The following is a 56,278-nucleotide window of genomic DNA, read 5'->3' on the forward strand; positions in this document are numbered from 1 at the left end:
CGGATACAGGCTGAGCATCGACTAAAGCATGTCGCGCAAAAGTGTGCAGCGGTTTTGCGGCAACGACATGCGTAAAAACAAAGAGCTAAAGCGCAAGGAGCGAATCTGAAAGATCGCGACGTGCTTTAGATCTGAGGATAGAGGCCAGGACCGGCGCTGATGGTGACGATCGACAGCTTGCGGCGCGAAGACCGCACTTCTGGGCCGGGCTGGCGCTGGATCGCCCGCTGGCTGCGCCGGCGGCTGCCGACCGGGCTTTACGCCCGCTCGCTGCTGATCATCATCATTCCGATGGTGCTGTTGCAATCCGTCGTTGCCGCCGTTTTCATGGAGCGCCACTGGCAGATGGTGACGGAGCGGCTGTCGCTTGCCGTCACCCGCGACATCGCCGCGATCATCGAGATCATCGAGACCTACCCGCAGAATTCGGACTATAACGAGATCGTCCGCATCGCCCGGGATCAGCTCAGCCTGCAGATCTCGATCGAGCCCGACGGCGACCTGCCGCCGCCACGCGTCAAGCCGTTCTTCTCGATCCTCGACGGCATCCTCAGCGACGAGATCACCGACGAGATCCACCGGCCTTTCTGGATCGACACGGTCGGCAACTCGAACCTCGTCGAGATCCGCATCAAGCTCGATAACAAGATCCTCAGGGTGCTGACCAAGCGCAGCCAGACCTATGCCTCCAACACACATATCTTCATCGTCTGGATGGTCGGCACCTCGCTGGTGCTGATCGGCATCTCGATCCTCTTCCTGCGCGGGCAGATCCGGCCGATCCTGACCCTGGCGCGAGCGGCCGAAAGCTTCGGCAAGGGTCAGAAGCCCGATAATTTCTATCCGCGCGGTGCCGACGAGGTCAGGCGCGCCGGCCTTGCGTTCATCCTGATGCGAGAGCGAATTGAACGGCAGATCGAGCAGCGCACCGCGATGCTCTCCGGCGTCAGCCATGATCTGCGCACCATCCTCACCCGCTTCAAACTGCAACTGGCGCTCGCCGGCGACAATCCCGACCTGCATGGGCTGAACGACGACGTCAACGATATGCAGGCCATGCTGGAGGCCTATACGGCCTTCGCACGCGGCGAGGTCGAAGAGGATGTCGGCGAGCTGAAACTCAGCGAGATCTTCGCAAAGCTGGAATCCGATTTCGCTCTGCACGGCAAGACATTCAGCTATTCCATCGAAGGCGATGACGACATATCCGTCAGGCCGAACGCTTTCATGCGTCTCGTCACCAACCTGGCCTCGAATGCGCGCCGTTATGCCGGCAGGCTCGACATCGAAGCCAAGCACAATGCCAAATGGCTGACGGTCATCTTCGACGATGACGGACCCGGCATTCCGGAAAAGAACCGCGAGGACGTGTTCAAGCCGTTCTTCCGGCTGGACGCGGCGCGTAACCTCGATGCGTCGGGCACCGGCCTTGGCCTTGCGATCGCCCGCGACATCGCCCGCAGCCACGGCGGCAACGTCACCCTCGCCGACAGCCCGCTCGGCGGACTGAGGGCAACGATCCGTATTCCAGCCTAAAGCGCATCGCGGTCTTTCAGATTCGCTCTTACGCTTTAGGTCTTTGTTTTTACGTATGTCATTGCGGCAAAAGCGCTTCGCGCTTTGCCTGGCAAAACCGCTACACACTTTTGCGCGACATGCTTTAATCATCGGCAGCATTGAGCTTCACGGCTTTGCGGGGGTCGAAATCGTCCAGATGCTGAACGATCCAGCGCCAAAGGGCGGCGACCTGCATGAGGAGGTCGTGTCCGAGCGGCGTCAACTCATATTCAACGCGCGGCGGCACTTGCGGATAGAGCGTGCGGATGATGAGGCCATCTCTTTCAAGGGTGCGCAGCGTCTGCGTCAGCACCTTCTGGCTGATGCCCTCGACCCTCTCCAGGAGGCGTGAGAAGCGCAAGGGGGCGCCGGCATCGGAGAGCACATGCAGGATGCGCAGCGGCCATTTCGCCGCCGCGCGCTCGATCAGTTCTCGAGCCCGCGCATCCTGTTCGTCCGTCATGCTGCTGCAGAAATCGAACATGTCGCCGGTCAAGTCAGTTACCTCAAGGTGTGTATAGATCGTCGGGGTACCTTCTTTCGATCGGATACAACAAACCATACATGATCCGGGAACCAAAGAAGGAAAGGTTTCCGATGTCCAGGGTCTGGTTGATTACAGGGAGTTCACGCGGTCTCGGCCGGGCGCTGGCGGAGGCGGTTTTGGCCGCCGGCGACAATCTGGTGGCGACGGCGCGCGATCCGGCCCAACTTGCCGATCTGTCCGAGCGATATGGCGGCCAGGTGCTGACGGTAGCCCTTGATGTGACCGACGAGGCGGCGGCAGCGGCAGCGGTCGAGGCTGCGGTGAAGAGGTTCGGGCGCATCGACTTACTCGTCAACAATGCCGGCTACGGCAATGTCTCCTCGATCGAAGATACGAGCTTTGCCGATTTCCGGGCTCAGATCGAGGCCAATCTATTCGGCACAATCATCATGACCAAGGCGGTCATCGCCCTGATGCGCGGGCAGGGGGCGGGGCACATCATCCAGTTCTCATCCGTCGGCGGCCGCATTGGGCCCGCCGGGCGCGGCGCCTATTCGGCGGCGAAATTTGCTGTTGAGGGATTTTCCGAGGTGCTGTCGAAAGAGGTCGCGCCATTCGGCATCAAGGTGACGGTGATCGAGCCTGGCGGCTTCAGAACCGATTTCGCCGGCGCCTCGACGGTGTTTGCCGAAGGGCGGCAGGATTATGCGGAGACGGTCGGCGCCACCGTGCGCTTCCAGCGTGATTATAACGGCCGACAGCCCGGCGATCCCGCCAAGGCGGCCGCGGTCATTGTCCATATCGCCCGTCTCGATCAGCCGCCGTTCCGGCTGCTGCTCGGCAGCGATGCGGTCAGCAATGTCGAGAAAGCCGATGCTGCGCGTATCGAAGCGGATCGGGAATGGCGCGCAGTCAGCGTCTCGACCGATTTCGAGCCCGATGCCGAGGTGGGACCCATGCCCTGGGAAAAGAAGGCCGGGTGAAGGTCTCTAAAAAACAAAAGCGCCGCTGCGGAGCGGCGCTTGGTATCTGGGATTACTGAGCGATCAGCCGGCGGTGCAGAAGTGGCTGCGGCCGTCGTTGCCGATGTAGGTGCCGCTGCGCGGATCGAAAGAGCGGTAGCGGTAAGAGCAGTAACGCTCCCATTGCGGCGACCAGGGTTCGACGGCAGTGCGGACCGGCGCATAGTATCGCGGCTGCTCGACATATTGCGGCTGCTCGACATAGACGCGGCGCGGGGCCCGGTAGACCGGAGCGGGCTCGTCGTAATCCGGCTGGTAGGCCGGGTCGATGTAGCGGCGGTCTTCGTAAACCGGGCCATTATTGGCATTGGCGATGGCCGAACCGACGATCAGGCCGGTGGCAAGGCCGACGGCGCCGCCGACCCATGCATTGTTGTTGCCGTGATGATTGTCGTGGCGCCAGTGGCGGTCGCGGGCCGATGCCTCGCCAATAGCGGAAAGGGTGAGTGCGGCAGCGGTTGCCGTAAGCAGAAGGGTCTTGGCGAGCCTGTTCATCAGCGTAGGTCCTAATCCCGGGAACCGAACGCCGGTTCCTTTCTCGATGATGGCAGTCCTATAGATTGCTGGCTGAACGAAGGCTGAACGACAAAACCCGGCATTGCTGCCGGGCTTCAACTCGAATTCGACAGCCTAGTTAAGGTTCAGCCCGCAATCTGCAGATTGACAGCCTTCGGGCCTTTGCCACGGCGATCCGGCTCCGTGTCGAAGCTTACCTTCTGGTTTTCCGTCAGGCCGGCCAGCCCGGAGGCTTGAACGGCAGAAATGTGAACGAAGATATCGGCGCCGCCCCGGTCCGGCTTGATGAAGCCGAAACCTTTGTCGGTATTGAAGAATTTTACAGTGCCAGTCTCTGCCATGCGTCAGGTCCCTTTTCTCTCCGCCCGCCATCCACACGGGCAGCATCATAGCAATGCCTCCTTGCGGGAGGTGTCGGCAGGCAATTCTTGAAATGTGAGAAAAAGGTCCCCTCTACCTCGGCCTGCTCCAGGCAGGACTTCGCCCGCCATTTTCGGAACCGGCTGACCGGAATATTAGCGTTCCCGGCGCGCAAATACTTAAGGACTTCCCATGCTCGCAAAATGCCTGAACGCGCTGAGAGTGTTGCGTTTAAAGGATTTTGGCAAGCAAAAGTTTTTAGCGTGTCGTGGGGCGCGCACCCCTGCGGATATCCAATTTGCGCAAAAACGCAAAATTTTCTTCGAAGATTGGGGAATGATTAACGTTTTATATCGTCGGCAATATAAGTTCGGAGCAGATTTTCCCAATAATGCAACGTGAAGGCGTCTTCGTGCATCCGATAATTTTTTCGTCGACGCGTGGCTCGCCCCTATTTGGACGCGTGCTCAGGCGGCTGGCAGGCGTCGCCGGGCAAATCCAGGCACGAGTTCGACCACAAGCATAGCGATAAACATCAACGCGCAACCTGCATAACCTGTCACCGGCATCGTCTCACCGAGCAGCAGAGCTGCGAGCGAGGCGCCGAAGAGCGCTTCGGAAGAGAGGAAGATCGCGGCCTGCGAGGGTGTGGTGTAACGCTGGGCGATTACCTGCAGCACGAAGGCAAGGCCCGAGGAGAAAATGCCGACATAGACGATCTCAGGTGCTGCGGCCCGTATCGCAGAGAGGCTGATCGGCTCAACGATTGCGGCAATGGCAAGCGCGCAGACTGCGGTGACGGCGAATTGCGTGGCCGAGAGCGCGAGCGGCCGTCCGGTCGCAGAAACGGTCGTGCCGGCAAGGGTGATCTGGATTGCCCAGAAGCCGGCGCAGACGACCGTCAGGAGATCCCCTGATGTAAGGGCCGAGAGGTGACCGCCGGACAGGAGATAGATACCGGTGACAGCCATCAACGCGCCCGGCCAGACGATCCAATGCGGGGCACGACGCAGGAAGAACACGGCGATCAGCGGCACGAAGACGACATAGAGGCCAGTGATGAAGCTCGAATTCGTCACACTCGTCGTCTGCAGCCCGACCTGCTGTGTGGCTGCGCCGCTGAAAAGGGCAAGACCGGTCAGTATATAGAGTTTCGCATGGCGTGCGCTTGTCTTCACCTTGGCGTTGCGCGCTTCAAAAACGACGAAAGGCAGCACGGCCAGCGTGGCGACGGTGAAACGCAGGGCGATGAACCAGAAGGGGCCGATCGCCTTCATCGCCGTCGATTGCGCGACGAAGCCGCCGCCCCAGATGGCAGCTGCAAGCAATAGCAGAAGGTTCGCCTGAGCGCGCGTCATGTCGTCCTCGGTGGGGAAGGGATGTGCCCCAGCGGTTAGCAGTTGCGTTTCATTTGGGCAAGGGTGAAGACTTTATTGCTCGTTGGCGGAGGTGACAGCATGCAACGCAAAGAAGACCGGCTGGCCGGCGACATGGCGGCGGTGCCCGGGACGACAGGCTATTCCGGCACGACGCTCGCCAAGAAGCTCGGCCTTGCGCGCGGGCAGGCGGCTGCTCTTCTCGGCGTTCCCGAAACGATTGGCGAGATCTGCGGCTTCGACGGCTTTGCCTCGGTCGCCGTTGCGCTCCCCGAAACGCCTTGGCGGGCGTTTGACTATATGCATTTGTTTACGTCCGAGCGAGCGACGTTGGAGGCTCTCGCGTCCGCGCTTTTTCGTGTTCTGAGACCGAATGGCATCCTCTGGATCTCGTGGCCGAAGAAGAGTTCGCGAATGCCGACGGATATCACCGAGGATGTGCTGCGAGAGATCCTCCTTCCGACCGGCCTTGTCGACGTCAAAGTTTGCGCCGTCGATGAGGTCTGGTCCGGACTGAAATTCGTCATCCGCAAGGAGTTACGTGGTGCGTTGTGACTTTCAGCCGTTTTTGGCCTCAGCGCGCGAAACCTTGAGTAGCGACCCGTTGTCCTCGTCCGTCACCATCAGCAGCGCGCCATCGGGTGCGACGACGACATCGCGGATCCGGCCGTATTCGCCCTTGAATAGCCGTTCTTCTGCGACGAAGGCGCCGTTTTCGTCGCGCTGCATGCGCGAAAGCAGCTGAAATTTCAGCGCCGCGACGAGGAAGTTGCCGTCCCATTCCGGGAACATGGCGCCGCGATAGACTGTGAGCGCACCTGGCGCAATCGAAGGATCCCAGTAATGCAGCGGCTGTTCCAGCCCCTCCCTCGCGGTGCCTTCGCCGATTTCCGCACCCGAATAGTCGCGGCCATAGGTAATGATCGGCCAGCCGTAATTCTTGCCTGCCTCCGGCTGGTTGATTTCGTCGCCGCCGCGCGCGCCATGTTCGACGGTATAGAGCTTGCCGTCCTTGGTATCGAAGGTGATACCCTGGGGGTTGCGGTGGCCTTTCGACCAGATTTCCGGCAGCGCCTTGCCGCCATCCTTGAATGGGTTGTCGGCCGGGATGCTGCCATCGGCATTGATGTGGATGATCGCGCCGGCATCGTCCTGCCAGTCCTGCGAGCGGTCGCGGTCGCCACGGTCGCCGACGCTGATGAACAGCGAACCGTCGTGGGCAATGGCGATGCGCGAGCCATATTGGATATTGCCCGAGGTGAAGCGCTGCATGGTGAAAATAGGCGTGACGGCCTCCAGCGTCTTCTCATCTACGGAAAGCGTGGCGCGGAAGGCTTCGGTGCCGGAGCCCTTTGCATTGGCGGTGGCGGCGGTGAAATAGACCTTTCTGGATGTCGTAAAGTCTGGAGAGAGTGCCACGTCCATCAGGCCGCCCTGGCCACGGGCGCTGACCTTGGGCACGCCGCCGATCGGGTCGGAGATCTTGCCGTCGCGGATGATGCGCATGCGGCCGGGCCGCTCGGTGACGAGATAGGCGCCATCGGGCAACACCTCGACCGCCCAGGGATGATCGAGGCCGTCGGCGAGTTTGTCGACACGAACGGCGGGACCCTGCGTATTGATGGTATCGGCCGCATCGGCGGACGCGATGCCGAACAGGAACAGCGCTGCTGTGAAATGGAAGGCGGATATTCTCTTCATCTTGTTTCCCCGGTCGTCTCTCAAGTCCGAACGTGGAGCGGGCAGGGGACAGCTTCAACCCTCATTCGACCTGCAATAACGGCTTTGTGTTTACCGGTTGAACGGAGCCGGTCGCCTTGATGTCGATCAGGTCGGCCCTCGCCTTCAGCAGGAAACCGTCGCCGATCAGCGCCATGCCGTAAACGGCAAGACCGGCAATGGCAAAGGCGATCACCCGTTCGGTCGAAGAAAGACGCCAGAGGAAAAAACCTTTCCTTTGCCGCCTCTTTGGCATGTCGTGGGCCGTGGCGGCGGCCAGCGCGAGTTCCAGATAGGTCGGAAGCGGCTCGAATTCGGCCGCTCCCTCATTCTCAGTTCCAGCGGGCCTAGCGACCATCGCGCTTGGCTCCGATCATGACAACACTCTTGAGGCGACGACGCCAGACTGCCAGCCCGCTTGCCGCCATCAGCGCCAGGAGCAGCATGGTGAACCCGCGCGTGATCTGCTCGTCGGCGCGCATCGCTGTCTGCGGCAGGTTCACGGTCGAGGACTTCTGCACGAGCATGGTGGCGGCCTCGGCAATCGGCCCAGAGACATCGATTGCGACGTCAGTCTTCAGCCATGGCGCTTCAACATAGAAGCTTGGCTCCTTCGACGCAACGAGCAGCGAACCGCTGTTGACGTCGTTCGGTCGGCCAAGTGCTGCGAGCTGGCTGGATGTCTGCTGCGTCTCGGCGGCGCGCGCGGCGGAGGCAAGACCCAGTGTCGCGGCAACGCAGGCAACAAAGACGGTGACGGCGACAAGAAATGAAACGGAGATCCGGCGCAAGCGGATGCGCCCGATGGCAAACTCATCTTCCAGAAACAATGGCGTACCCTCAATAACCAAATTTGGATGACGCCACGATGCGGCTTCGATCTCGGCGCGCTCGCGACCGAATTGCGGCAGCGTGCGGCATTTGTTGCGGCTTATTGGTGGCGATGACGCGGAGCGCTTCAACCGCGCACCGCAGGCCGTGCCGAAAAGGGCGGCGGGCCGGCTTGCCGATGCCGCGAAACGATCATTAAGAATCATTGCCTCCATCACGCCTTTGCGCTTGAAATGCCGTCATACATTGGACATAGAGCTAGGCGCAGAACTCCGGTCCCGGCTTTCTGCCCGTTTCAACCATTAGGACCGATATCATGGCCTTCCTTGCCGATGCTCTTTCCCGTGTGAAGCCTTCAGCCACCATCGCCGTTTCCCAGAAAGCGCGCGAGCTGAAGGCAAAAGGACGTGACGTGATCGGCCTCGGCGCAGGCGAGCCGGATTTCGATACACCCGAGAATATCAAGAAGGCCGCTATCGACGCGATCAATCGCGGCGAGACGAAGTACACGCCGGTGTCCGGCATTCCCGAATTGCGCAAGGCGATCGCTGCCAAGTTCAAGCGTGAAAACGGGCTGGAATATTCCTGGGAGCAGACGATCGTCGGCACCGGTGGCAAGCAGATCCTTTTCAACGCCTTCATGGCGACGCTGAATCCCGGCGACGAAGTCGTCATCCCGGCGCCCTACTGGGTTTCCTATCCGGAGATGGTGGCGCTGTGCGGCGGCACGCCGGTTTTCGTTTCGGCCACTCAGGAGCATGATTTCAAGCTCCAGGCGGCCGACCTCGAAAAGGCGATCACACCGAAGACCAAGTGGTTCATCTTCAACTCGCCGTCCAACCCAACGGGTGCGGCCTATACGCAGGACGAGCTGAAGGCGCTGACCGACGTGCTGATGAAGCATCCGCATGTCTGGGTACTGACCGACGACATGTACGAGCACCTGACCTATGGCGACTTCAAGTTCGTCACGCCTGTCGAGGTCGAGCCGAAACTCTACGACCGCACGCTGACGATGAACGGCGTCTCCAAGGCCTATGCGATGACCGGCTGGCGTATCGGCTATGCCGCAGGCCCGATCCAGCTCATCAAAGCGATGGACATGATCCAGGGTCAGCAGACCTCGGGTGCGACGTCGATCGCCCAGTGGGCGGCTGTCGAAGCGCTGAACGGCACGCAAGACTTCATCCCAGAGAACAAGAAAATCTTCGAAGGCCGTCGCGATCTCGTCGTTTCCATGCTGAACCAGGCCAAGGGCATTGTCTGCCCGGTGCCGGAAGGCGCCTTCTACGTCTATCCCTCCTGCAAGGGCTTGGTTGGCAAAACCGCACCCTCCGGCAAGGTCATCGAGACGGACGTAGATTTCGTTTCCGAGCTGTTGGAAGCCGAAGGCGTTGCCGTCGTTCAAGGCTCGGCCTTCGGCCTCGGCCCGAACTTCCGCATCTCCTATGCAACGTCGGAAGAGCAGCTCGAAGAAGCCTGCCGCCGCATCCAGCGCTTCTGCGCCGCCTGCAGGTAAGCGGACTGCGATCAGATCGATCGAAGGCCCGCCGGTGACGGCGGGCCTATTACTTGTGTGACGTTGACGATGTGGCTGCATGTGGCTACATTTGAGGGCATGAAGACCGTTTCGATCCGCGATGCGAAGAACCGCCTGACTGAGCTTGCCCGCGAGGTCGAGGAAGGCGAGACCATTGTCGTGACACGCAACGGCCGGCCGGTGTTCGATCTCGTGCCGCATCAGAAACGCGGCGGTTTGAACCTCGAAGCCGGCGAAGCCTATCTTCGCTCCAAGGGGATCACGAGGACGGAGATGTACATCGCCGACGACTTCGACGATCCTTTGCCGGAAGATTTCCTTCTCAAGCCGCTGCCGTGATTATGCGCGTGCTCCTCGATACGCATATCGTCATCGCGATTGCCCAACAGAAACTGACGGAACGTTTTCCGCGCGTTCAGCAGGTGCTTTCGGACCGCGCAGCCAGCGGGTTCGTCAGCGTCGCCAGTCTCTGGGAAATCGCTATCAAGACGCGGCTGGGAAAATTGCAGCCCGGGCTGCCGCTGGAGACTATTCCCGCCTATCTGCAAGAGGCCGGATTGACGATCTTGTCCATCGATATCCCGCACGTCATCACCGCCGCCGACCCCGAACCGGAGACACGCGATCCCTTCGATCGCCTCCTCCTTGCGCAATGCAAGGTCGAGGGACTGCAGCTTGCGACAGTCGACCGGCTGCTCGTCGATCATCCATTGGCGCTGCGGCTCTAAGTTCACGTTCCGATTCAACATGCTGCGCACCTGAATCCGCTTTGCCTCGCAAGTCGTTGAATTCCGATTCAAAACGTGACGAAGAGCGACGGCTCTACGGGTCATCTGCGGTTGCGGGGCGGCGTCAAACCAACTAGATATCCGGCGTCAAGTTTAAGTTGCCGCTTTGGGAGGCCGGGATTTTGCAGCAGAGTGCGGTGATCGTCTGTTCGGATGTCAACATGCTGCCGGCGGCCTGCTGCACCCTGCTTTCCGTCAAACGCAATCTTGGCGCTTCGCTCGCGGAGTTCCTGCTTCTCGGCATCGACCTCAAGCCGCGCGAAATCGCCGAAGTTGGAAATTTCGCGCGGCTGCACGAGATGGCGATCACTGTGCTGCCCTATAATACACCGGAAACGGCAAAGCAGGCGCGAGGCCGCTGGTCGGCCGCGACACTGGCGCGGCTCTACATGGATCTGCATATTCCCGATCATATCGAGCGCCTGCTTTACCTCGACGCCGACGTGCTGGCGGTGGCACCCGTCGACGAGCTCTTCACCAGAGATTTTCAAGGCAAGGCGCTTGCCGCGGTCGACGATTATGTGATGGCCTTTCCTGAGAAGGCCGGCGCGCGGCAGCGAAAGATCGGCATGCGCGAGGGCGGCCGGTATTTTAATGCCGGCGTGTTGATGTTCGATTGGTCGGCTTGCCGGGCGACGGGGCTCTTTGCCAGGACGCGGGAGATATTCGAGGAGCGGTCGCATCTTTTCGAGAATAACGACCAGGATGCGCTGAACGTCAGCTTCGACGGCGACTGGCTGGTGCTCGATCCGCGTTGGAACACCCAGACGGGCCTCCTGCCTTTCGTCGTCCGGCCGGCGATCTTTCATTTCACCGGCCGGAAAAAGCCGTGGCAGGCGACCGTGCCCTGGGTGCACCGGCAGATGGCTAGGCGTTATATCGAGGATCTCCGGGACACACCGTGGGCCTCCTTCTGCAGACAGCCGTCGATGACGGCCAGGGTGGCGGGCCTTCTCTCGCATGTGGGAAAGCAGATCGGCGGGCTGACGCGGCTGGCACGGATGCGCGCCTATTTCAGCAACAGCCAGTAAGGCGCGTCCTTGGAAAGTGCATGTGAGCCGATATGGAATCGATCCCCAGCGATATCAACACCGTGGCCGCCGCAGATGACGGATTGCATTTCCTGACGCCGGAAGCGTGGAAAACACTGCTGTCGCCCTATTCCCACATCGTGCTGGTGGCAAACAGCGAGGCGGTCGATTTCGAGCGGCTGCGAAGCGAGTTGCCGGAGACGGCACTCTACGTCTTCTTCAATAATGTCTACAAGGTGCTCGATGAACCCTTCGCCGGCCATGCGGTGCTGGTTGCCCGTAGCGGTGTGATGGGCGCCAATATCGTCCACCGGCGCGAGGCGGCGGATGTCCTGCGCTTCTTTGCCGGCGACGATTTTCTGGGTGTCGTCAATATCCGCGTTTCCCCCGAGGAAAACTTCAGCGAGGAGAGCCGCTTCAACGGCACCAAAGCCCGTCACCTCGATCTGACGCAGATGATCGGGGATCTCTATCCGACTGGCAAGATCGCGACGAGCGGCTTTGCGCTGGCGCTCTGGCTCGCCGAGCAGCAACTGCCGGGCAAGATCCTGCTTGCCGGCTTTTCGGCAAAGCGGAGCGAGAAGTGGAAGGTCTTCGACGTGCACGATTGGACGTTCGAGCAGATATTCCTGCGTCTCTTTGCCAGGATGGGCACGATCTCGCTGATGGGCGGCGTCGATACGAGCCCCTATGCGGCGCTCGCCAAACGATTTCCACAGGTGCCGCCGATCGAGATTGCGATGACGGCGGCCGAGGTCCTCTCTGAGCGCCTTCACAATGCCAACAGCCAGATCGACAGGCTGATGTCCGTCACCAAATCCATCCGGGCCGTCGAAGGTTTCTTCCGGCGCTTCAAGCCGAAAACCCGTAAGCAGCGTTTCCTCGAAAAGTCGAAGGAATAACCATCGCAGGTCCTTGTCGATAGACGTGGGCTGCCAAGACTGTTTCGAAATCGGTTTCAGCGCGTCGCGTTCAAAGCCCCAGCCCCGTTAGCATGACGAAGGTGGCGAAGAGGATGAAATGGGTCATGCCTTCGATGGCGTTGGTCTCGCCGTCGTTGAGATTGATCGCGGCGGCAATCAAGGTGATCGTCACCATTACCGTCTGCACCGGGGTCATCGCCATGATGAATGGCTGGCCGGTATAGAGTGCGATCGCCTCCATGACCGGCACAGTCAGGATCACCGTCGAGAGCGAGGCGCCCATGGCGATGTTGACCGTTGCCTGCATGCGGTTCCTGAGGGCTGCCCTCAAGGCGGTGAGAATCTCGGGGGCGGCTGAGATCGCCGCAACGACGACGGCGGTCACCGCGATCGGCGCGCCGCTGTCGCGCAGACCCTCGGTCATGAAGGTGGCCATGAACTCCGCCAGCAGGCCGATAATGACGACGCCGACCAGAATGGTGGCGATCGAGATTGCTGTCGACTCATCGGTGCCATGCTCGTCCGGACTTTCTTTCTTCCGTTCGGAGCGCGGATAGCTGTAGCTGAAGAAATAGCTGTGCTGGCCGACCTGCATGCGCAGGAAGAGGCCATAGAGCGCGATCATCGCGACGATGGTGAAGGCGGAGTAATAGTGCCATTTGTCGCCGGGCACGAATTCCGGCACGATCATCGAGATGCCCATGGCAGTGAGGATCATCACGCCGTAGGTCTTGCCCGAATTGTCGTTGTAGGGTTGTTCACCATGCTTGAGGCCGCCGAGCAGGGCAGCGAGACCCAGAATGCCGTTGATATCGAGCATCAGGGCGGAATAGATCGTGTCGCGCACCAGTGTCGGTGAACTCTCTCCGCTCATCATGATGGCGAGGATGATGACCTCGACGGCGACGGCCGAAAGCGTCAGGATCATCGTGCCATACGGATCGCCGACCTTGACGGCGAGCAGTTCGGCATGATGGGCAACGCGGATCGAGGCGAGAACGATGGTGCCGACCAAGGCGGCGGCGGCGATCAGCGCGATGCCGCGTCCCATCTCGATCACCGCGTGTTCCAAGAAATAGGCGATCGCTGCAACGACAAGTGCCGCGACCAGAAACTTCTCTTCGTTCAGGCGTGACGCAATCCCCAAGCTTCAGCTCCTGTCCCGATTCATGCGTCTTATCTAAGTCACTGATTCCGCATATCAAGCAAGCGTCGATCCAGCCCCATTTGCAGTCTTCGGCGTTTAATGGAATACTGCTGTCATCGGGGCCGGAAAGCAGATCGCGGCGTCCTCGAATTCTCGTCAAGCGGCCGCGATGATCCGGATCCTGTCCGGAAGCGTGCGAATGCGCAACAAGAAGATGAGGAGACGAATGCATGATCAAGGTGGTCTACGAAGTCGTGCCGCATGACGGCGGTTGGGCCTACCGGCTCGGAGGCGTCTATTCCGAGGCATTCCCGACCCATGCCGACGCAGTCGAAGCTGCGCGTATCGTTGCGGCCGAACAGCAGGTCGGCGGCGATTCCGCCGAGATCAGTTGGCAGGACGAGAACGGCAAGTGGCATGAGGAATATGCCGAAGGCGGCGACCGGCCGGAAACAGAGGTGGTGGACGGCCAGTGGAAGGACCGCTCGGCCGAGGCCTCGCAAGGCATCTGAAGCCTAATCGTCGCCCGTTAAAGCCCGCGCGACGATCGTGTCGACGAATTCGCGTTTGTGCGCGGTATAGTGATCGCCGTCCATTCTGAATTCGGCTGCCAGCCTGCGTTTGAGCGCGGCATACGCGGTCGCCGCTTGCGGATGCGCGATAAGATTATCCCGGAAAGCCAGCCTGTTTCGATGCGTGCCATTGCCGATCGGGCAGAGGTAGACGCGCTCCCGCGGCACGGAGCCTCTTGATAAAAATGCCCAGACCTCGTCGTCATAACGATTGCCGCGCGGTTCGTAGCCTTTTGCCAGAAGCACATCGGTAGCATGCTCAATGTGCCCAAGGCCGGGAAGAACGATGTCGATATCGATCAGCGGTTTGGCACTCATGCCTGATATGGACGTGCTGCCGATGTGATCGATGGTCAGCGCCTGCGGCAGCAAGGCGAGTAACCTGGCGTGGATGCGCCGGAACGCCTCTGGCCATTGCGGATCGTAGGGCACGAGTTCAACCGGATCGTGGGTCATCATCTTCTTTCGCTACAGCGCCCGCGTCCGATAGGACCGGTACTAAAGCGCGTCGCGATCTTCCGGATTCACTCCTCGCGCTTTAGGTCTTTGTTTCTACGCATGTCGTTGGCGCAAAACCGCTGCACACTTTTGCGCGACATGCTTTAGATGCTCAATCGCGTTGAATTTGCGCATGATTCTTTGCGAAAATCGATCCCGGATTTGGACGTTATGTGCTGGTCGAATATCGGTGATAGTCCTGTAGCCCTTTGACCAGTGCGTCGAAGGTGGCGCGGCAGCGCGGCGAGGACTTCAGGCTCTCATGCATCGCCACCCACGTGCCGAGAGGTAGACCGAAAGCATCCGGCAGCACGTGCACCAGATCGGAATTTCCCCGCGCAAGTCCGATCTGGCAGAGACCGATGCCGGCGCCGGCGCGGACTGCGGCAAGCTGGGCGAGATTGCTGTCGGTCCTGTAGGAGAAGTTGATGCCGGGAACCGCGTAGCGCTTCATTACCATACGGACATAGGCCGTCTGCCGATCGAAGCCGATGAGCCTATGGTTTGCGAGGTCAGCCAAGGTTTGCGGAATGCCGTGTCGTTCGAGATAGCGGCGATGGGCATGGAAGCCGAGCGGGATATCGTCAATGCGGCGCACGACGAGCGCACCCTGCTGCGGCTCTGCCATGCGCACGGCGATATCGGCTCCGCGGTTCACCAGATCCTCGGTCATATCGGAAGCCGAGAGCTCGATCTGGAGTTCAGGATAGGCCTCCTGCAGCGGTCCGAGAATCCCAGGCAATACTTCGACGGCGATGACTTCGCTGGCGCTGACCCTGACAGTTCCAGCCACCCGCTCGCGCTGGCCGGATGCGGTGCGCGACAGAGCGGCGGTGGTTGCCGCCAGAGTTTCGGCATAGGGCTTCAGCGCCAGCGCGGCGTCGGTCGGCAACAGGCCGTTCGGGGATCGGGTGAAGAGCTTAGCGCCAATTGCTACCTCGAGTGCATTAATATGGCGGCCAATGGTCGGTTGCGTTAGTCCGAGTTCGCGGGCAGCGGCTGAAAGCGAACCCTGCTGGAGCACGGTCAGGAAACTGCGCTATCTCTGGACGGTGCCGTTGCGGATGAGGAACAGCAAGCTGGTTGCGGAACTCGGCAAGGAGCCGCAGACGCCGATCGACGAGGCGGTCGGGGCTTCGCTGCTGGCGCTCGGCTGCCTGCCTGAATCGCATCGTGACCCGGCGACCGGTTTGATTGCGCCTTCGCCTGAGAATGCGGGTTAAGCCTCTAGTTCAGCGAGCGCGAGCCGGGCGACTGTCAGAGCCGTCTCCGCCTGTCGCGTGTTTGCGTCGCCGAGGAACCAAGCGGCGGAAAGGCCGGAATAGGCGGCAATCCATCGCAGCAGCCGTTTTGACTCGAGCCGGGCCTCGGCCGAAACGACGGCGAGCTGGCGGCGGAAACGAGCGGGATCGGTGATAACAGGCAGTTCCTCATTGGCGAAGATATTGGCGAAATCGAAGCCACGCTCGCCATGCAGCCGCTTCGGATCGATCGCCAGCCAGCCGCGCGCCTCGAAGTCGAGAATGTTCTCGTGATGAATATCGCCATGTAGGACGGTGAGGTCGCGCTGGTCGGCGAGCAGGGCGTCGGCAATCGCCGAGCAGATGGCCAGCGTGCCGCCATGTTTTTGCGCTGCCGGTTCCAGATCGCGGAACCAGCGGGTGAGGGGCACGGGGTCAGGAAGCGGTTTTTCGCGCGGCGCATGCAGTCGTGCCGCCGTCCGGCAGAGGATGCGGCTCGCCTCGTCGTCCTCGCCATTCATCGCCATGGCAAGCAGCGAACGTTTTCCCATCGCCCTTTCCAAAAGCACGGCGTCGCCTTCCTGGGCATAGACATGGGCTGCACCATCACCATCCCACCATTGCATCAAAAGCGCGCCGTATCGTTCGTCAGTATCGGCGGCGACTTTCAGCATGGCGGGCTTCTCCTGCCAAAGGACCGGCAGCAGGTGGCTCGAATGGGTGATGATGGGTTCGCCGTCTGATATCAGCGACCAGCGATCAAGATGGGGAGCGAACATGATGGCACCCTGCAGAGACACGTCGGAAATGGAAATCCCGCCTTTCGGCGGGATTCGCGTTGGCGTGGAAAGGCTCAGGCGACCTTTTCGAGGACGGGGTAATCGACATAACCCTTGGCGGTGCCGCCATAGAAGGTCGACTGGTCCGGCGTGTTGAGCGGCAGGTTCTTCGCCAGCCGTTCGACCAGATCGGGATTGGCGATGAAGGGCTTGCCGAAGGCGACGAGATCGGCGCGGCCGCTTCCGACGGCGTCGATCGCTAGTTCCCGATCATAGCCGTTGTTGACCATCCAGTCGGCCTTGCCGCCGGCCGTTTCATAAGCCTGGCGCAACGCCTTATAGTCGAAGGACGGATTGTCGCCCTGGCGGTAGTCGCGATCGCCGCCGGTCTGGCCTTCAATCACATGGATATAGGCGAGGTCGTATTTTGCCAGACCTTCGACGACATGGGTGAAGGTCGCCTGCGGATCGGAATCGTAGCTTTCACCCGACGGCGTCACCGGTGAGATGCGGATCGCAGTGCGGCCTGCGCCGACTTCGTTCACTACGGCATCGACGACCTCGAAGGTCAGACGGGTGCGGTTTTCGATCGAGCCGCCATATTGGTCGGTACGGTCGTTGACGCCGTCACGGATGAACTGGTCGAGCAGGTAGCCGTTGGCGCCATGGATCTCGACGCCGTCGAAGCCGGCGTCGATCGCCGCACGAGCGGCCTTGCGGTAATCTTCGATGATACCGGGGATTTCGGCGGTTTCCAGCGCGCGTGGCTCGGAGGTGTCGGCAAAGCTGCCGCTGCCGTCGCCGTTGACCAGATAGGTCTTGGCCTTGGCGAGGCGGTCGGTCGAGGAGACCGGCTTGCCGCCGTTCGGCTGCAGCGTCGTGTGCGAGATGCGGCCGACGTGCCACATCTGGACGACGATCTTACCGCCTCCTGTATGGACCGCATCGGTTACGCGCTTCCAGCCGTCGAGTGCCTCTTTGGTGTAAAGGCCGGGCACGTTGGCGTAACCTTGGCCCTGATGGGTGATCGCGGTCGCTTCGGTGATGATCAGGCCAGCCGTGGCACGCTGGCGGTAATATTCGACATTGAGGTCGTTCGGGATGGCGCCCGGCGAGCGGTTGCGGGTGAGCGGCGCCATGACGATGCGGTTCTTGACGGTGATGTCGCCAACCTTGGTGGGTTCGAAAAGCTTGGCCATGATGGTCCTTTCTTTTGCGGGAGGATCACTCGGCAGGGGCGAGGGCGGCTCGGCCCCTGGCGGAGAGATAGGTGAGCACCGTCGCGCCGAGGCCGATCAGGGCCATCAGGGCTGCGGCGAGCGGAACGCGGGTGAGATCGAAGCCGGCATCGATGACGAGACCGCCAACCCAGGCGCCGAGCGCATTGCCGGTGTTGAAGGCGCCGATATTAATGGTTGAAACCAGGTTCGGGGCGTCCTTGCCGAAGCCGACGACGCCGACCTGGAGCGCCGGCACGGCAGCGAAACTTGCGAGTGCCCAGAGGAAGAGCGTGATCTCCGCCGGGATGAAGAACCGGCTGGTATAGCTGAAGACGATCGAGGTGAGGGCGATGGCGGCGAAAACGCCGGCAAGCGTCGCGCCAAGCCGCCAGTCTGCCAGTTTGCCGCCGACGAGATTGCCGATAGTCAGCCCGAGGCCGATCAGGAACAGCGTCCAGGTGACGCCTTCCGGCGAAACGCCGGTGACGTCGCGCAGCAGCGGAGCGATATAGGTGAAGAGGGCGAACATCGAGGCAGCGAAGAAGACGGTGGTGGAAAGCGCCAACCACAGGCGGCCGTTCTTGAGCGCCGCGATTTCGCGCAGGATACTGCCGCGTTCCTGCTGCTTATCCCTGGGCAGGATGGCGATCAGGCCGAGAATGGTGACGACGCCGATGACGGTGACGACCCCAAAGGTGGCGCGCCAGCCATAGGCTTGGCCAATTGCGGTGCCGAGCGGTACGCCGAGAACGTTGGCAAGCGTCAGGCCGGTAAACATCAGTGCGACGGCACGGGCCTTGCGGTCTTCGGCAACGAGGCCGGCGGCAACGACTGAACCGATGCCGAAGAAGGCGCCGTGGCAAAGCGCGGTCACCACGCGGGCGATCATCAGCACCCAGTAGTCGCTCGCCAGAGCGCAAAGCAGGTTGCCGGCGATGAAGAAGGCCATCAGCGCGATCAGGGCGGTGCGGCGTTTCAGCTTCGCGGTCAAAATGGCCATCACCGGGGCGCCGATCGCGACCGCCAGCGCATAACCGGTCACCAGCCATCCGGCCTGCGGGATGCTGACCGAGAGATCGGCGGCGACCTCCGGCAACAGACCCATGATGACGAATTCGGTGGTGCCTATCGCAAACGAGCTCAAGGCGAGAACGAGGAGGGCGAGGGGCATTCTAAAGGTCCTGCGTCAGTTGCTTCAGAAAGGCGGCGATGGTTTCTTCATTGCGCTTGTAGAAGATCCACTGTCCCACACGTTTGGTACTGACGAGGCCGGCGCGATGGAGCGTTCCCAAATGCGCCGAGACCGTCGACTGCGACAGGCCGCAGCGCTCGAACTGGCTGGCGCAGACGCCCATTTCAAATGGATGCTCCTGCGAGGGAAAATGTTGCTCTGGATTTTTCAGCCAGTTCAGAATGTCCATCCGGGCGGGATGGGCGAGTGCCTTAATGATTTCGTCTTTGTCCATCGTCGTTCACCGAACTATAAATCGTGTTCTATCGATATATCGATCGTCAGACGTCGATATGCAAATCACGGAGGCGTGAGGCTGCGAGTTTTATGGAGTGGGCAAATTTTGGGCAAAAAAAGAGGGCCACCGGAAAACCAGGGCCCTTGTAATTGTGAAGGTCAAAAACCTCCAGAGGGGAACAGCTAATGCGGTGGTACTGGGAGGAAAAGCCACCATGTGCATCAGCTATGAGCGATATGGTGGTTTAATGTGCAAACGGCAACCCTTATTTGTGCATGCCAGTTATGCGCTGTCCGCATAGTATGGAAATCATTCCATAAATCTGGCTAGATCCGGATGATTTAAGGCCGATCCGGCCTAAAATCATCCGGATCCAAATCAAAGAAGGTGAGCATGAAGTCGACCGAAAACCGCGCACACTTTCGGCATCATGCTCTAGAAGTTCCAATTTCTGGCCTTGCTGACGATGAAATCGCGAAAAGCTTTCAGCTTGGCGGCGTTCTTGATCTCATCGGGATAGCAGAAATAGGTGTCGAAGGAGGGAACGTCGGCATTGATCGCCAGCTGAATCAGACCCGGGTCGCGGCCAACGATGTAATCAGGCAGGCAGGCGACGCCGATGCCGAGCAGGGCGGCGCGCTTGATCGAGGTCTGGCTGTTGATCTGCAGATGCGGGATACGCTTGTTGTCTGACGAGCGGCCGGCGACCTCCAGCCAGTTGACGTCGAGCAGGTAACTCGGTGCCGGCTCGCCGAAAGTGATGATGCGGTGATTGTCGAGATCCTCGATCTTCTGCGGCTCGCCATGGCGATTGATGTAGGAGGGGGCGGCATAGACGTGCATGTGCACGGTGAAGAGCTTGCGCTGGATGAGGTCGGATTGCTGCGGCTGGCGCAGGCGGATTGCGCAGTCGGCATGGCGCATGTTCACATCCACTTCCTCGTTGTCGAGGATCAGCTGGATCTGCACATCGGGATAGAGCTGCAGGAATTCCTGGATCTTGTCGGTCAGCCAGCCCTGGCCGAGGCCGACGGTCGTCGTCACACGCAGCTTCCCGGACGGCGTCTCGTTCGTCTCGGTGAGCTGCATCTTCACGGTTTCGAGCTTCAGCAGCACGTCATGGGCGGTGCGGTAAAGCAGTTCGCCCTGTTCCGTCAGGATCAGCCCGCGCGCATGGCGATGAAACAGCTTGGTGCCGACATCCTGCTCCAGCGCGCTGACCTGGCGGCTGATGGCGGATTGGGACAGATGCAGTTTATCCGCCGCATGCGTGAACGAACCCGCCTCGGCAGCTGCGTGAAAAATACGCAGCTTGTCCCAATCCAATGGCATTCCCCCACCCCTCATGCCGATCTTACTCCGCGGCCACGGCGACGGGCACGTGGCTCGTCAGATATCGCTCGGCTTCAAGCGCTGCCATGCACCCCAGGCCGGCGGCAGTGATCGCCTGGCGGAACGTGTCGTCGGTCACGTCGCCGGCGGCATAGACGCCCTCCAGGCTGGTCGCGGTCGAATCCGGCGCGGTCCAGAGATAGCCATTGTCCTTCAGCTTCAGTTTGTCCTTGAAGAGCTCGGTTGCCGGCGCATGGCCGATGGCGACGAAGACGCCGTCGATTACCATCTCGGTGATCGCGCCGCTCCTGACGTCACGCAGGCGCGCGCCGGATACGGATTGCGGCATCGGCGGCTTGGCCGGCGTGCCGGTGATTTCGGCCACTTCGGTGTTCCACAGTACCTTGATATTGTCCTTGGAGAACAGGCGCTCCTGCAGGATTTTCTCGGCCCGGAAGAAGTCACGGCGGTGCACCAATGTCACCGACTTGGCAATGTTGGAGAGATAGAGCGCCTCCTCGACGGCGCTATTGCCGCCGCCGACGACGATCACATCCTTGTTGCGATAGAAGAAACCGTCGCAGGTGGCGCAAGCCGAAACGCCGAAGCCCTGGAAATGCTGCTCGCTCTCGATGCCGAGCCACTTGGCCTTGGCGCCGGTGGCGATGATCAACGTGTCAGCGGTCCAGACCTGGCCGCTGTCGGTGCGGGCGACGAAGGGACGCTGGTTCATGTCGACTTCGGTGACGAGATCGTTGACGATTTCGGCGCCGACATGTTTTGCCTGCTGCAGCATCTGTTCCATCAGCCAGGGACCCTGGATCGGATCGGCAAAGCCCGGATAATTCTCGACATCCGTGGTGATCATCAACTGGCCGCCCTGTTCGAGACCGGCGATCAGAACCGGTTTCAGCATGGCGCGCGCGGCATAGACCGCGGCGGTATAGCCTGCGGGTCCGGAACCGATGATGAGCACCTTGGTGTGGCGGGCGGGCATGTCATTTCCTTTCGACTGGCAGGATGGCGGCGGCTAAGTGGCGATTGCGGCCGTTTCGCGATCCAGGGGCCATTTATGAACGTCCAATGCTTTTATTCAAGGGCAGCCTTGCGTTACCAACAAGGCAAATCGCCCGGATATGCAAGAATCCGTCATCGCCGTGAAACATTCTTGCGTATTCCGCCGCTTTATATAGAAGCTCCCCGCGGAGAATTAAAGAAAGGCAATGATGTGGGTCGCGCCGAACTCGACGTCATCGACATAAAGATCCTCCGGGAGCTGCAGGCCGACGGCCGCATGACCAATGTGGAGCTTGCCGATCGCGTCGGCATCTCGGCGCCGCCATGCCTGCGCCGGGTGCGCAAGCTCGAGGAAGCCGGCATCATCGAGGGTTACCACGCGATGCTGAACAGCCCGAGGCTCGGCTTCGACCTCGTCGCTTTTTGCATGGTCGGCCTCAAGCACCAGTCGGAAGGCAATCTCAAGGCCTTTGCCGCCGCCACTACCGAGTGGCCGCTGGTGCGCCAGGCCTGGATGGTCTCGGGCGACAGCGATTTCCTGCTGCATTGCGTGGCCGAGAACCTCACGAGCTTCCAGGATTTCGTCATCGAGGTGCTGACGGCCAACGAGCATGTCGATACCGTGCGCACCATGCTGACGATCCGGCAGGTGAAGAAGCTCGGACTGGTAGAAGTCTGAAACAGTTTATTTGCGCGAGGCATAGCCGCCGCGGTTAATGCCGTGGCGCTGAAGCTTGTCGTAGAACGTCTTTCTCGGAATGCCCAGCGCTTCAATGGTGCGGCGCACGTCGCCATCATTGGCCGACAGTGCGTCGCGGATGATCTCCGCCTCGTAACGTTCCAGCCGTTCGGGCAGCGTGGTCTCCGTCGACTGCGGGGGGATCGCGGCCGCTGCGCCGCCTTCCACGCCCAGCACGACGCGTTCGGCATAATGAGAGAGCTCGCGGACATTGCCCGGCCATGCATGCGAGGCGAGATGCTGTCGTATCCCTTGTGAAAGCGGCGGGACATCGCGGCGAAAGCGTTCCGCGGCACGGGCGGCGAAGTGGGAAAACAGCAGCGGAATGTCGTCGCGACGTTCTCGCAGCGGCGGAATGGAGATCGTCACGACATTCAGCCTGTAATAGAGATCCTCGCGAAAATCCCCCCGCACAGAGGGATCGCCGAGGTCGATTTTGGCAGCCGCCACGACGCGCAGATCGACTGGGCGCACCTCGTTGGTGCCGAGCGGCGTGATTTCGCGCATCTCCAGCACCCGCAGCATCTTGACCTGGGTGGCGACAGGCATGCTCTCGATCTCATCGAGGAAAAGCGTGCCGCCGCTTGCATGTTCGATGCGGCCCATGCGGCGCTTCTGGGCGCCGGTAAAGGCGCCGGCCTCGTGGCCGAACAATTCGCTTTCGATGACGGTTTCGGGTAGCGCCCCGCAGTTCAGTGCCACGAAATGGCCCTTCCGGCGGTAGCTCCATTGATGCAGGATCTGGGCAACCACTTCCTTGCCGCTGCCCGTCTCGCCGGCAACAAGCACGTCGACATCGGTATCGGCGATGTGCCGGAGAATGTTTCTAAGATTTTCCATCACAGGTGTCTGGCCGATCAGCGGCGAAGTCTCCTGTGCTTGCTCGGCAGCCTTGCGCAGCATGCGGTTTTCCAGAACGAGCCGCCGCTTCTCGCTGGCGCGACGCACGCTCTGCACCAGCCGGTCGGCCGCGAATGGTTTGGCGATGAAATCATAGGCGCCGTCCTGGATCGCCTGGACGGCCATCGGAATATCGCCGTGACCGGTCATAAGGATTACCGGCAGATCGGCGTCCATGTCTTTAAGCGTAGCGAACAACTGCAAGCCATCGATCTCCGGCATGCGGATATCGGTGACGATGGGGCCGGCAAAATCCGCCGGCAGGTTGGCCAGCGCGGCTTTCGCCCCCTCATAGGCCGAGACGGAAAACCCGGCGAGCTCGAGCGTCTGGGCGGTGGCGCGGCGCAGATCCTTGTCGTCGTCGATCAGCGCAACGGGCATCACTGTGGCCATGATCTCAAGCCTTCCTCAGATGAACGATGAACCGGCTTCCCCTGTCATCGCTCTCGACCTCCATCCGGCCGCCGTAGTCGCCGACAATATCCTTGGAGATGACCAGCCCTAGGCCGAGACCGCTTTCCTTCGAGGTGTTGAAGGGCGTGAACAAGCCCTTGCGAATGTCAGGCGAAATGCCGGGGCCGTTGTCGGCGACCGTCAGCGTCACCATGTCGCCGTCGCGCGATGCCCTGACCTCGACGCGACCCTCACCGGCTTTCGGCGCCACTGCCTCCAGCGCGTTCTGAAGCAGGTTGATCAGCACCTGTTCGAGGCGGATACGGTTTCCCATCACCTGCAGTTCGGCGGTCGGAAGGTCGATGTCGAGCGTGTCCATGCGGCCGGCAAACCGGCTGCGCAACAGCATCACCGCGCCCTCGATCACATCCTTCAACCCGGTCGGTTCGGCGCTGCCGCGACCCTTTCGGGCAAAACTCTTCAGCTCCTCGGTGATCGAACCTATGCGCTCCGTCAGCGCCGCGATGCTTTCGAGATTTTCACCGGCGGGTGCGGCCTGGCCGCGAGCGAGGAAGGTGCGGGCATTGTCCGCATAGGCACGGATGGTTGCCACCGGCTGGTTGATCTCATGGGCGACGCCGGCTGCCACCTGACCGAGGATCGCCAGCCGGTTGGCCTGCACAAGATCCTGCTGCACGGCTTGCAGCCGCTGCTCGGTGCTCTTATGGCCGGTGATTTCAGCCTGCAGCCGATCCCGCGCCTGGCTGAGATCCAGCGTTCGCTCCGCCACGCGCCGTTCCAGCTCCTCCCGTGCCTGCTGCTCTCTGAAAATTCTGAGGGTGACTGTCTGGCGGCGGCGCAACAGAAAGGCTGCGCCGGAAAGCAGCGGCAAAAGGATGAGCAATGCCAGCATTCGGGCCTGGCGGACTCCCGCATCGATGGACGGCGCCAGCGCGACGAGGTGTTGCAAATGCCATGCGGTGGCAGGGACCGGCATTCCGACATCGAGAAAGCTGGTTTTTCCGGCGCCGCCCGGCATGACGATTTCGACGACGTCGAGCCTGTCGCCGAGGTTTCGAACCTTGTCGAGAGGCAGCGGCTGAAGCGGCGCATCGCCAAATTGCAGGCTTTCGCGGATCGCCGTCAGCCGGTCCTCGGTGATCCGGCCGATCGTCATGAACCGCCATGAGGGAATACTGGTGATGAGCACGATGCCGCGATCGTCAATCACGTAGGACGGTGCGTCCGTGGCATTCCAATCCGCCTCGACGTCGTCGAATTCCACCTTGACCACGACGACGCCGAGAAGGCCGCGGCTGTCGGAGATCCGCTCGGAGATATAGAGACCGGGTTTCTTGCTAACGGTGCCGAGCGCGAAGTGCTCGGCCTGGCCCTTGGCGAGCGCGCCTTGGAAATATTCCCGGAAGCGATAGTCGTTGCCAACGAAGCTCGTCGGTTCGCGCCAGTTGCTGGCCGCCACCGCTATACCGTCTTTGTCGATAACGTAGATGACGGCAGCCTTGGTGCCGGCCGCCAACATTTCCAGCTTCCGGCTAAGCTGCTCGAACGTGGCGGAATCGTTTCCCGTCAGCGCTGCGGCGAGCGCGGCGTCCTGTGACAGAACGAAGGGCAGGGCGCGGTATTTTTCAAGAACCGTGCGCAGCAAAGCCGCATTCAGCCTCGCATCCATGCGGGCCTGTTCTTCGAGCGTAGCTCCGGCCTGGTGCCGTCCAATCTCGCCGGCTGCCCACAGGCTTGCGAGGACGGCAAGAAGCGCGATCACCGCGTAAGCCCACCACATCCGGCGGATGCGATGCTGCAGGGGCAGCGACGACCACGGTGGCGACAGGGACAAAGACATGGAGGATTTGTGCATCTTTCTGCACGAGACGCAAATGGATTTGTGCGGATTTCCGCATCGCTTAATTAGTCTTTTGTGGTGCCGTCAGTTTTTCTCCAATAATATCATATATTTGAATTTTTGGCGAAACTGGCACGGTGATTGCGAAGTAGAGGGCAACAACGGCTGAGCTGTTGGATTGAAGCGAAGGCTCGGGAGGCCGGAGTTCGTTCCGGACGAGCCATAGGAGGATATCATGATCGCAGCACCATTCGATGCAGTTGCAGACAGCAAGGGCAAAAAACCCTTCTATACCCACCTTTACGTTCAGGTTCTTGCGGCCATTGCCGCGGGTATCGTTCTCGGCCATTTCTACCCCGAACTCGGCACCCAGCTGAAGCCGCTCGGCGATGCCTTCATCAAGCTTGTCAAGATGATCATCGCCCCGGTCATCTTCCTGACGGTAGCGACCGGCATTGCCGGGATGAGCGACCTGAAGAAGGTCGGCCGCGTTGCCGGCAAGGCGATGTTGTACTTCCTGACTTTCTCGACGTTGGCGCTGGTCATCGGCATGATCGTCGCCAATGTCGTCCAGCCCGGCGCCGGCATGAACATCGATCCGGCTTCGCTGGATCCCGCCGCCGTCGCCACCTTTGCCTCGAAGGCGCATGAGCAGAGCATCGTCGGCTTTCTGACCAACATCATTCCGACGACGATCGTCGGCGCTTTTGCCGACGGTGACATTCTGCAGGTGCTGTTCTTCTCGGTGCTCTTCGGCATCGCGCTGGCCATGGTCGGCGAAAAGGGCGAGCAGGTCGTCAATTTCCTCAATTCCTTGACGGCTCCGGTCTTCAAGCTCGTTGCCATCCTCATGAAGGCCGCCCCGATCGGCGCTTTCGGCGCGATGGCCTTCACCATCGGCAAGTATGGCATCGGATCGATCGCCAACCTCGCCATGCTGATCGGCACCTTCTACCTCACCTCGCTGCTCTTCGTTCTCGTCGTTCTGGGCGCCGTCGCCCGCTATAACGGCTTCTCGATCCTGGCGCTGCTGCGCTACATCAAGGAAGAGCTGCTGCTCGTTCTCGGTACCTCGTCTTCGGAAGCCGCGCTTCCGGGGCTGATGAACAAGATGGAAAAGGCCGGCTGCAAGCGCTCGGTCGTCGGCCTTGTGATCCCGACCGGCTATTCCTTCAATCTCGATGGCACCAACATCTACATGACGCTGGCGGCCCTGTTCATTGCCCAGGCAACCGGCATCAATCTCTCCTGGGGTGACCAGATCCTGCTGCTGCTGGTAGCGATGCTGAGCTCCAAGGGTGCGGCGGGCATCACCGGCGCGGGCTTCATCACGCTTGCCGCCACACTTTCCGTCGTTCCCTCCGTGCCGGTTGCCGGCATGGCGCTCATCCTCGGCATCGACCGCTTCATGTCGGAATGCCGGGCGCTGACCAACCTCGTCGGCAATGCGGTGGCGACGATCGTCGTGGCGCGTTGGGAAAACGAGCTGGATACCGCGCAGCTTGCCAGAGCGTTGGGCGGCCAGACCGATGAGGATATTTCGGCTGCCGGGCTTCAGCCGGCGGAATAACCAAGCCAGCCTTATCCTTGGAGTCCTTGCGACGGCCCGTCATCCGACGGGCCGTTTCTCTTTCTGCATCAGCCGCTATTGTCGCCGAGAAGGCGATCGTATACGGCGCCGATCGCACTTGCTTCCTTCTCCAGCGCAAAATTCGCCCTGACATGCCGTAGTGCATTCTCGCCGTGGGCAATCGCCAGACCGGGAGCTGCGATATAGGGGGCGATGGCCCGGGTCAGCGCCTCGCCATCGCCGGCGGCGACGACCGCACCGGTCTCGCCCGTGACGACGAGTTCGGCATAGGCGCCTGCGTCCGATGCCACCACCGCAGTACGCGAGGCCATGGCTTCGAGCGGCGTCAGGCCGAAGCCCTCGTTTCTAGAGGGGGCGACGTAAAGCGTCAGACGGCGATACCAGACCTTGATATCAGGCACCTCGCCGAGAAAAAGGATACGGTCGCTCAGCCCGGCGGCGGCGACATCGGCCTTGAGCTTGTCGCCGAAGGCCGTGTGCTCCGCTGTTACCCGGCCGGAGACGACCGCCGTCCACTCGGGATGCTGCGGCAAGAGTTCGATCATCGCCTGGACGAAAAGATCGGTGCCCTTCTGATGGCGCACGCGGCCGAAGCAGCCGATGAGATAACGGCCGGGCAGACCAGAAGCGGCGATGCCGTCGTCGGCCGTTTCCGGCGGATGGAACAGGGCAAGGTCGACGCCGTGCTGGATGACGGTGTGGGGCACCTCGAGGAACGAGCCAGAACGGTCGCTGGTTGCAATCACAGCGTCCATGCGGCGGATCAGGCATTTCGTATAGGCGGTATGGCGGCGTTGGGCGGCCGAGGTGAAAAGCAGCTTCAGCGGCATGCGCAGGAGATGGCGAAGCAGGATGCCGACGGCCATCTCGTTGTTGCGGCGGGCGTGCCAGACGCGCCGGCGTCGGCGCGCCGGCTGGCGCCAAAGGCTGAGGAGCTGCGACCATCTCAGCCTCGGCAGGCCGTCCGGCAGGCCGGGGCCGAGCGTTGCGATTCTGACGCCGAGCCGGATCTGGCAGGGAATGAGCTGGACGATGGTCGAAGTGACGCCGGAGAGCCGTCGCTTGAAATTGGGCGCGATGATCTCGACGTCACGAATGTCCGGCAAGGGAGGGGTCTCGTATCTGGCGGGCAATCAGCCCCAGGAAACCTGGAGGATTTCGTAGGCCTTGGCGCCGCCCGGCGCATTGACCTCGATGGAATCGCCGACTTCTTTGCCGATCAGCGCACGGGCAATCGGGGAGGAGATGGAGATGCGGCCGGCTTTGACATCGGCTTCCTGATCACCAACGATCTGGTAGGTCTTTTCTTCCTCGGTGTCCTCGTCGACGAGCTTCACCTTGGCGCCGAACTTGATCTTGTCGCCCGACATCTTCGTCAGGTCGATGACTTCGGCGCGCGCCGTCAGGTCTTCCAGCTCGCTGATGCGGCCTTCATTGTGGCTCTGAGCTTCCTTGGCGGCGTGATATTCGGCGTTTTCGGAAAGGTCGCCATGGGCACGGGCTTCGGCGATCGCCTCGATGATTCGGGGGCGCTCCGCCTGCTGACGCCAGCGCAGTTCTTCCTGCAGCTTGACGAAACCACCCGGTGTCATTGGTACCTTTTCAACCATTTTTCTGTCCTTCACTCCTTGTACCCACGCGGTTAGGCGTGAACACAAAAGAAAACAGGTCCCGAAGGGGAGCTTCGGAACCGTGCCACAATCCTAGTTAAGTGCTTATAGCAGATCGCCAAGCCCGATTTCCAGAAAATTCGCATCAACGAAATGCTAGCTGCGGGGATGGCGGGTCGTCCGTCGCAAAAACCGGCAAAAGCCCGGGCCGCCGCGATTGACTTCGCGCTTTAGAACATATAGTGAACATACTAATGAAGAAGTCGCTAACAGAACGCTTGGCTATCCTTTCCGACGCCGCCAAATATGATGCTTCCTGTGCGTCCAGTGGTACGGTGAGGCGCGATTCGGCGGCAAGCGGCGGGCTCGGCTCGACCGAGGGATCCGGCATCTGTCATGCCTATGCCCCGGATGGGCGATGCATTTCGCTTCTGAAAATATTGCTGACCAATTTTTGCATCTACGACTGCGCGTATTGCATCAATCGCTCGTCGAGCAATGTCGAACGGGCGCGCTTCACGCCCGAGGAGGTCGTCTGGCTGACGCTGGAATTCTACCGGCGCAACTATATCGAAGGCCTGTTCCTTTCCTCGGGCATCATTCGTTCCTCCGACTACACGATGGAAGAGATGGTCCGCATCGTCCGCGAACTGCGCGTGACGCATAATTTTCGCGGCTATATCCATTTGAAGTCGATCCCCGAAGCATCGCCGCGTTTGATCGAGGAGGCGGGGCTCTATGCCGATCGGCTGTCGCTGAATATCGAGTTGCCGACGGATAACGGCATCAGCCGTTTCGCGCCGGAAAAGAAGCCCGCCAATATCCGCCGATCGATGGGCGATCTGAGGCTGAAGATCGAGGCGGCCGGCGAACCGACGCTGCGAACAAAGAAGCGTCAGCGCTTCGTGCCGGCCGGCCAGAGCACGCAGATGATCGTTGGCGCTGACGGAGCGAACGATGCGACGATCCTGGCGACCAGCGGCCGGCTTTACAGCAGCTACGGCCTGAAGCGCGTCTATTACTCCGCCTTCAGCCCGATCCCGGATTCGTCGAAAAACCTGCCGCTGATCAAACCGCCGCTGATGCGCGAACACCGGCTCTATCAGGCCGACTGGCTCTATCGCTTCTACGGTTTCGGCATCGATGAGATCACCGCCAACCAGGCGGGCGGCATGCTCGATCTTAACCTCGACCCCAAGCTTGTCTGGGCGCTCGCCAACCGCGCCGATTTCCCCGTCGATATCAACAGGGCCGAGCGCGAGCGGTTGCTGCGTGTGCCGGGTCTCGGGACCAAGACCGTCAAAGCAATCGTTTCGGCGCGCCGGTTTCGCCGCCTGCGGCTCGACGATCTCTCGCGGCTCGGCGTTTCGATCAAGAAGGTTCAATCCTTCATCTCGGCGGAAGGCTGGTCGCCGCGCCGGCTGATCGACCGGCCGGACCTTCGCGCCATGTTCGAGCCGAAACCTGAACAATTGTCGTTGCTATGATGCGCCGGGTCGTGCTTGCAGGGCGGGGCGAGCTTGCCGAGTGGCGCGATGCCGCGCGCGCTTTTGCGGCCGCCGGCATATCGCCTGATGAAATCGATTGGCGCGAAAAAGCCGCGGAGCCGGATCTTGCATTTCAACGCGACGCCATGCCGCCGACGCCGGCGATAACACGCAAGCCGATGACGGTGCCGCCGGCCTTCATCGAGCTGGCGGAAACGGTTCTCTGCCATTGCGATCGGGCACGGTTCTCGCTGCTTTACCGCCTGCTCTGGCGGCTGCAACTGGATCGGCAGCTGCTGGAAATGGCCTCCGACGAGGACGTCGCGCGGGCCCGGCTGATGGCGAAAAACGTTCGGCGCGACGCCCACAAGATGACCGCCTTCGTCCGCTTCAAGGAGGTTGGTTCGGTAACGGCGGGTCGTCGAAAATTCCTGGCCTGGTTTGAACCGGATCACCATATCGTCAGGCGCACGGCGCCCTTCTTCCAGCGCCGTTTCACCGACATGGATTGGCTGATCGCCACGCCCAAGGGGTCGGCCGCCTGGGACGGCGAGCGACTGACGATGAGCGATGCGCCATGCGGGAAGCCCAATCTCACCGATGCCACCGATGAACTGTGGCGCACCTACTATGCCAGCATCTTCAACCCGGCGCGATTGAAGCTGAAGGCGATGCAGGCCGAAATGCCGAAAAAATACTGGAAGAACCTGCCGGAGGCAGACCTCATCCCCGGGCTGATTGCTTCGGCGGAGAGCAAGGTGCGGGCTATGGCCGCGCGCGAGGCGACGCAATCGCTGCCCTTTCACGACCGCCTGCAGGACGCAGCGCGCAATATCCCTGCCGAACCCGCGGCGGCCCCGGGCACGCTGGAAGCGCTGCGAGCGGAAGCAGACGTCTGCACCCGCTGCCCGCTTCATGCCAAGGCGACGCAGACCGTCTTCGGGGAGGGACCGCGCGATGCAGAGGTGATGTTCGTCGGCGAGCAGCCTGGAGATCAGGAGGATATAGCGGGACGCCCCTTCGTCGGGCCGGCCGGCCGGCTCCTCGACCAGGTGATCGCCGAGGCGGGTATCGACCGCTCGACGCTCTACGTTACCAATGCCGTCAAGCATTTCAAATATGAGCCGCGCGGCAAGCGCCGCATCCACCAGAAGCCCAATATGGGCGAGGTGAAGCATTGCCGCTGGTGGCTCAATCTGGAGATGGGGCTGGTCAAGCCGAAGCTCATCGTTGCCATGGGGGCAACGGCGCTCGCGGCGCTGAGCGATGTCAAGCAGCGCCTGCAGGATGTCAGGGGAAAAGCAATGGCGATCGAGGGCGGACGCACGCTCTTTGTGACGGTGCATCCATCCTATCTGCTGCGTATCCCCGACGAGCGGCTGAAGGCGGAGGAGCTGGCGCGGTTTCGCGAGGACATGGTGAAAATTCAGCGGCTTATGACAGCCGCCACATAAATTGATTCCGCTTGAGGTGACGCCACCCCTCGTCGAGCGATGGCGCTGTCTCTTTGTTCCTACGCAATTCCGGACGCAGAACCGCGGCACGCTTTTGCTGGAATTGCTCCAAAGCGCGTCGCATCAAATTTGATTCATGCGACGCGCTTTAGCTCTTTGTTTTGATGCATGTCGTTGTCCCGGAACCGCTGCAGACTTCCGGGCGACATGCATTATTCTCAGGCGAAGTAGCTTTGAAGCGGCCGCACTTCGAGATTGCCGGCCTTCAGCGCCTTGATCGCCTGGGCGGCGGCCTCGGCGCCTGCCATGGTGGTGTAATAAGGCACCTTCTGCATCAGCGTCGCGCGGCGCAGCGACTTGGAGTCGGAGATCGCCTTGTTGCCGTCGGTGGTGTTGATGACCAGCTGGACCTGACGGTTGCGGATGGCGTCCTCGATGTGCGGACGGCCTTCCAGCACCTTGTTGATCTTGGTGGAAGTGATGCCGTTTTCGGCGAGGAAACGGGCGGTGCCGCCGGTCGCCAGCACCTTGAAGCCCTGTTCGACGAGGATGCGGATCGCCGACAGCACGCGCGGCTTGTCCTCGTCGCGCACGGAGACGAAGACCGTCCCGTCACGCGGTAGCTCGACGCTGGCGCCGAGCTGCGATTTGGCGAAGGCCAGGGCGAAATCGGTGTCGAGGCCGATGACCTCGCCGGTCGAGCGCATTTCCGGGCCGAGCAGCGTATCGACGCCGGGGAAACGGGCGAAGGGGAAGACGGCTTCCTTGACTGCGATGTGGGTGAGTTTGCGCGGATCGGGCTTTTCGCCGTAGGCGGCAAAGGTCGCGTCGAGTTTTTCGCCGGCCATGACGCGGGCGGCGATCTTGGCGATCGGCGCGCCGATGGTCTTGGCGACGAAGGGCACGGTGCGCGAGGCGCGCGGATTGACTTCGAGAACGTAGACGATGCCGTCCTTGATGGCGAATTGGACGTTCATCAGACCGCCGACATTGAGCGCCTTCGCCATAGCCTTCGCCTGGCGTTCCAACTCATCGAGCATTTCGGGGGAGAGCGTGCGCGGTGGCAGCGAGCAGGCGCTGTCGCCAGAATGGATGCCGGCTTCCTCGATATGCTCCATGATTCCGGCGACATAGACGTCGGTGCCGTCGGAGAGGCAGTCGACGTCGACTTCGATGGCATGAGAGAGATAGCTGTCGAAGAGCAGCGGGTTCTTGCCGAGCAGGGTGTTGATCTGGCCGGTCTTGTCGTTGGGATAGCGCTGTTTGATATCCTCGGGCACCAGTTCCGGAACCGTGTCGAGCAGGTAGGTCTGCAGCTGGCCTTCCGAATGCAGGATCTGCATGGCGCGGCCGCCGAGCACGTAGGACGGGCGCACGACCAGCGGGAAGCCGATTTCGGCGGCGACCAGGCGGGCCTGCTCGACCGAATAAGCGATACCGTTGTTCGGCTGGTTGAGATCGAGCTTCATCAGAAGCTTCTGGAAGCGGTCGCGGTCCTCGGCAAGATCTATCATATCAGGCGCGGTGCCGAGGATCGGGATGCCGTTCTTTTCGAGCGCCTCGGCCAGCTTCAGCGGCGTCTGGCCACCGAACTGGACGATGACGCCGACGACTTCGCCCTTTTCCTGCTCGGCCCGCAGGATTTCGATCACGTCTTCGGCCGTCAGCGGCTCGAAATAGAGGCGGTCCGAGGTGTCGTAGTCGGTCGAGACGGTTTCCGGGTTGCAGTTGATCATGATCGCTTCATAACCCGCATCCTTCAGCGCGAAGGCGGCATGGCAGCAGCAATAGTCGAACTCGATGCCCTGGCCGATGCGGTTCGGGCCGCCGCCGAGGATGACGACCTTCTTGCGATCGGACACGTCAGCCTCGGAGCGGGCGGCGCCGACGAAGGGTGTCTCGTAGGTCGAATACATATAAGCGGTCGGCGAGGCGAATTCGGCCGCACAGGTATCGATGCGCTTGAAGACCGGGCGAACGTTCAGGCTGTTGCGGAATTCGGCGACCTGCTTCGGGCGCTTGCCGGTCAGCGTCGCCAGACGGGCGTCGGAAAAGCCCATCGCCTTCAGCATGCGCAGGTTGGCGGCATCTTCAGGCAGGCCGTGCTCGCGGATGCGGGCTTCGGTGTCGATGATGTTCTTGAGCTCAGCGATGAACCAGGGATCGATCTTGCAGCCCTCATGCACCTCTTCGATGCTGAGGCCCATGCGCAGCGCCTGAGCGACCATGCGCAGACGATCCGGCGTCGGCGTGCCGATGGCGGCGCGTATGGCGTTATGGCTGGATTCGCCTTCTTCGGAGTCGGGGATTTCGATCTCGTCGAGGCCGGTCAGGCCGGTTTCGAGGCCGCGCAGCGCCTTCTGCAGCGATTCTGCGAAGGTGCGGCCGATCGCCATGACTTCGCCGACCGATTTCATCGCTGTCGTCAGCACCGGCGAGGCGCCGGGGAATTTCTCGAAGGCGAAACGGGGGATCTTGGTGACGACATAGTCGATCGACGGTTCGAAGGAGGCAGGCGTTGCGCCGCCGGTGATGTCGTTGTCCAATTCGTCGAGGGTATAACCGATTGCAAGCTTGGCGGCGACCTTGGCGATCGGGAAACCGGTGGCTTTGGAGGCCAGCGCCGACGAGCGCGAGACACGCGGGTTCATTTCGATGACGACGAGGCGGCCATCCTTGGGATTGACGGCGAACTGAACATTCGAGCCGCCGGTTTCGACGCCGATCTCGCGCAGAACCGCGATCGAAGCGTTGCGCATCATCTGGTATTCTTTGTCGGTCAAGGTCAGCGCCGGCGCGACGGTGATCGAATCGCCGGTGTGGACGCCCATCGGATCGATGTTCTCGATCGAGCAGATGATGATGCAGTTGTCCGCCTTGTCGCGGACGACTTCCATCTCGTATTCCTTCCAGCCAAGCACCGATTCTTCGATCAGCACTTCGGTGGTCGGCGAGGCATCGAGGCCGCCGCCGACGATCTCGAAGAATTCGGAACGGTTATAGGCAATGCCGCCGCCGGTACCGCCCATGGTGAAGGACGGGCGGATAATCGCCGGCAGGCCGACGACGTCGATCGCTTGCGCGGCGATCGCCATGGCGTGGCTGATGTAACGCTGCTTGCGGTCGGTCTCGCCGAGGTTCCACTGGTTTTCGAGTGCGTCGAGCGCGACATCGAGTTCGGCGCCAGACAGGCTCTCCTTGACCTTGTTGCGCTCTGCCTCATGCGTCTTGCGGTCGAGATCCTTGATATCGGTGGCGTTCGCCAGCATCGAGCGCGGCGTTTCCAGCCCGATACGGGCCATCGCCTCGCGAAACAGGGCGCGGTCCTCGGCCATGTCGATGGCGGCGGGCTTGGCGCCGATCATCTCGACATTGTAGCGGTCGAGCACGCCCATGCGCTTCAGCGAAAGCGCGGTGTTCAGCGCCGTCTGACCGCCCATGGTCGGCAGCAGCGCATCCGGGCGTTCCTTGGCAATGATCTTGGCGACAACTTCGGGGGTGATCGGCTCGACATAGGTGGCATCGGCAAGGCCCGGATCGGTCATGATCGTCGCCGGGTTGGAGTTGACGAGAATGACGCGGTAGCCTTCCTCCTTCAGCGCCTTGCACGCCTGGGTACCGGAATAATCGAACTCGCAAGCCTGGCCGATGACGATCGGTCCCGCGCCGATGATGAGGATCGATTTTATGTCTTGGCGCTTCGGCATGAGTGCTTCCGTTTTCTGGCTGCGCAGAAAGCCGGCCAGGGTGGGGAAATCACCGGGTCGGGTCGCGCGTGCTGGGTCTTTTCAGGCTAGAAGCGGCTTATAGGCAAATGTATTTGCAAACGGAACCCCATAAATCGCGGAATCGACAGGAATCCAACACGTCTCGAAAGACTAATTCGTCCGGCGCGACCACCAACCCCCGATGATGTCGCTGGAATTCCGGCCGTCGACGGATATATAGATTCCTTGAGCGCAAGCACGGGCATTGCCGGGGAGAACGAAGATGGAATGGAGAGGCCGGCGTCAGTCCGACAACATCGAAGATCGCCGCGGCGATCCGAGCAGCGGCGGTTTCGGCCGCGGCGGTGGGTTCAACTTTCCTTCCGGCGGCGGCGTTCGCCGTGCCGGCGGCGGTCTGAGCATCGGCACGATCATCTTCCTCGTCGTTATCTATTTTATCTTCAAGGCAATGGGCATCGACCTGATGCAGGTGCTCGATAACGGCGGCACGACGAGTGGTCCCGGTTACGAGCAGAGCCAGTCTCAAGGAACACGCCCGCCGGCCAATGACGAGATGACCGCCTTCATGCGTACCGTTCTTGCCGAAACCGAGGATACCTGGACGGGCATTTTCCAGGCGCAAGGCCAGACGTACGAGGAGCCGCGCCTCGTGCTGTTTTCGGGCTCGACGGCATCGGCCTGCGGCTCCGCATCCGCGGCAACCGGGCCGTTCTACTGCCCCGGCGACCACAAGCTCTACCTCGATACGGATTTTTTCCAGGAGCTCTCCGACCGTTTCGGCGCGTCGGGCGATTTCGCCGAGGCTTATGTCGTCGCCCACGAGGTCGGCCATCACGTGCAGAACCTGCTCGGCATCCTGCCGAAGTTCAACCAGGCCCGCCAGCGGATGAGCGAGGAGGAGGCCAACAAGATGTCGGTGCGCGTCGAGCTGCAGGCCGATTGTTTTGCCGGGATCTGGGGCAAATATACCCAGCAGAAGGGCCTGCTGGAGTCCGGTGACCTGGAGGAAGCGTTGAACGCTGCCCAGCAGATCGGCGACGACACGCTGCAGAAACGCTCGCAGGGCTACGTCGTGCCCGAGAGTTTCAACCACGGCACCTCGCAACAGCGGGTTAGATGGTTCAAACGCGGCTTCGACAGCGGACAGCTGTCGGCTTGCGACACGTTCTCGGGGCCGGTTTGAGGGTGGATAGCGGCTTTTTCGGAGGGGTGATTGCCCTTCGCTTGCGCTCAGCGCATTCGCTCCTGTCGTCGCTCACCCCCTCATCTGCCTGCCGGCAGATGAGGGGGCCGCACGGCACAACGTTCAAGTCCCCTTCAATCCGCCCCTGTGCCTACTTCTCACTGTCCATATGCTGCAGCATATGCTCTGGGTAGCGCCCACCGGCCGCCGCATCCTTTGGCACGGCGCGTTCGATGGCTTCGAAATCTTCTGCCGACAGATCCACCGCGCGTGAGCCGAGTGCCTCGGTCAGCCGGTCGCGGCGGCGGGCGCCGATGATCGGGACGATGTCCTTGCCCTTGGCGGCGACCCAGGCGATGGCGATCTGGGCGACCGAGACGCTTTTTGCCCGGGCGATCTCGCGCAGCTTTTCCACCAGAGCGAGGTTCTGCTCGATATTGCCTTCCTGGAAGCGTGGGCTGTAGGCGCGGAAATCGCCGGCCGCCGCACCCTGGCTCTTCTGCCAGTGGCCGCTGATCAGGCCGCGCGACAGCACGCCGTAAGCGGTGATCGAGATGCCGAGTTCACGTGTGGTCGGCAGGATATTCTCTTCGATGCCGCGCGAAATCAGCGAATATTCAATCTGCAGGTCGACGATCGGGGCAACGGTGGCGGCACGTCGGATGGTGTCGGCACCGACTTCCGACAGGCCGATGTGCCTGACATAACCCGCTTTGACCATATCGGCGATGGCGCCGACCGTATCCTCGATCGGCACGTTCGGATCGAGGCGGGCCGGCCGATAGATGTCGATATAGTCGACGCCGAGCCGCTGGAGCGTATAAACCAGGAAATTCTTCACCGCGACCGGGCGAGCGTCGATGCCGTTCCAGCCGCCCGCGGGATCGCGCAATGCACCGAACTTGACGCTGATGACGGCATCCTCGCGCCTGCGGCCCTTCAATGCCTCGCCAATCAGCATCTCGTTATGGCCCATGCCGTAGAAATCGCCGGTGTCGATGAGGGTGACGCCGGCATCCAGCGCGGCATGGATGGTCGCGATGCTTTCTGCGCGGTCGGAGGGGCCGTACATGCCCGACATGCCCATGCAGCCGAGGCCGATGGCCGAGACATCGGGTCCGGTTTTTCCCAAACGATAGGTCTGCATTGTCTTCTCCTTCATCCGCGCCCGGGGCTCTGTAGATGTCGTTTACATCCTTCGCCGCTGCGCGATAATCCGGATGGTCCCGAACGGGCTGTGCTGGTGCATGCACAATGAATGATCTTGTCTTGATTGATCTGGACGCCGTCACCGCGATTGCAAGGAGAGAACGATCGCGCCGCCGTGCCTGCTGATTGAAGCCTTTTCTAAATTTCCCGTTCAGATTATCAAAAACTTTGAGATGTTCACTGATTGTTTCGTTTTCCTTTCTGCGTTATGTCACATTCTCGGCGACGAAATCGTCTTTTCAGAACCAACCGCTGCAGAGATGTCTTATGCTTGACCCTAAATTCGTTCGCCGCGGCCTTTTCCTGGTCTTCATCATTCTCTTCCTCGATATTATCGGCATTGCCATCATCATGCCGGTGCTGCCCGCCTATCTGGAGCAGTTGACCGGCGGCGGCGTCAGCGATGCGGCGATCGACGGCGGCTGGTTGATGCTCGTCTATGCCGGCATGCAGTTCCTGTTCGCGCCGCTGCTCGGAAACCTGTCCGACCGGTTCGGCCGGCGGCCGATCCTGTTGCTTTCGGTGCTGACCTTTGCGATCGACAATTTCATCTGCGGCATCGCCACCAGTTTCTGGATGCTGTTCGTCGGCCGCGTGCTTGCCGGCATCAGCGGCGGCAGTTTCGCCACCTGCTCGGCCTATATTGCCGACATCAGCACGGAGGAGAACCGGGCAAAGAATTTCGGGCTGATCGGCATCGCCTTCGGCGTCGGCTTCACGATCGGCCCGGTTATCGGCGGTGTGCTCGGCGAATTCGGCCCGCGGGTGCCCTTCCTCGGTGCGGCGGCACTCTCGCTGGTCAATTTCATCGCCGCCTGTTTCCTGCTGCCGGAAACCCTGGAGGCGAAGAACCGCCGCCGGTTCGAGTGGAAACGCGCCAATCCACTCGGCGCGTTGCGGCAGATGCGCCACTATCCCGGCATTGGCTGGGTCAGTCTCGTCATGTTCCTGTTTTTCCTGGCGCATGCCGTCTATCCCTCGGTCTGGTCGTTTGTCTCGACCTATCGCTACGGCTGGAGCGAGGGACAGATCGGCCTGTCGCTCGGCATCTACGGCATCGGCGCGGCACTCGTCATGGGGCTGGTTCTGCCGAGGATCGTGCCGGTGCTCGGCGAGTGGAAGACGGCTCTACTCGGTCTCTGCTTTTCGGCCGTCGGGCTCACCGGCTATGCCTTCGCCTGGGAAGGCTGGGTGGTCTATGTGGTCATTGTCGCGACCGTCATGGAGAACGTCGCCGATCCGCCACTGCGCAGCATCGCCGCCGGCAAGGTGCCGCCGTCGGCGCAGGGCGAGCTGCAGGGTGCGCTGACCAGCCTCAGCAGCATCACCACCATCCTCGGGCCGCTGATCTTCACGCAGTTGTTCAGCTATTTCACCCGGCCCGAGGCGCCCGTCACCTTTGCCGGCGCGCCCTATCTGACCGCCGCCCTGTTCATCCTGGTGGCCGCTGGCGTGTTTCTCGTGCGGGTTCGGGCCCGCGAGCCGGCCGAGGCGCTGGAAGCGGCGGGTTGATCGATCAGAAATGATGATGCGATGATGAATTTTTCATCATCTGCCTGTTTTGGGGTGGTTCTTTGCCGGGCTTTGATCTAAGCCCGAATGATATTTCCCCGCAAGTTGCGGCGAGGCATATTTCAATCACAGGACAGGTGTCATGGACACGCCGATCGACGCGCGCAGCCTTGCGCCGGTAACCGATAATCGTTGGAGCGCACATTTCCGTGCAACGCTGGCGCTCGGGATTCCGCTGATCGGCGCGCAGCTTGCCCAGCTCGGCATCAACACCACCGACGTGATGATCGTCGGGCGTCTCGGCGCCGAACATCTGGCGGCGATGGTGCTTTCGGCGCAATTCCTGTTCACGATCCTGATCTTCGGCTCGGGCTTTGCCATCGCCGTCATTCCGATGGTGGCGCAGGCCTATGGACGCGGCGACGTCGTCTCGGTGCGCCGGGCGCTGCGCATGGGTCTGTGGGTGGTAATCGCGTACTGGGTCGTCATGCAGCCGGCCTTCTTCAATTCGGAGCGGATACTGCTGTTCGCACAGCAGAAGCCCGAGGTGGCGAAGCTCGCTCACGGCTACATCATGATCGGCCAGTTCGGCCTGCTGCCGGCGCTGCTCTTCAACGTCATGCGCGCGCTGGTCAGCGCCATCGGCAAGGCGGGCATCATCCTCAACGTCACCATCGTCACGCTGGTGATGAATGCGATCTTCGCCTATATCCTCGTGCTCGGCCATTTCGGCTTTCCGGCGATGGGGCTCGAGGGCGCGGCGATCGTTTCGGTCGTCGTGCAGACCGCCGGTTTCCTCTTCATCCTGGCCTTCGTGCAGCGGCGGGAGGAGACGCGGCGCTACGAGATCTTCGTGCGGTTCTGGAAGCCCGACTGGCATGCGCTTCTGGAGGTCATCCGGCTCGGTCTGCCGATCAGCGTGACGATCCTTGCCGAAGTCAGCCTGTTCACCGTGGCGTCGCTGCTGATGGGCTATATCGGCACCATCGAACTCGCCGCCCACGGCATTGCCCTGCAATGGGCCTCGATCGCCTTCATGATTCCGCTCGGCCTCAGCCAGGCGGCGACGGTGCGTGTCGGCGTCGCCCACGGGCAGGGCGACCACCAGGGGGTGGTCCGCGCTTCGATCATGGTGCTCATCCTTGCCTGCGCCATTTCGGCGGTGGGCTCGGTACTGTTTGCCACCATGCCGCAGTTCCTCGGCAGCTGGTTCCTCGACGTCAACTCGCCGGAGGCGCCCCAGGTGCTTGCCTATGCCGGACCACTGATCGTCGTCGCCGGGCTTTTCCAGCTCGTCGATGGCCTGCAGGTGATCGCCAACGGATTGCTGCGTGGGCTCAAGGACGCACGTGTGCCGATGATCATGGCGTTGATCGCCTATTGGCCGATCGGCTTCTTTCTTGCCTGGGCCTTTGCCTTCCCGTTGGGCTTCGGCGGCATCGGCATCTGGTTCGGGTTCCTCGTCGGGCTGGCGGCCGCCGCCGTCATGCTCTGCTGGCGATTCTACCTTCTCCTTCGCCGGGAAGGAGCGACGGCCGGCGCTTGAGCATGATGCCGTTTACGGCGGCGTTGGTATCCTCAAGCCGCCACCGGTTTGTAGCTACCGATATCGGCGCGAATTCCGAGACGCGCAAACAATTCCTGCGGGTCGAAATTCGCCGCCTTGTGCGCGGCGGCGACGGCTGTCCGGGCACGCTCGACGACCGCGGTATTTTCCCATTCGGCAATCGTGACGAAATTGAATTCGCCGGGACCGGCGACCTGCTCCAGTACCCTGTGATCGATGAAACCCTCCTGCGCCTCCAGCAGCTTGTGGGTCATCATCACTTTAACGAGAAATTCCTCGCGTGCCGCAGCCGGCACGACGAACTTATCAATACGATAGAAAGCTCCGCTCATACATTTTCTCCTGGATCAGATGTTTGCACGGAGCTTTGTAGTTCCTCAAGTTAAGTTGAGGTCAATGCGGGAGATAAGAAAAAAGCCCGCTTGCGCGGGCCTTCATCGAAATGGGTATTGTTGGAAATCAGCGTTCGGCGAGCGCCGGTTCGCCCTTCTTTTCGCGCACCATGTTGATGAAGCGGCGGAAGAGGTAGTGGCTGTCCTGCGGCCCGGGAGAGGCTTCCGGATGGTGCTGGACCGAGAAGACCTGTTTGCCGAGCACGCGTAAGCCGCAATTGGTGCCGTCGAACAGCGAAATATGAGTCTCTTCAACACCATCGGGCAGTGATTTCGAGTCGACCGCGAAGCCGTGGTTCATCGAGACGATCTCGACCTTGCCTGTCGTATGGTCCTTGACGGGATGATTGGCGCCGTGATGACCCTGGTGCATCTTCTCGGTCTTGGCACCGAGGGCAAGGCCCAGCATCTGGTGGCCGAGGCAGATGCCGAAGACCGGGATATCGGTCTTAACAAGCGCCTTGATCACAGGCACGGCATATTCGCCGGTTGCGGCCGGATCGCCCGGGCCGTTCGACAGGAAGATGCCGTCCGGCTGCATGGCGAGCACGTCTTCGGCGCTCGTTGCGGCCGGCACGACAGTCACTTTGCAGTCGAGACCGGCAAACAGCCGCAGGATGTTGCGCTTGACGCCGTAATCAAGGCAGACGACGTGGTATTTCGCGTCCGCCGGGGCGAGTTGGCCGTAACCTTCGTTCCAGACCCACGGCGTTTCCGTCCATTGCGAGGACTGGCCCGACGAGGCGATCTTGGCAAGGTCGAGACCTTCGAGGCCGCTCCAGGCTTTGGCTTCGGCCTTCAGCGTCTCGATGTCGAAGATGCCGTTCGGATCGTGGGCGATCACTGCATTCGGGGCGCCGTTCTCGCGGATCCAGGCGGTCAACGCGCGCGTATCGATGCCGCAGAGACCGATGACGCCGCGCGCCTTCAGCCATTGGTCGAGGTGCTTGGCGGCTCGGTAGTTCGAAGGGTCGGTGATGTCGGCTTTGAAGATGACGCCGACGGCGCCGTGGCGGGCGGCAGGCGTCAGATCCTCGATGTCTTCATCGTTGGTGCCGATATTGCCGATATGCGGAAAGGTGAAGGTGACGATCTGGCCGAGATAGGAGGGGTCGGTCAAAATCTCCTCATAGCCGGTCAGCGCCGTGTTGAAGACCACTTCGGCCGGCACCTTGCCGGTGGCGCCGATGCCCTTGCCTTCGATGACCGTACCGTCGGCAAGAACCAACAGGGCGGTCGGCTTTTCGATTGTCCAGGGTGCTGTCGCGGTCATGTTCATCCCGTTTCCGGCGGCCGGTGCGCGCGTTGCTGCGCTCGTCGCCATTTGATCTCGCAGGCGTGTGGACACGGCAATGCCGCGCGCTTCAGGCCTGATCACGAATTTTGGTGCAGGTGGCGGTAAATAGCCACGCAATCGCTTAGCGTCAATCTTTGTAGCCGAGATTGCTGCTGTTTTCCTGCGCTTTATCGCGTCGACCGCGCAATTTATTTGATCCGCCACATCAGCGTGGTTTATGAAGCGGCATCAAAACAGGAGTGAAGACCATGCTGCGCGATCAACTCGCCACCCAGCTGAAAGAGGCGATGAAGGCCAAGAATGCGGAGCGGCTTTCCACCGTCCGGCTGATTCAGGCCGCGGTCAAGGACCGCGATATCGCCAATCGCGGCATCGGCAAGGAGCAGGCGAGCGACGATGAGATCCTGCAGATTCTCGCCAAGATGGTGAAGCAGCGCGACGAATCGGCAAAGATCTATGAGGAGAATTCCCGGCCCGAGCTTGCCGCCAAGGAACGCGCCGAAATTGTCGTTATTCAGGATTTCATGCCGAAGCAGCTTTCGGACAGTGACGTGCGCGCCAATGTCTCGGCGATCATCGCCGAGACCGGTGCTGCGGGCGCCAAGGACATGGGCAAGGTGATGGCGGCGCTGAAGGAGCGTTATGCCGGCCAGATGGATTTCGCCAAGGCGTCGGCGACCGTCAAGGAACTGTTGAGCTGATCCGGCTCAGCTGACACGTCTTGCCTGCGGCTCACGGACCGCAGGCCCGAGCACCGCTTCGGCTGCGGCATCGATGATGGCGAATTTCGCCGCCTGATAGTTCCAATATTCGAGGATGAAGCGGCGCGACAGCCAGAAGTCGCCCTTGCGAGAGGGTGCTGTCCAGCCGACGCTCTCCATGGCCGCTGCCTGCGTCAGTAGCCGCTTCAAGTGGGTGTTGGAGATCATGAACTGTTCGCGGATTTCCCTCAGCGACAGGGGGCCGACCGCGACGCGTTCGGCCGTCCGGGGAAACTCCGGAAGGCGCGAGATCAGGTAGTCCATCACCAGCCCGCCGGTATTTGCCCAGTTGAAGAGGTTGAAGGTGGGGCCTGGATTGCGCACCGCTTCGCTCCCGATGATGGCCCTGGCGATCCGCGGCTGGATTGCTGCCGTCATCGCCGAGGGATCGGCGCTGACCTTGTCGGCGCGTTCACCGCCGTCGAGGCTGTCGAGGATCATCAGATGTGCGACGAGCCATCGGGTGAAATGCTGCTCAGCGGTTTCCGTGGGCTCCAGATAGCGTGTGCGCTTGTCGGGGCCGGGAACCGGTCGCAGAAAACGATAGGCCAGCATTTCCTGCATGAAGGCCGCGGCCGTGTTGCGGCTGGCGATGTCGTTCCTGACCGCAAAATCGATGAAGCGGCCGGAATAGAGACCGCTCTTGCCGTCGCCGGGATAACCGTAATGAAGCGCGAAGCCGGCATGGGCCATCAGCCAGCGCTGCTGCGCGGCGAAGATCGAGGCGATGCGAGGGCTCTCGCGATAGATCGAGAGCATCTGATCGGCGCAATGCAGGATCGCAGCGAGAAAGCGATCGTCTGCTGCGAGTTTTTCCGCGGTAAAAGCCATTTGGAGGGGTCCAGGAGTTCGGCGCATACATCTTTCATGCAAGCGCCGCCTGTCAACGGTTTTGTCAATAAGCGGTTAATTTCAAAGGAGAGTTTTCGCAAAGGGAGCCAAAATTTAAGAAGGCAGGAGCTGGGGGCGCTCCTGCCTTCTTGCTCTTTGCTTCCGCCGGCAAACGCAGGGCCGAGGCCCAAGCCGGAGGGTATTTGCAAAGGCACCCTTGCGAAGCGGCGCCGGGGGTAGGGATGGTGCTTCGCTCGGGGATCGCTTTGTTGAGATCGAACCTATTGCGGTGCGGCGGCTTGTTCAAATTACAAAAAAATAATAATTGCCGAAAACGTCGGTTTTGGAGGCGCCGCAGCAAAGGCTCGGCAGGCGCCGCCGGGATAGGGCAGCGCAATCGATGCACGATATAAGCATCTGTTTCAAAACGTTTAATTAAACTCCTCTAAAGGTCGTCGCCGCAGCCGAGACATTTGAAACAGTGGAATTTCGGCGCTTGAAAGACAATAATGTCGCACCCTGTCGCAGGGGGCGATAACGCGTTTTTGATGGGATAAACCGCGCCAATGGCCCTGGGTGCACTTGCCTGTGAATAGCGGGTTTTCATGACAAGTTTCGTGGCATGGAGCGGCAAAGCAGCTTATATGGAGGTTGGCCAAGAGGTATAAATGCGCTTTTCCAACACCTTTCTCGATGATATCCGCGACCGCGTTCCGATTTCGAACGTGATCGCGCGCCGCGTGAGCTGGGACAAGCGCAAGACCAACGTGTCGCGCGGCGATTACTGGGCTTGCTGCCCGTTCCACGGCGAGAAGTCGCCGAGCTTCCACTGCGAGGACCGGAAGGGCCGCTATCACTGCTTCGGCTGCGGCGTCACCGGCGACCATTTTCGTTTCCTCACCGAGCTGGAAGGCCTGAGTTTCCCCGAGGCGGTGCAGCAGATCGCCGATATGGCCGGCGTTCCGATGCCGCTTGCCGATCCTGTGATGGAGAAGCGCGAGAAGGAACGCGGCTCGCTTATCGACGTCATGGAAATGGCGACGCAATTTTTCCAGGATCAATTGCAGACGGCGAATGGGGCGAGAGCGCGCGCCTATCTGCGCGACCGGGGGCTGACCGGGCGCACCATCGAGACCTTCCGTCTCGGCTATGCGCCCGACAGCCGCAATGCGCTCAAGGAATTTCTCGCCGGCAAGGGCGTCACCAAAGAGCAGATCGAGGCCTGCGGCCTGGTCGTTCATGAAAACGTGCCGGTTTCCTACGATCGCTTCCGCGACCGCATCATGTTCCCGATCCTCTCGTCGCGGGAAAAGGTGATCGCTTTCGGCGGCCGTGCCATGTCATCAGATGCGTCGGCGAAATATCTGAACTCCAACGAGACGGAGCTCTTCCACAAGGGCAATGTCCTTTATAATTTCGCCCGCGCGCGCCGCGCGATCCAGGGGCCGGGCCGCAGCGATAATCAGGATGACAATGCGACCGGCACCATCATCGCCGTCGAAGGCTATATGGATGTGATCGCGCTCTATCAGGCGGGCATCGAGAATGCCGTCGCGCCGCTCGGAACGGCGCTCACCGAAAACCAGCTCGAGCTGCTCTGGAAGATGGTGCCGCAGCCGGTGCTCTGCTTTGACGGCGACGGCGCCGGCTTTCGTGCCGCCAATCGCGCCGCCGAACTGGCGCTGCCGCATTTGAAGCCCGGCCGTTCCGTCCGTTTCGCGCTTCTGCCTGATGGCAAGGACCCGGACGATCTCGTGCGCGACGATGGGCGCGCGCCCTTCGACAAGGTGATAAGCCAGGCAAAGCCGCTTTCGGAGATGCTGTGGAGCCGGGAGATCAACACCGGCAAGTTCGACACGCCCGAGGCGCGCGCCGAACTCGAGGCGCGGCTGAAGCAGCTGGTCGCCGTCATCGCCGACGAGAATGTGCGCCGTCACTACCAGCAGGATATTCGCGACCGGTTGAACACCTTCTTCCAACCGCAGTTCCAGAACCGCAATAATGGCGAACGCCGTGGCTTCAACGGCAACGGCAATTCCCGGACGGGCCGCGACAATGCTGCTAAAGCCGGGCCGAAAAGCCCCAGCGTCATTTCCGACCGGCTCGCCCGCTCAGGCCCGGTGCGTGGCCACCGGGACAATACGGCGTTGCGCGAAAGCGTGCTGGCGCTGACCATCGTCAATCACCCGGCCCTGATGATCGACGATTATGACGAGATCGCCGCGATCGACTACGACAGCCGCGAGCTGCAGCGGCTCTGGTCGGCCATGCTTGGGGCAGCCGCTGCGGTCGCCGGCCCGCATTTAACCCGCGAATATCTGACCGAACGGCTGGAATTCGAAGGCTTCGGCCCGCTCATCAAGAGCCTCGATCAGCAGGTGCGCAATGCCAGGCTCTGGACGGCGACCGAAGAGGCGGCGATGGAGGATGCGCGTGAGGGTTATCGCCAGGCGCTCGCCTTCCACAAACGGGCAAAAGCGCTGCGCCGACAGAAGATGGAGCTCGAACGTGAGATTGCGCTGGCGACCGAAGCCGGCGACGGCGAGGCGATCGTTCAACTGATGCGAGCCCAGCAGGAAGTGCATTTCGAAGGCGTGCGGCTTGAGAACCAGGAGGCGATCATCGACGGCTTCGGCGTCCTTTCGGGCCGAGTCAAAGGGGCGGCGAACCACTGATGCCGCTGACTGAACGGAACGAACCCGGCTTTTCCGCCTCCGATGCGCTGTTTTCCGCCGGCCGCACACCGCTCGAAATCCTCAAGCAGGTCTACGGCTATTCCTCCTTTCGCGGCAAGCAGCAGCAAGTGGTCGAGCATCTAGTTGCCGGCGGCGATGCCGTGGTGCTCTTCCCGACTGGCGCGGGCAAATCGCTATGCTTTCAGATTCCAGCACTCTGCCGTGACGGCATCGGCATCGTCGTTTCGCCGCTGATTGCGCTGATGCGCGATCAGGTCGAGGCGATGAAGCAGCTCGGCATCCGCGCCGCGGCACTCAATTCGTCGCTGTCGCGCGAGGAGTTCATCGCGGTCCGCCGGGCGCTTTCGGCAGGCCAGCTCGATCTTCTCTACGTCACACCAGAGCGCATTCTCACCGATGGCTTCCGAGAGCTGATCGCCAACGAGAAGATCGCGCTGTTTGCCATCGACGAGGCCCATTGTTTTGACGCATCGCCAGTTTTCGCTCAAAATCAGGAGCTATCACAAGTAGCAAACTAGCTCCAGAACAGCAGGCCTTGTGGCGTCAATAACCTAGCGGACGCGGCATACTGTCCATCAAGGAGCTTAACCCTTCTGGAAATATCCTCGGGGGCTTGGGGGCAGACAGCCCCCATTTAAGAAGAAAATCCGTAAAAATTGCCCGCGGAATAGTTCAAGGCATGATGCTGGTCGCAAGCGACCCGCGCATGGAAAATCGTGTTGGGGAAGTTCGTTTTAACCCTTCACGGTCATCGGCATCCCTGCCTGTACCGTAATCCGAATCTAATCCAAGCTGCCGGCTATGTCAATGGTTTAATTGATCATTTTGAGATTTATGACGGTGAGACGCAGACATAGGAATGGCGCGCTTGCGTTACGATGGATGCTGGCGGGAAGCATTATCGGAAGACGGCACTGAGCTAACGGAGTCCTCTATGGGGGCTTGAAATGCCCGTCGGATGTCGGAACTCGTAGTGACTCATCCTGGCACCCCTGGATCTTTCTTCGGGGTCGGCGCCTTCGGTTTGGCGGCGGTCTGAACGCGCCGTACCAATTTGTTAAGCCTACGGCGCTTCCCAGCGGTATTGTGATTAAAGAGACCCCAGCCCCGCTTGCCAGTGGGCGCCACGAACTCGATCCCGCTCTTCTCGTAGAAATGCTGAAGGAGGAGAACGTACTGGGGCAGGTCGCGGACCCCTCGCTCGATACGTTGGATGGTCGCTCTCGATATGCCGGCGTGCTTCTCCACCTGTTCCTGACTGAAGCCTAGGAACTCTCTTGCGACCTTCAGGATCTCGGGCGGCGCGATCAGCATAAGGATTCCATGTCATGTATCCACAGGCGTCGCAAACCGATGGACAAAAATCTTGACGCCGGGCATGACAAGGCGTCCATTGGACGCCGAAAGCATCCAATGGAGTCGTAGTCATGCTGAATCCTTCAGGGGGCATCTCGCTTCCTTCTTGTAAACTTCGAATCAGTCGCGCCGTGGCATGGCCCGTAAAGGTGGGGGAGGCCTGACATGTTCCATCACTTGGACAGCAAGGCCTTCGCGGAGACCAGCAGCAATACGGCGCGATTCCTCATGCTCTGCGCGCTTCGGCAAGCACTTCGCGGCACCGACCAGTTTAAGAACGATTCGAAGGGGATCATAATCTGCATCGTCGACAAGGCCTGGATCTGGCATGCCAAATCCGCGGCGAACGTTCTCATGACGGGTGGACGGGAACGTTCGTACTTCGACGACTTCCGTCGTCCGGTGCATATCATTGGAGAGACGCCACGGCGCACGACGCAAAAGGGGACCGAGGACTTCACGGTCTTCCGTCCGGAGCATCAGGTCATCTATCTTGCGACGTCGCTGGATGCGGTTAGGCTCTCGCTGCAGCTAGCCGCCGACGTCATTGTCAACATTTCTCCGCCAACTGCGAGGCACGTCGTCGCCGCACGCAAGGTGCTCGGCGTCGAGGACGTCGACTTTCGGCTCGCCGAAGCTATCGCGGAGCAGCCGGCAGAAATCGTCATCGGACTCACCGCTCGACATTCGCTTAAGGGGCTCGACATTGCGTCCCTGACCAAGCCGATCGCGGTTCCCGTTCGTTCTCCTAAACTGTCGGACCTGCCAGGGTACGGCCCGGCCCGCCAATGGGTCGATGCCATCAAGCAGGACGTGGACGACTGGCGGGAAGACAGGATTCCGTGGTCTGACGTCGACAGAGGCATACTCCTCATGGGGCCTCCGGGAACGGGCAAGACGCTGTTTGCCACGGCGCTCGCCAACGAGTTGGGCTTCGACCTCGTTAAGACGTCGGTTGGCGAATGGCAGGGAACGAACAAGGGGTACCTGGGCGACATGCTCGCCGCGATGTCCCGATCGTTTGCCGACGCCACGTCACGGCGGGGCGCCGTGTTGCTCGTGGACGAACTTGATGCGATCGGCGATCGCGCCACGATGCGTCCAGATCACGCCTATTACGAAGGGAACGTCATCGGTAGGTTTCTCGACTTGATCACCCACGCTCTGGAACAGCCGGGAACGATTATCGTCGGAGCGACGAACTACGCGCATCTGATAGACGGCGCCGTTCTCAGGTCCGGACGTCTGGAGACTCACGTTTACCTCGAGCTGCCCGAAGGCGAAGAGCGTGCGGAGATCTTCGCCTTCCATCTTAATCAAACAGTCCGCGCGAAGGACCTGCGCGAAATCACCGACAAATTGAGGCTTATCACACCTGCCGGTCTCGAGAAGCTCGCGCGGGCAGCCAAGCGCGCGGCCAGAGTGCGAAAGGAGGACGTCAGCATCCAGGACATCAAGGCTGTTCTTCCAGCGCAAGTTCCGCTTCCAGAAGCCGTCGTTCACCGCATCTGCGTGCATGAAACCGGTCACGCTTTGATGGCGATGGCGTCCGGGTTTGCAGATGTGATCAGTATCAGGGTCGAATCCCACATGGTGGAGGGCCAGCCCGTGCAAGATGGAGGTCGGCTGCATTACAAGATGCGCAATGAGGCGCTCCCGACCGAAAAGGATTTGCTGGCGAAGATCCGGATCATGCTGGGCGGCACCGCGGCCGAAGAAGTCGTGTTTGGCAGCAGATCAATCGGTGCGGGCGGCGTCGAGGGAAGCGACCTCGACCAGGCCACACGGCTGGCATACCGACTGGTCGGGAGCTATGGGCTGGGGAAATGGCTCCGCTATCAGGTCGCAGCGAACCGCGTCGACGAATCCTTCCTGCCGACGCCCGAACTCCGTGCCGAGGTCGACGGGATCCTTGCGCGCGAGTATCGCGCAACCAAGGAGCTGCTCACCAAGGAAAAGGCCCGCCTGATGCGGTTGTCGGCCGAACTCATTGTCGATCGCCAACTGGTGATCGACAAGAGCTGACTGCGGTGCGTCGAGTGTGGAGCGGCAAGGATTCGCTGGCGAATATCGGCACGGAGATAGTCATGGAATTCACCGTCTATGGCCACGAGATCATCGCAGGTTCGGACGTTGGGATGCATTTCTCCGCGACGCTCGAGCAGTCGAGGGCGGAGGTCGCGGCATATCGGGAGGCTATGATACAGTTCGATCCGACGGGGGAGCCACTTGGAGCGCTGGGAATCCATGAAATGGTTCTAAGGATGCCTGACGTCGAGACGATGATCGTCCTCCTGAACTCCCCGTACTCTTTCTTCGCGACCTGCCTGACCAGCAGGAAGCTCGTGGACATCGCGGCTGATTGAGGCCGGGCCAGAGCTTGGCGCTGGACCCCGGCTATTCTTCCGAGACAAGGACAGACGGAACTGAGCGAGGAGTTCTGATCGTGAAGATACCGAAAGAAGAGGCAAGCCGAGCGCGGCGACCGTAGCGGCGAAGAGGCGAAGGCGAAAATCGTCCAGCAATCACTCCAGCTTCTCGATCCGCAATGTCCTTCGACCGGGCCCAAACGCCGTTGACAACACATTCCCTTGATCGGCAGACCCCCGTCTTGAAACGCGAGCCTTTGGACGTTTTCGACAGAGCTGTTCCTGATCGACGGTGTGAGTTTCTCGCAATTCACTCTTGCATTTTTCAAATACGTTCGTATTTTTAATTTGTCGTTCGGTGAGGATCGTCGGGTAGGTGTCGATTCATGGGCAGTTGAGATGAACCACAAGAAGCGCGTTATCATCGTCGGGGGCGGGTTCGGAGGCCTCTCGGCCGCCAAAGCCCTAGGAGGAAGCGAGGCGGAGGTCGTCCTGATCGATCGAAGCAACCATCATCTTTTCCAGCCGCTGCTGTACCAGGTCGCGACGGCCGCGCTCTCGCCGGCCGACATTGCCGCCCCGACCCGCGCATTGCTTGCGAGATACACGAACGTATCCGTGCTCATGGACGAGGTGACTGGTCTCGACGCCGCAGGCAAAAAGATTAAGACGGCCAACTGCGGTTCGATGTCGTTCGACTATCTCGTGCTGGCCACGGGGGCGGAGTACAGCTTCTTCGGCAACGACCATTGGCGGGCACATGCACCGACCCTTAAATCTCTTGAGGACGCGCTTCGCATCCGGTCCCGACTTCTCGAAGCATTCGAGCGTGCCGAGCGCGAGCAGGATCCGGTCGAGATTCGACGGCTTCTGACCTTCGTTGTTGTCGGTGGTGGTCCGACGGGCGTCGAGATGGCGGGCGCGATCGCCGAGCTTGCGAAGACCGCCCTCAAACGGGACTTCAGACGCGTCGGCGCCGGCGACCTACGGATCATCCTGATTGAGGCGGCGGGTGGCGTCCTGTCGGCGTTCCCCCAGGAACTCTCCGAATATTCCGCGCAGGCTCTACGTGCGCACGGCGTCGAAGTAATGCTGCAGACGAAGGTGAGCGGCATAGACAAAGAAGGAATCCTGACCGACGGCGGCAGGATCCGAAGCGCGAACGTCGTCTGGGCCGCAGGTATCCAAGCACGTCCTGCGGCCCAATGGCTCAAGGCGGACGCCGCGCGCAACAAGGCGGTACGCGTCTATGCCGACTGTTCGGTTCCCGGACATCCGGACATCTACGCGATCGGAGACGTATCAAGTTTCGAACCCACGCCGGAATGCCCGCTGCCAGGCATCGCCCCCGTTGCGAAACAGCAGGGCAGGTATGTCGGGAAGGCCATCCGTGCCCGCATCGCGGGCCGCGGCTATCCAGCGGCGTTTCGCTATTACAATTGGGGCAGTATGGCTGTCATTGGTCGATCCAGCGCTGTGGCGGACTTCGGATGGCTGAGGCTCAAGGGTTGGAACGCCTGGCTTGCCTGGTCGATGGTCCACCTACTTCTGCTTATCGACTTCCGCAGCAAGGTGAGCGTCTACGTCAACTGGGCGTGGTCGTGGTTCACGCACCGGCGTGGGGCGCGACTGCTAACCAGTCCAACCTCTTCGGATGTTGCGGCGACTTTCGAGGGCGAAACTAAAGAGGTGAATGCATAAATGGCTTGGGTCTATCTGCTTCTGGGCGGCGTCTTCGAAGTCGGCTTCACGACGTGCCTGCGGTTCACCGACGGTTTCAGGAACATCCCTTGGACCATCGCTTTTGGGATCTGCATCGTCCTGAGCATGGTCTTCCTGGAGGTCGCGACACGGAACTCAATTCCACTGGGCACAGGATATGCTGTCTGGACCGGCATCGGGGCCCTCGGTACCGTGGCAATCGGTATGATGTTTTTCGGTGAAGCCGCCACGCTCGTTCGGATCTTCCTCGTTCTGGGCTTGGTGGCGTGCATCGCCGGCTTGAAGCTGACGTCCGGTCACTGACCCACTCATGCCTCGTCTTTCTTGCCGCCGCCGGACGCATCGACTATTCCGGTAGGAGGCCAATCCGCGTGACCGAGGCTGGCTCGATGCGATGCGTCATCAACTGCCTTAGTTCTATCGACCGGGATCAGCGAGAGCTGTGAGGAGGAAAGTTACTCCACATCGCACATCAGGCGACCCCGGCGCGGTCTCGTGATCGCCGTCTGCGTGGACTGCGGGTGGTGGCACCTCAACCGAAATCAAAATGTCGATGTCATCGACGGTAAGAAACTCCGATCCCCAATATCGTCAACTGGTGGGAACCGCACCATGCCGTTCCCTCATCTGACAAATTCAGAATGGAGATACGGACGTATCGGTATTATTTCAGGTACGTAGGTATTCGAAAATTTGGAGGGGCGGCATGGGGCGGCACAAGAGCATCGACAGAGAACATGTTCTCGCGGTTGCGGAAAGGATAGTTGCAGAGACGGGGGCGGCGTCGCTTACCATCAGCGCAGTGGCGAACGCCGCGGGGATCACCAAAGGCGGAGTTCAATCCTGCTTCGGCACGAAGGAAGCGATGATCGGCGCAATGCTCGAGCGCTGGACCAAATCCTACGAGGAGAGGCTTCGGGCGATCGTGCCTCCCGAGGGAGACGTAAAGAAAAGGGTGGCCGCACACGCCGAAATCACGCTCAGTCGCGAGGAGAGCCAGGAACGGGGAGCCTCACTGCTTGCAGCGCTGTTGCAGTCGCCAGAGAACCTGGGTCCGACACGAGACTGGTACCGCGATCACATGCAGGACATGGACCCCGGCACGCCGAAGGGAAGGGACGCCTTGGTCGCGTTTATCGCTACCGAAGGGGCCTTCCTGCTCCGCTACCTCGGGCTTGCCTCCTTCGATGACGACCAGTGGGAAGGCGTACGGCGTGGGATAGACGAACTTTCGCGAACCCGCAGGTAGCCGCAGAGAAGGCACCCATCGGTGTCAAGGACACACAACATGAACTTTCATATCAGGCCCGTCGATCTGTCGCGGGCGGCCCGCATCATCAATCATGGACCGACGGTTCACATTTCGGCGCGACACGGTGGCGTCAAGAATGTCATGATAATAGCTTGGTAGTGCGCCCTGGACTTCGACGTCCTAGGTGGTCGTAGGCTGTTCCGGCACGCCGGTTCGATACCTCTGTGCGACATAGTCGACGTGAAGATGAACGGCAGCGATTGCGCTCACTAGGCCGACCCTTGCCAATGCTTCCAGCAGTACCTCGACCGGGTCTAAGGGCACTGCATGGGGAGAAGGCAGGTCCTGGAAGGCCTTGATGTCGTTGTCAGACGCGAGTCCGGTGATCCGATCCGCTGCTGTATTTCGAGGCTCTTCAAAGGTGAAGTCGAGATCGACGCGGTTGACAACTGCCAGGGTGACCTTGTGCAGCAGGCTTGCCAGCTCGTGCATCGTCGCGTCTGCCTCCGAGCTCGCGTAGTCGGAAATCGGGTTGCCATGCATCGACTTGTTGCGGAGCCCCTCCCAGGCGTCGAATTCCCCCTTTGAGATGATGCGTGCTCTCTTCATCGCAGTCAGAACGTTCTTCGGGGACAGGTTCCGTCGACGGGCAAGCGTGTCCAGAAGCGAGTTTCGGAGATTGGCGTCGCCTTGCCATGCCCTCACGTGCCCTGAAAGTGCTTCAAGGTCTGCCAATTTCGCTGAAGGATTTACGCCATGCTCCGGCATGAGCTTCGTCAGAAGGTTCTCGATCGAACTCGCAATCACCATCGCCCAGACCCAGCGCGACCCCTGCGTCGCGAGCACAATCTGCTCGTAGAGTTCGGTGACGATGGTCGAGTCGAGGTCCGGATCCTCTGCGCCTTCGTGGCTTCGCACGACGAAGGCCAGGATCGAGGCATAAAGTGCCCAAAAACCATCACAGTCGGTGTAGCGCGTATCGTTCGACCAGAGAGTGATCCATCTGGTGTTCGGAAGGAAGCTCGACGTCGTCCGGACACTAACCGCCGCCCGTCCATTGCCATCGTTTCGAGCGATGAGTCTTGGATAGACGAGCTGGGCGAAAAGGATTCGAAATGGTTCGACGAGCCAGTTCTCTGCAAATGGAAAGCGGAAACGGCCCGATCCTCCGACAGTAGCCCATAGCGTTCCATGCGGACGATCATACAGGAACCGAATCTCTTCGCCGAAGACGTGAACCGTGCGGCCTGATCGCACGAGATGATGCAGGCTGAAGTCCAGCTCGCTCGCACTCTGGATGTGGACGGCGACTTCCGTCGAATTCATAGCTGCAACAGGCAAAGGCTCGTCGATCCAGAAGCCGCGAACCTCGCCGGTGCAGATTAGGAATCCGTCCCCGGCTTCGGAAGGGCGAAGGTGCGGTATGTGCCACGCGCTGCCAAAGACCGCGCCGTCCGCGCCGACACATTGGAGCCGGAAGCCTAGCCGGGCATCGTAGCGATCTCTGTCGCTCGAGACTCGTCTGCTCAGGAGCGTCTGTATGTCGTCTGACGTGCCGCGCATGTGGTAGACGATCGTCTCATCGTCCGGAAATTCGACGTGACCTTCGCCATTCAGAAGTTCTCCCTGCTCGTCGCTTCCTATGAGCATCATCCGGGCGAACTGGATTTTGAGCGGCCGCTGCATCAGATGCCGCCAGCGCGATAAAGTCGGAGGTTCGAGTGATGCCGAAGACAAGTCGAGAGAGGTGGTTGTTGCGTCCGTCATCTGCGTTTCCTTCTTGGAATTCGGTATGTAGCTGAATCGGCGTGAAAGGAGATATGCGCACTAGCCGAACTGGCGAAATTTGTTAATATAACAGTTGTAATAAATAAGAATGTTCTTCGAGGGAGGCACTCTTGTTTCTGAAATCTTCGGTCGCTCGCAACATGTCTGCAATCGTCGTCATCGGCCTAGGAACCTGTGTCATCACGGCGTCCGTCCTGTTCGCATTGGCTTATCGTGAGGTGCGAGACCGTAGCATTGCCGAGATGATCCAGTCGGCGAAAGCGGCGGCGACGGACGTTAAAGGTGAACTCGGAACGGCCATCGGCGTCGCGCAGGGTGTCCGTTCGGTCCTACAGACGATCAGGTCGGAGGGCGGCGCAGGGGGCCGCGAACGTGCAGACGCCATGATCGAAGCGTTCCTGCGCGACAACCCCCGCGCATTCGCCATCGGAGCAGCATGGGAACCCGGAGCCTTCGACACGGACGACGAACGCTATCGCAACCGCGCCGGCTACGACGATACGGGTCGGTACTTGCCTTACTTTTCGCGCGACGGGGCGAAGATTACCCGCAATGTCCTCGTGGACTATGAGACACCAGGCGTCGGCGATTACTACCTGGTGCCGAAGAGCCTGAAGCGGGATCTGGTCACTGAGCCCTATTCTTACGAGGTCAACGGCAGAACGGAACTGATCGCATCGGTCGCTATGTCGATCGTCGAAGACGGCAAGTTCCTCGGCGTCGTCGGCGTCGATACGGCGCTTTCCGAACTTTCCCGAAAGCTGGAGGCCATGAAGCCTCTTGGCGCAGGAAATGTCGTCCTTGTCAGTGCCGACAGGAAGCTTGTGAGCGGGGTTGACCAGACGCTCATAGGAAAGCCCGTCGAAGCTTTGGGCGTCGATGGCCGCGTGTGGTCGCGCATCCTTTCGCAATCCGGCGAGATGGCAGACGCCGAACTCGATGGCGTGTCGACGTTCATAGTTTCCGACGATGTCGAACTCGTTCCAGGCACCGTGTGGAATGTCGTCGTCACCGTGCCTGAAGCTGCGGTGTTCGCGCATCTATCCAGCCTCGTCAACTCCTCGATCGCCATCATCGTCGGCGCGGGTGTGCTTCTTGCGGGGATTGGCGCATGGCTCAGCCTTCGGCTCGTCGGTCGAATAGCCAAGGTGATCG

General features: G+C 60.9%; 52 protein-coding genes and 3 pseudogenes (2 of these 55 running past the window's edge). 28 read left to right on the forward strand and 27 right to left on the reverse strand.

Annotated features, from left to right (window positions below; all coding sequences use genetic code 11):
- Positions 1-25: the final stretch of a response regulator transcription factor gene (locus tag RCCGE510_RS15025; protein ID WP_007631105.1), read on the forward strand. The gene continues 677 nt to the left of window position 1, outside the view; the window shows 25 of its 702 coding nt (coding positions 678-702); its start codon lies off the left edge, out of view; the stop codon is at positions 23-25.
- 134 nt (positions 26-159) lie between these two features.
- Complete coding sequence (locus tag RCCGE510_RS15030) at positions 160-1,536, forward strand: ATP-binding protein (protein ID WP_007631106.1); 1,377 nt, start codon at positions 160-162, stop codon at positions 1,534-1,536.
- Positions 1,537-1,660: 124 nt separating this feature from the next.
- Here RCCGE510_RS15030 and RCCGE510_RS15035 read toward each other — a convergent pair whose 3' ends face one another.
- Positions 1,661-2,119, reverse strand: coding sequence for a helix-turn-helix domain-containing protein (locus RCCGE510_RS15035; RefSeq protein WP_081525744.1), 459 nt, complete (start codon positions 2,117-2,119; stop codon positions 1,661-1,663).
- Between the two features lie 35 nt (positions 2,120-2,154).
- Between RCCGE510_RS15035 and RCCGE510_RS15040 the strand changes: the two genes are divergently transcribed.
- A complete protein-coding gene (locus RCCGE510_RS15040) occupies positions 2,155-3,027 on the forward strand; it encodes an oxidoreductase (protein WP_037078762.1) in 873 nt (290 codons plus the stop codon).
- Positions 3,028-3,090: 63 nt separating this feature from the next.
- Here the strand turns inward: RCCGE510_RS15040 and RCCGE510_RS15045 are convergent, their stop codons facing one another.
- Together RCCGE510_RS15045 and RCCGE510_RS15050 are read right to left on the reverse strand one after the other, a co-directional pair.
- Positions 3,091-3,561, reverse strand: coding sequence for a BA14K family protein (locus RCCGE510_RS15045; protein ID WP_007631110.1), 471 nt, complete (start codon positions 3,559-3,561; stop codon positions 3,091-3,093).
- 146 nt (positions 3,562-3,707) lie between these two features.
- Positions 3,708-3,923, reverse strand: a complete 216-nt coding sequence (locus RCCGE510_RS15050) for a cold-shock protein (RefSeq protein ID WP_003561293.1) — start codon at positions 3,921-3,923, stop codon at positions 3,708-3,710.
- 211 nt (positions 3,924-4,134) lie between these two features.
- Here RCCGE510_RS15050 and RCCGE510_RS34770 point away from each other — a divergent pair, with 211 nt between their 5' ends.
- Positions 4,135-4,344, forward strand: a complete 210-nt coding sequence (locus RCCGE510_RS34770) for a hypothetical protein (protein ID WP_157179913.1) — start codon at positions 4,135-4,137, stop codon at positions 4,342-4,344.
- A 65-nt stretch (positions 4,345-4,409) separates the two neighbouring features.
- Here RCCGE510_RS34770 and RCCGE510_RS15055 read toward each other — a convergent pair whose 3' ends face one another.
- Complete coding sequence (locus tag RCCGE510_RS15055; RefSeq protein WP_007631114.1) at positions 4,410-5,300, reverse strand: DMT family transporter; 891 nt, start codon at positions 5,298-5,300, stop codon at positions 4,410-4,412.
- Between the two features lie 99 nt (positions 5,301-5,399).
- Here RCCGE510_RS15055 and RCCGE510_RS15060 point away from each other — a divergent pair, with 99 nt between their 5' ends.
- Positions 5,400-5,873: a hypothetical protein gene (locus tag RCCGE510_RS15060; RefSeq protein ID WP_007631116.1), complete on the forward strand. Its 474-nt coding sequence runs from the start codon at positions 5,400-5,402 to the stop codon at positions 5,871-5,873.
- Positions 5,874-5,876: 3 nt separating this feature from the next.
- On the opposite strand, the gene RCCGE510_RS15065 is transcribed toward RCCGE510_RS15060, so the two are convergent.
- The 3 genes and pseudogenes from RCCGE510_RS15065 to RCCGE510_RS33445 all read right to left on the reverse strand — a co-directional run.
- Positions 5,877-7,019 (reverse strand): PQQ-dependent sugar dehydrogenase, encoded by a 1,143-nt coding sequence (locus RCCGE510_RS15065; RefSeq protein WP_007631117.1) that lies wholly within the window; start codon positions 7,017-7,019, stop codon positions 5,877-5,879.
- A 127-nt stretch (positions 7,020-7,146) separates the two neighbouring features.
- Positions 7,147-7,395 (reverse strand): annotated as a pseudogene (locus RCCGE510_RS15070) (class GN sortase); the annotation flags it as partial.
- Positions 7,396-7,576: 181 nt separating this feature from the next.
- Positions 7,577-7,867 (reverse strand): annotated as a pseudogene (locus tag RCCGE510_RS33445) (marine proteobacterial sortase target protein); the annotation flags it as partial.
- A gap of 317 nt (positions 7,868-8,184) precedes the next feature.
- On the opposite strand from RCCGE510_RS33445, the gene RCCGE510_RS15080 reads away from it, so the two are divergent.
- From RCCGE510_RS15080 to RCCGE510_RS15100, 5 genes are all read left to right on the forward strand, one after another.
- Positions 8,185-9,387, forward strand: coding sequence for a pyridoxal phosphate-dependent aminotransferase (locus RCCGE510_RS15080; protein ID WP_007631121.1), 1,203 nt, complete (start codon positions 8,185-8,187; stop codon positions 9,385-9,387).
- A 99-nt stretch (positions 9,388-9,486) separates the two neighbouring features.
- Positions 9,487-9,747, forward strand: coding sequence for a type II toxin-antitoxin system prevent-host-death family antitoxin (locus RCCGE510_RS15085; protein WP_011652922.1), 261 nt, complete (start codon positions 9,487-9,489; stop codon positions 9,745-9,747).
- A gap of 2 nt (positions 9,748-9,749) precedes the next feature.
- Positions 9,750-10,136: a type II toxin-antitoxin system VapC family toxin gene (locus RCCGE510_RS15090; RefSeq protein ID WP_037078768.1), complete on the forward strand. Its 387-nt coding sequence runs from the start codon at positions 9,750-9,752 to the stop codon at positions 10,134-10,136.
- A gap of 182 nt (positions 10,137-10,318) precedes the next feature.
- Complete coding sequence (locus tag RCCGE510_RS15095) at positions 10,319-11,227, forward strand: glycosyltransferase family 8 protein (protein ID WP_007631131.1); 909 nt, start codon at positions 10,319-10,321, stop codon at positions 11,225-11,227.
- A 32-nt stretch (positions 11,228-11,259) separates the two neighbouring features.
- Positions 11,260-12,129, forward strand: coding sequence for a hypothetical protein (locus tag RCCGE510_RS15100; protein WP_007631137.1), 870 nt, complete (start codon positions 11,260-11,262; stop codon positions 12,127-12,129).
- Between the two features lie 70 nt (positions 12,130-12,199).
- Here the strand turns inward: RCCGE510_RS15100 and RCCGE510_RS15105 are convergent, their stop codons facing one another.
- Positions 12,200-13,297, reverse strand: coding sequence for a calcium:proton antiporter (locus RCCGE510_RS15105; RefSeq protein ID WP_007631138.1), 1,098 nt, complete (start codon positions 13,295-13,297; stop codon positions 12,200-12,202).
- Positions 13,298-13,527: 230 nt separating this feature from the next.
- Here RCCGE510_RS15105 and RCCGE510_RS15110 point away from each other — a divergent pair, with 230 nt between their 5' ends.
- The gene (locus RCCGE510_RS15110; protein ID WP_007631139.1) at positions 13,528-13,809 is read left to right on the forward strand and encodes a DUF2188 domain-containing protein; all 282 of its coding nucleotides are present in this window, start codon (positions 13,528-13,530) and stop codon (positions 13,807-13,809) included.
- A 3-nt stretch (positions 13,810-13,812) separates the two neighbouring features.
- Here the strand turns inward: RCCGE510_RS15110 and RCCGE510_RS15115 are convergent, their stop codons facing one another.
- Together RCCGE510_RS15115 and RCCGE510_RS15120 are read right to left on the reverse strand one after the other, a co-directional pair.
- Positions 13,813-14,328: a GrpB family protein gene (locus RCCGE510_RS15115; RefSeq protein WP_007631140.1), complete on the reverse strand. Its 516-nt coding sequence runs from the start codon at positions 14,326-14,328 to the stop codon at positions 13,813-13,815.
- A gap of 208 nt (positions 14,329-14,536) precedes the next feature.
- Entirely contained in the window at positions 14,537-15,397 is an 861-nt protein-coding gene (locus RCCGE510_RS15120; RefSeq protein ID WP_157179914.1) for a LysR family transcriptional regulator, read from the reverse strand.
- Between RCCGE510_RS15120 and RCCGE510_RS33450 the strand changes: the two are divergent.
- Positions 15,393-15,590, forward strand: a pseudogene (locus RCCGE510_RS33450) (hypothetical protein); the annotation flags it as partial. The gene RCCGE510_RS15120 and the pseudogene RCCGE510_RS33450 sit on opposite strands and share 5 nt — an antisense overlap.
- On the opposite strand, the gene RCCGE510_RS15125 reads toward RCCGE510_RS33450, so the two are convergent.
- The 6 genes from RCCGE510_RS15125 to trxB form a co-directional block, all read right to left on the reverse strand.
- Positions 15,587-16,387, reverse strand: a complete 801-nt coding sequence (locus RCCGE510_RS15125; protein WP_007631145.1) for an aminoglycoside phosphotransferase family protein — start codon at positions 16,385-16,387, stop codon at positions 15,587-15,589. The pseudogene RCCGE510_RS33450 and the gene RCCGE510_RS15125 sit on opposite strands and share 4 nt — an antisense overlap.
- 74 nt (positions 16,388-16,461) lie before the next feature.
- Positions 16,462-17,586 (reverse strand): alkene reductase, encoded by a 1,125-nt coding sequence (locus tag RCCGE510_RS15130; protein ID WP_007631146.1) that lies wholly within the window; start codon positions 17,584-17,586, stop codon positions 16,462-16,464.
- Positions 17,587-17,611: 25 nt separating this feature from the next.
- The gene (locus RCCGE510_RS15135) at positions 17,612-18,778 is read right to left on the reverse strand and encodes an MFS transporter (protein WP_007631147.1); all 1,167 of its coding nucleotides are present in this window, start codon (positions 18,776-18,778) and stop codon (positions 17,612-17,614) included.
- Position 18,779: 1 nt separating this feature from the next.
- The gene (locus tag RCCGE510_RS15140; RefSeq protein WP_007631148.1) at positions 18,780-19,073 is read right to left on the reverse strand and encodes a metalloregulator ArsR/SmtB family transcription factor; all 294 of its coding nucleotides are present in this window, start codon (positions 19,071-19,073) and stop codon (positions 18,780-18,782) included.
- Positions 19,074-19,511: 438 nt separating this feature from the next.
- Positions 19,512-20,408, reverse strand: a complete 897-nt coding sequence (locus RCCGE510_RS15145) for a LysR family transcriptional regulator VtlR (protein ID WP_003593139.1) — start codon at positions 20,406-20,408, stop codon at positions 19,512-19,514.
- A 22-nt stretch (positions 20,409-20,430) separates the two neighbouring features.
- Positions 20,431-21,405 carry a thioredoxin-disulfide reductase gene (gene trxB / locus RCCGE510_RS15150; protein ID WP_007631149.1) on the reverse strand — a complete coding sequence of 325 codons (975 nt, stop codon included), beginning with the start codon at positions 21,403-21,405 and terminating at the stop codon, positions 20,431-20,433.
- Between the two features lie 231 nt (positions 21,406-21,636).
- On the opposite strand from trxB, the gene RCCGE510_RS15155 reads away from it, so the two are divergent.
- Complete coding sequence (locus tag RCCGE510_RS15155; protein ID WP_007631150.1) at positions 21,637-22,104, forward strand: Lrp/AsnC family transcriptional regulator; 468 nt, start codon at positions 21,637-21,639, stop codon at positions 22,102-22,104.
- 6 nt (positions 22,105-22,110) lie between these two features.
- Here the strand turns inward: RCCGE510_RS15155 and RCCGE510_RS15160 are convergent, their stop codons facing one another.
- A complete protein-coding gene (locus RCCGE510_RS15160) occupies positions 22,111-23,457 on the reverse strand; it encodes a sigma-54 dependent transcriptional regulator (protein ID WP_007631156.1) in 1,347 nt (448 codons plus the stop codon).
- Between the two features lie 4 nt (positions 23,458-23,461).
- Positions 23,462-25,333, reverse strand: a complete 1,872-nt coding sequence (locus RCCGE510_RS15165; protein ID WP_037078772.1) for an ATP-binding protein — start codon at positions 25,331-25,333, stop codon at positions 23,462-23,464.
- Positions 25,334-25,553: 220 nt separating this feature from the next.
- Here RCCGE510_RS15165 and RCCGE510_RS15170 point away from each other — a divergent pair, with 220 nt between their 5' ends.
- Positions 25,554-26,888, forward strand: coding sequence for a dicarboxylate/amino acid:cation symporter (locus RCCGE510_RS15170; RefSeq protein WP_007631158.1), 1,335 nt, complete (start codon positions 25,554-25,556; stop codon positions 26,886-26,888).
- Positions 26,889-26,956: 68 nt separating this feature from the next.
- Here the strand turns inward: RCCGE510_RS15170 and RCCGE510_RS15175 are convergent, their stop codons facing one another.
- Positions 26,957-28,015, reverse strand: a complete 1,059-nt coding sequence (locus tag RCCGE510_RS15175) for a glycosyltransferase family 4 protein (RefSeq protein WP_007631161.1) — start codon at positions 28,013-28,015, stop codon at positions 26,957-26,959.
- A 27-nt stretch (positions 28,016-28,042) separates the two neighbouring features.
- Entirely contained in the window at positions 28,043-28,519 is a 477-nt protein-coding gene (greA, locus tag RCCGE510_RS15180) for a transcription elongation factor GreA (RefSeq protein ID WP_007631163.1), read from the reverse strand.
- A 254-nt stretch (positions 28,520-28,773) separates the two neighbouring features.
- Between greA and RCCGE510_RS15185 the strand changes: the two genes are divergently transcribed.
- On the forward strand, positions 28,774-30,006 hold the full coding sequence (locus RCCGE510_RS15185; RefSeq protein ID WP_007631166.1) for a putative DNA modification/repair radical SAM protein: 1,233 nt from the start codon (positions 28,774-28,776) through the stop codon (positions 30,004-30,006).
- The gene (locus RCCGE510_RS15190; RefSeq protein ID WP_037078800.1) at positions 30,006-31,460 is read left to right on the forward strand and encodes a UdgX family uracil-DNA binding protein; all 1,455 of its coding nucleotides are present in this window, start codon (positions 30,006-30,008) and stop codon (positions 31,458-31,460) included. Before RCCGE510_RS15185 ends, RCCGE510_RS15190 begins: the two co-directional genes overlap by 1 nt.
- A gap of 218 nt (positions 31,461-31,678) precedes the next feature.
- Here RCCGE510_RS15190 and carB read toward each other — a convergent pair whose 3' ends face one another.
- Positions 31,679-35,167 (reverse strand): carbamoyl-phosphate synthase large subunit, encoded by a 3,489-nt coding sequence (gene carB / locus RCCGE510_RS15195; protein WP_007631168.1) that lies wholly within the window; start codon positions 35,165-35,167, stop codon positions 31,679-31,681.
- 283 nt (positions 35,168-35,450) lie between these two features.
- On the opposite strand from carB, the gene RCCGE510_RS15200 reads away from it, so the two are divergent.
- The gene (locus tag RCCGE510_RS15200) at positions 35,451-36,371 is read left to right on the forward strand and encodes a neutral zinc metallopeptidase (RefSeq protein ID WP_007631169.1); all 921 of its coding nucleotides are present in this window, start codon (positions 35,451-35,453) and stop codon (positions 36,369-36,371) included.
- A 151-nt stretch (positions 36,372-36,522) separates the two neighbouring features.
- Here RCCGE510_RS15200 and RCCGE510_RS15205 read toward each other — a convergent pair whose 3' ends face one another.
- Positions 36,523-37,518 (reverse strand): aldo/keto reductase, encoded by a 996-nt coding sequence (locus RCCGE510_RS15205; RefSeq protein WP_007631170.1) that lies wholly within the window; start codon positions 37,516-37,518, stop codon positions 36,523-36,525.
- A 329-nt stretch (positions 37,519-37,847) separates the two neighbouring features.
- On the opposite strand from RCCGE510_RS15205, the gene RCCGE510_RS15210 reads away from it, so the two are divergent.
- Complete coding sequence (locus RCCGE510_RS15210) at positions 37,848-39,092, forward strand: tetracycline resistance MFS efflux pump (protein WP_007631171.1); 1,245 nt, start codon at positions 37,848-37,850, stop codon at positions 39,090-39,092.
- A 142-nt stretch (positions 39,093-39,234) separates the two neighbouring features.
- The gene (locus RCCGE510_RS15215) at positions 39,235-40,638 is read left to right on the forward strand and encodes an MATE family efflux transporter (RefSeq protein ID WP_007631173.1); all 1,404 of its coding nucleotides are present in this window, start codon (positions 39,235-39,237) and stop codon (positions 40,636-40,638) included.
- 32 nt (positions 40,639-40,670) lie between these two features.
- Here RCCGE510_RS15215 and RCCGE510_RS15220 read toward each other — a convergent pair whose 3' ends face one another.
- Positions 40,671-40,991, reverse strand: a complete 321-nt coding sequence (locus RCCGE510_RS15220) for an antibiotic biosynthesis monooxygenase (RefSeq protein WP_007631174.1) — start codon at positions 40,989-40,991, stop codon at positions 40,671-40,673.
- 127 nt (positions 40,992-41,118) lie between these two features.
- Positions 41,119-42,324, reverse strand: a complete 1,206-nt coding sequence (gene carA, locus RCCGE510_RS15225) for a glutamine-hydrolyzing carbamoyl-phosphate synthase small subunit (protein WP_007631175.1) — start codon at positions 42,322-42,324, stop codon at positions 41,119-41,121.
- Positions 42,325-42,596: 272 nt separating this feature from the next.
- Here carA and RCCGE510_RS15230 point away from each other — a divergent pair, with 272 nt between their 5' ends.
- On the forward strand, positions 42,597-43,049 hold the full coding sequence (locus RCCGE510_RS15230; protein WP_007631176.1) for a GatB/YqeY domain-containing protein: 453 nt from the start codon (positions 42,597-42,599) through the stop codon (positions 43,047-43,049).
- A gap of 6 nt (positions 43,050-43,055) precedes the next feature.
- On the opposite strand, the gene RCCGE510_RS15235 is transcribed toward RCCGE510_RS15230, so the two are convergent.
- Positions 43,056-43,940 (reverse strand): hypothetical protein, encoded by an 885-nt coding sequence (locus tag RCCGE510_RS15235; RefSeq protein WP_007631177.1) that lies wholly within the window; start codon positions 43,938-43,940, stop codon positions 43,056-43,058.
- Positions 43,941-44,608: 668 nt separating this feature from the next.
- Between RCCGE510_RS15235 and dnaG the strand changes: the two genes are divergently transcribed.
- Both dnaG and RCCGE510_RS15245 read left to right on the forward strand, forming a co-directional pair.
- Positions 44,609-46,615 carry a DNA primase gene (dnaG, locus tag RCCGE510_RS15240; protein ID WP_007631178.1) on the forward strand — a complete coding sequence of 669 codons (2,007 nt, stop codon included), beginning with the start codon at positions 44,609-44,611 and terminating at the stop codon, positions 46,613-46,615.
- On the forward strand, positions 46,615-47,154 hold the full coding sequence (locus tag RCCGE510_RS15245; RefSeq protein ID WP_007631180.1) for a DEAD/DEAH box helicase: 540 nt from the start codon (positions 46,615-46,617) through the stop codon (positions 47,152-47,154). The genes dnaG and RCCGE510_RS15245 overlap by 1 nt, the downstream gene beginning before the upstream one ends.
- Before the next feature lie 460 nt (positions 47,155-47,614).
- Here the strand turns inward: RCCGE510_RS15245 and RCCGE510_RS15250 are convergent, their stop codons facing one another.
- Positions 47,615-47,950, reverse strand: a complete 336-nt coding sequence (locus RCCGE510_RS15250) for a helix-turn-helix transcriptional regulator (RefSeq protein WP_007631181.1) — start codon at positions 47,948-47,950, stop codon at positions 47,615-47,617.
- Between the two features lie 207 nt (positions 47,951-48,157).
- On the opposite strand from RCCGE510_RS15250, the gene RCCGE510_RS15255 reads away from it, so the two are divergent.
- The 5 genes from RCCGE510_RS15255 (at position 48,158) to RCCGE510_RS15275 (ending at position 53,332) form a co-directional block, all read left to right on the forward strand.
- On the forward strand, positions 48,158-50,017 hold the full coding sequence (locus tag RCCGE510_RS15255) for an AAA family ATPase (RefSeq protein ID WP_007631182.1): 1,860 nt from the start codon (positions 48,158-48,160) through the stop codon (positions 50,015-50,017).
- A gap of 62 nt (positions 50,018-50,079) precedes the next feature.
- Positions 50,080-50,358, forward strand: a complete 279-nt coding sequence (locus RCCGE510_RS15260) for a hypothetical protein (RefSeq protein ID WP_007631183.1) — start codon at positions 50,080-50,082, stop codon at positions 50,356-50,358.
- A gap of 402 nt (positions 50,359-50,760) precedes the next feature.
- Positions 50,761-52,062: an NAD(P)/FAD-dependent oxidoreductase gene (locus RCCGE510_RS15265; protein WP_007631191.1), complete on the forward strand. Its 1,302-nt coding sequence runs from the start codon at positions 50,761-50,763 to the stop codon at positions 52,060-52,062.
- Complete coding sequence (locus RCCGE510_RS15270; RefSeq protein WP_007631193.1) at positions 52,063-52,386, forward strand: multidrug efflux SMR transporter; 324 nt, start codon at positions 52,063-52,065, stop codon at positions 52,384-52,386.
- A gap of 403 nt (positions 52,387-52,789) precedes the next feature.
- On the forward strand, positions 52,790-53,332 hold the full coding sequence (locus tag RCCGE510_RS15275) for a TetR family transcriptional regulator (RefSeq protein ID WP_007631195.1): 543 nt from the start codon (positions 52,790-52,792) through the stop codon (positions 53,330-53,332).
- Positions 53,333-53,515: 183 nt separating this feature from the next.
- On the opposite strand, the gene RCCGE510_RS15280 is transcribed toward RCCGE510_RS15275, so the two are convergent.
- A complete protein-coding gene (locus RCCGE510_RS15280; protein WP_007631197.1) occupies positions 53,516-55,102 on the reverse strand; it encodes a hypothetical protein in 1,587 nt (528 codons plus the stop codon).
- Between the two features lie 131 nt (positions 55,103-55,233).
- On the opposite strand from RCCGE510_RS15280, the gene RCCGE510_RS15285 reads away from it, so the two are divergent.
- Positions 55,234-56,278, forward strand: the beginning of a protein-coding gene (locus RCCGE510_RS15285) for a methyl-accepting chemotaxis protein (protein WP_007631198.1). Its footprint extends 1,157 nt past the window's final position; only the first 1,045 of its 2,202 coding nucleotides appear in the window; it begins with the start codon at positions 55,234-55,236; the stop codon falls past the right edge of the window.

It is taken from the genome of Rhizobium sp. CCGE 510, assembly GCF_000292525.1.
In the GTDB taxonomy this organism is placed as follows: Bacteria; Pseudomonadota; Alphaproteobacteria; order Rhizobiales; family Rhizobiaceae; genus Rhizobium.

Coding starts and splice junctions, on each gene's coding strand:
- RCCGE510_RS15205 (WP_007631170.1), bottom strand. CDS start 37,518: ATGCAGACCTATCGTTTGGGAAAAACCGGACCCGATGTCTCGGCCATC.
- greA (WP_007631163.1), bottom strand. CDS start 28,519: ATGGTTGAAAAGGTACCAATGACACCGGGTGGTTTCGTCAAGCTGCAG.
- RCCGE510_RS15130 (WP_007631146.1), bottom strand. CDS start 17,586: ATGGCCAAGCTTTTCGAACCCACCAAGGTTGGCGACATCACCGTCAAG.
- RCCGE510_RS15200 (WP_007631169.1), top strand. CDS start 35,451: ATGGAATGGAGAGGCCGGCGTCAGTCCGACAACATCGAAGATCGCCGC.
- RCCGE510_RS15230 (WP_007631176.1), top strand. CDS start 42,597: ATGCTGCGCGATCAACTCGCCACCCAGCTGAAAGAGGCGATGAAGGCC.
- RCCGE510_RS15185 (WP_007631166.1), top strand. CDS start 28,774: ATGAAGAAGTCGCTAACAGAACGCTTGGCTATCCTTTCCGACGCCGCC.
- RCCGE510_RS15115 (WP_007631140.1), bottom strand. CDS start 14,328: ATGATGACCCACGATCCGGTTGAACTCGTGCCCTACGATCCGCAATGG.
- RCCGE510_RS15235 (WP_007631177.1), bottom strand. CDS start 43,940: ATGGCTTTTACCGCGGAAAAACTCGCAGCAGACGATCGCTTTCTCGCT.
- RCCGE510_RS15190 (WP_037078800.1), top strand. CDS start 30,006: ATGCGCCGGGTCGTGCTTGCAGGGCGGGGCGAGCTTGCCGAGTGGCGC.
- RCCGE510_RS15110 (WP_007631139.1), top strand. CDS start 13,528: ATGATCAAGGTGGTCTACGAAGTCGTGCCGCATGACGGCGGTTGGGCC.
- RCCGE510_RS15165 (WP_037078772.1), bottom strand. CDS start 25,333: ATGCACAAATCCTCCATGTCTTTGTCCCTGTCGCCACCGTGGTCGTCG.
- RCCGE510_RS15050 (WP_003561293.1), bottom strand. CDS start 3,923: ATGGCAGAGACTGGCACTGTAAAATTCTTCAATACCGACAAAGGTTTC.
- RCCGE510_RS15280 (WP_007631197.1), bottom strand. CDS start 55,102: ATGACGGACGCAACAACCACCTCTCTCGACTTGTCTTCGGCATCACTC.
- trxB (WP_007631149.1), bottom strand. CDS start 21,405: ATGCCCGCCCGCCACACCAAGGTGCTCATCATCGGTTCCGGACCCGCA.
- RCCGE510_RS15035 (WP_081525744.1), bottom strand. CDS start 2,119: ATGGTTTGTTGTATCCGATCGAAAGAAGGTACCCCGACGATCTATACA.
- RCCGE510_RS15135 (WP_007631147.1), bottom strand. CDS start 18,778: ATGCCCCTCGCCCTCCTCGTTCTCGCCTTGAGCTCGTTTGCGATAGGC.
- RCCGE510_RS15250 (WP_007631181.1), bottom strand. CDS start 47,950: ATGCTGATCGCGCCGCCCGAGATCCTGAAGGTCGCAAGAGAGTTCCTA.
- RCCGE510_RS15030 (WP_007631106.1), top strand. CDS start 160: ATGGTGACGATCGACAGCTTGCGGCGCGAAGACCGCACTTCTGGGCCG.
- RCCGE510_RS15255 (WP_007631182.1), top strand. CDS start 48,158: ATGTTCCATCACTTGGACAGCAAGGCCTTCGCGGAGACCAGCAGCAAT.
- RCCGE510_RS15145 (WP_003593139.1), bottom strand. CDS start 20,408: ATGCCATTGGATTGGGACAAGCTGCGTATTTTTCACGCAGCTGCCGAG.
- RCCGE510_RS15265 (WP_007631191.1), top strand. CDS start 50,761: ATGAACCACAAGAAGCGCGTTATCATCGTCGGGGGCGGGTTCGGAGGC.
- RCCGE510_RS15220 (WP_007631174.1), bottom strand. CDS start 40,991: ATGAGCGGAGCTTTCTATCGTATTGATAAGTTCGTCGTGCCGGCTGCG.
- RCCGE510_RS34770 (WP_157179913.1), top strand. CDS start 4,135: ATGCTCGCAAAATGCCTGAACGCGCTGAGAGTGTTGCGTTTAAAGGAT.
- RCCGE510_RS15140 (WP_007631148.1), bottom strand. CDS start 19,073: ATGGACAAAGACGAAATCATTAAGGCACTCGCCCATCCCGCCCGGATG.
- RCCGE510_RS15260 (WP_007631183.1), top strand. CDS start 50,080: ATGGAATTCACCGTCTATGGCCACGAGATCATCGCAGGTTCGGACGTT.
- RCCGE510_RS15210 (WP_007631171.1), top strand. CDS start 37,848: ATGCTTGACCCTAAATTCGTTCGCCGCGGCCTTTTCCTGGTCTTCATC.
- RCCGE510_RS15215 (WP_007631173.1), top strand. CDS start 39,235: ATGGACACGCCGATCGACGCGCGCAGCCTTGCGCCGGTAACCGATAAT.
- RCCGE510_RS15275 (WP_007631195.1), top strand. CDS start 52,790: ATGGGGCGGCACAAGAGCATCGACAGAGAACATGTTCTCGCGGTTGCG.
- RCCGE510_RS15170 (WP_007631158.1), top strand. CDS start 25,554: ATGATCGCAGCACCATTCGATGCAGTTGCAGACAGCAAGGGCAAAAAA.
- RCCGE510_RS15045 (WP_007631110.1), bottom strand. CDS start 3,561: ATGAACAGGCTCGCCAAGACCCTTCTGCTTACGGCAACCGCTGCCGCA.
- RCCGE510_RS15065 (WP_007631117.1), bottom strand. CDS start 7,019: ATGAAGAGAATATCCGCCTTCCATTTCACAGCAGCGCTGTTCCTGTTC.
- RCCGE510_RS15090 (WP_037078768.1), top strand. CDS start 9,750: ATGCGCGTGCTCCTCGATACGCATATCGTCATCGCGATTGCCCAACAG.
- RCCGE510_RS15270 (WP_007631193.1), top strand. CDS start 52,063: ATGGCTTGGGTCTATCTGCTTCTGGGCGGCGTCTTCGAAGTCGGCTTC.
- RCCGE510_RS15125 (WP_007631145.1), bottom strand. CDS start 16,387: ATGTTCGCTCCCCATCTTGATCGCTGGTCGCTGATATCAGACGGCGAA.
- RCCGE510_RS15040 (WP_037078762.1), top strand. CDS start 2,155: ATGTCCAGGGTCTGGTTGATTACAGGGAGTTCACGCGGTCTCGGCCGG.
- RCCGE510_RS15080 (WP_007631121.1), top strand. CDS start 8,185: ATGGCCTTCCTTGCCGATGCTCTTTCCCGTGTGAAGCCTTCAGCCACC.
- RCCGE510_RS15055 (WP_007631114.1), bottom strand. CDS start 5,300: ATGACGCGCGCTCAGGCGAACCTTCTGCTATTGCTTGCAGCTGCCATC.
- carB (WP_007631168.1), bottom strand. CDS start 35,167: ATGCCGAAGCGCCAAGACATAAAATCGATCCTCATCATCGGCGCGGGA.
- RCCGE510_RS15245 (WP_007631180.1), top strand. CDS start 46,615: ATGCCGCTGACTGAACGGAACGAACCCGGCTTTTCCGCCTCCGATGCG.
- RCCGE510_RS15060 (WP_007631116.1), top strand. CDS start 5,400: ATGCAACGCAAAGAAGACCGGCTGGCCGGCGACATGGCGGCGGTGCCC.
- dnaG (WP_007631178.1), top strand. CDS start 44,609: ATGCGCTTTTCCAACACCTTTCTCGATGATATCCGCGACCGCGTTCCG.
- RCCGE510_RS15085 (WP_011652922.1), top strand. CDS start 9,487: ATGAAGACCGTTTCGATCCGCGATGCGAAGAACCGCCTGACTGAGCTT.
- RCCGE510_RS15160 (WP_007631156.1), bottom strand. CDS start 23,457: ATGGCCACAGTGATGCCCGTTGCGCTGATCGACGACGACAAGGATCTG.
- RCCGE510_RS15100 (WP_007631137.1), top strand. CDS start 11,260: ATGGAATCGATCCCCAGCGATATCAACACCGTGGCCGCCGCAGATGAC.
- carA (WP_007631175.1), bottom strand. CDS start 42,324: ATGACCGCGACAGCACCCTGGACAATCGAAAAGCCGACCGCCCTGTTG.